Raw genomic sequence first — 56,111 nt, forward strand, 5'->3', positions numbered from 1 at the left:
GGCTTGGCCATCGCCACCGAGCGCAGCCAATCGTCCATGCATGCCAACGGCTTGCGCCCCAGCGGCACCTACACCGTGACGGGCAGCCTGACCGAAGAGCAGCACACTCGGCTCAGCAAGTGGGTGAAGGACCAGGGCGGCCCCGAGAACGCTGGCACCCCCCTGGTGCTGGACCGCGATGCCAAATGGTTGAGCACCTCGGTGAGCGGCGTTGACGCTCAGCACGTTGAAACGCGGCGCCTGCAGGTTGAGGAGATCTGCCGTGGCTACGGGGTGTTCCCCATCATGGTGGGGCACTCCGATAAGACCAGTACGTTCGCCAGCTCCGAGGCCTTTTTTGCTGCCCACCGGATCCACACGCTGGCACCCTGGCACAAGGCCTGGCGCGACCGACTGGACGAAACGCTGCTCGATGGCTCCGGATCGCTGTTTGTCGACTTCGACACCCGTTACATGGTGGCCGGCTCCTTGAAGGACCGCGCAATGTGGGCTCGGACCATGGCAGAGACCGGCATCTGGACCCGCAACGAAATCCGCGACGAGGACGGCAAGGATCCCCTGCCGGGCCTCGATGAACCGCTGACGCCACTCAACATGAGCACCGGCAAGCAAGGGAGCGACGATGAAGATCAAGACAATGCAGCGCCTTGAGCGCAAAGACGGGCCTGGCGGCCGCGAGGTTCGCTCCTATGCGCTGCAGATCAAGGCTACGGGTGACGATGGCTCTATTGAGGGATATGGATCCGTCTTCGGGGAGCGAGACTCTTACGACGATGTGATCGCGGTGGGTGCCTTTGTGGATAGCCTGAAGGCGCACAAGGCGGCGGGCACCATGCCGGCCATGCTCTGGCAGCACGACGGCGCTAAGCCAATCGGCATCTGGACGGAGATGGTTGAAGACAGCAAGGGTCTGCGCATCAAGGGCCAGCTGGCGCTGGAAACCAGCCTGGGCAAGGAGGCCCATGCACTGCTCAAGATGGGCGCGCTCAATGGCCTGTCCATCGGGTTCATATCCAAGCAATGGGCCTATGACCGAGATACCGACGTTCGCACCTTGACCGAGGTGGATCTCTGGGAGGTGTCGCTGGTGACGTTCCCTGCCAACGGCAAGGCCCGAGTGACGAACGTGAAGGCGGCCGACGATCTGGCCGCCCCGAAAGATGCTGAGCGACTCCTGCGTGATGCAGGTTTCAGCAAATCTGATGCGACGGCCTTTGTGTCGCGCGTCATGCGGATGGGAGAAGCGCGGAGAGAGTCCGCAGATTCGACCGCTGCGGCAATGCGTTCGGCCGACCGGCTGCTCGCTTCCCTCCAATCCTGAAGAAAGCACATCATGAAGAAAACTGTTCTGGCCCTGATGGCCATCCACATGGCCGCCTTCCAGACCAAGGCCGACGCCCTGGGCGTGTACGAGCGCCGCGACGATCCCACCATCAAGACCGTCTCCGACGCCCTGGACAAGATCGCCACGGCCTTCGAGGAATACAAGAAGACCAACGATGCGCGCATCGAGGCCATCAAGACCGGCAAAGGCACGGCCGAACTCGATGCCAAGCTCTCGCAGATCGATGGCCACATCGAGGCCCTGGGCGAGGTCAAGTCCAAGCTGGAGAAGATGGAGACCAAGCTCTCCCGCCCCGGCGCGATGGACCCAGCCCGCCAGGAAGGCGAGAGCAAGGAAGCGGCTGAATACCGCAACGCCTTCATGGGCTGGATGCGCAACCCCGGCGACCCGGAGCGCCGCACCGCCCTGCAACAGCGCGCCCGCGAGCTGAAGAAGTCACTGCGCGTCGAGGGTAATGATGACGACGGCTGGGAAACCCGTGCCACGCAAACGACCACGACCACCGGCTCGGCTGGCGGTTTCGCGGTACCCGAGATCATCGAGCGCCAGATCGCGCGCCTGGGCCTGGAAATCAGCCCCATCCGACAACTCGCCACGGTGCGCACTGTGGGCAGCACCGACTACAAGGAGCTGTTCGACGTGGGTGGCGCCGGCTTCGAGTGGGTAGGTGAGACCGATACCCGCAACCAGACCGACACCCCCAACCTGGCCGAGGTGACTCCCACCTTCGGCATGGCATCGGCCAAGCCCCAGGCCTCGGAGGAATCGCTGGACGATATGTTCTTCAACGTCGAGGACTGGCTGATCTCCAGCGCCTCCGAAGCCATTGCCCAGGGCGAGGGTGCAGCCTTCGTGCTTGGCAACGGCACGAAGAAGCCCACCGGCTTCCTGGCCGGTCCTACCCCTGTGGCTACGGATGACAAAACCCGCGCTTTCGGTACGCTGCAGTTCATTGCCTCTGGCGAAGCCGGTGCGATGCCCACGAACCCGGATGTGTTCCTGGATCTGGTCTATGCGCTGCGCGCCCGTTACCGCACGAATGCCAAGTGGGTGACGAACCGCCTGGTGCAGGCCGTGCTGCGCAAGTACAAGGACGCCCAGGGGCAATACCTCTGGCAGCCTTCCCTGCAGGCGGGACAGCCCGCAACGTTCCTGGGCTACGGCATCACTGAAGCAGAGGACATGCCGGGCGTCGCCGCCAACGCTTTTCCCCTGGCCTTCGGCGACTTCAAGGAGGGCTATCTGATCGCCGACCGTGTGGGCATGCGCATCACCCGCGACGAGATCACTACGCCTGGCTTCGTCAAGTTCTACGTGCGCAAGCGCGTGGGCGGCAAGCTGCGCAACACCCAGGCGATCAAGCTGCTGAAGATCTCGGCCTGATCCTGCGAACGGGAACAAGGGCCCCGACTGGGGTCCTTTCATTGGAGAGCATCATGAAACTGAAAGTGATCAAGGCGTTCGACTGGGCGCATCGCGGCGTGCAGGTCGAGTGTTTCGAGGCCGGCAGCATCATCGATACCGAAGACGAGGATCTGATCCGCGTGGCCACAGGCGAGGGATGGGCGGCTGAAGACGATGGAAGCGCGCCGCAGGCCAAGCCTTCTGCAGGCCTGAAGGTGGACGAACTCAAGGCGGCGCTGGCTGCCAAGGGCATTGAAATCCCTGAAGGCGCCAAAAAGGACGAGCTCGCCGCACTGCTGGACGCTCAAGGTAGCGAGCAGCAATGAGCCTGATTGCCATCGAGCGTGCCAAGCTGCACCTGCGCGTGGATGGGCTTGATGAGGATGCCCTGATCACAGGGCAGCTCATGGCGGCTGAGCGCCTGGCCATGGCCTGGATCCGTCGCAACGTGTATGCCGACGCTCAGGCGTTGGCGGCTGCGATGGCGGCGGTGCCGGCAGTGCTCTCGGAGGCGACAAGCGCCTACGAGGATGCGTTGGAGCAGGCTATGGCGCTGCCGAATGCGCTCGAGCGGCACGCGGCCATTGCCGCCGCTCAGGAAAACTACGACGACGCCCAGGGCGAGGCCAAGCGCACGCGCCGCGGGAGGGTTCTGGATGACCTGTTTACCTCGGGGGTGCTGCTCACGCTGGGGGCGCTCTACGAAAACCGCGAGATGCTGGAGCCGCCGCCCGTGGCCCAGTTGCTTCTCGATCCACTGAGGGCATATGGATGAAAGCCGGCACTCTTCGAGACCGTATCCGCATCCAGCGCCGTTTGCCAGGCGGGAGCTATGGGCAGCCTTCCAACACCTGGGAGGATGCACTGCCCGGACCCATCTGGGCCAACATCCGCTTTGGTTCCGGAAGCGAGACTATCCGGGCCGGGCAGATTGCCAGCAAGGCCCAGGCCAGCATCCGTATCCGCAAGCGCGCGGGCATCACGGCCGAGATGCGGGCGGTGTGCGATGGGGTGGAATACGCCATCAAGGCGGTGCTCCCTGATCGCCAGCACCGCGAATATGTGGATCTGGTCTGTGAGGTGACCAATGGCCAGGGGTGAGAATTCGATAGTCGCCCCCGTTGATCTTTCGGGGCTGGAATCCTTGTTTGATGACTTGGGGGATGCTGCGGAAGAAGCCGCGCGACCTGCAGCGCAAGCGGCTGCGCAGGTGTTCTATGACACGGCAAAGGACAATGTCTCGCGCATCAAGCGGGTATCTGGAAAGCTGGCTGAAGCCATCTATCAGGTCTATTCGAAAGACAACAGCGGGATAGGCCACGCAACCTATCACGTCAGTTGGAACCACACCAAGGCCCCGCATGGTGGGCTGGTGGAATATGGCCACTGGCAGCGATATGTGGTTGTGAATACGAAGAAGGGGCCGCGCAATGCAGTGAGGCCTGAGAAGCAAGGGCAGCCAAAGCCGCGGCGACGTGCCAGCCAGGCCGAGAAGGATGCTTATTACGTGCTGCGTCCAGATGGGCCAATCTATGTGCCTGGAAAGGCGTTTATGCGAGGGGCTCAGCGCGCTGCTGGCGCTGCGGTGCTTGCCTCGGCTGATGTGCTTTGGCAGGCATTGGAAAGGGTGAAGTGATGGATGAAGCTCTGCATGAAGCCATTGCGGCCGTGATACCGAGCTGCTACAGAACCGTGGCCCCAGCCAATGCGCCCACACCTTACGTGATCTGGCAGCGAATCGGTGGCGATAACAGCGAATACCTGGACAACGAGGATTCTCAGGTGGATGCCGCCGATGTACAGATTCGTATCTTCAGCCCAGACATTCGGGATCCGGAGCGGCTGATTAAGCAACTGGTGAGCGCGCTGCGGCAGCACCCAGAGCTGACCATTCGCCCGGTCGGCAACTTCCGCGATGACTTCGACCACGATATGAATCTGTTTTCGGCAGATCAGGATCTGTTAATTTCTTACTAAGCAACTTTGATAGCATCCCCTCAAACTCAGGAGGGAATATGGCGCTAAAGGCTTGTAAGGATTGCGGCACTCAGGTTTCAACATCAGCAAAGGCCTGTCCGAAGTGTGGGGCGAAAGTCCCAAAGGTGAAGTGGTGGTTGTGGATACCACTAGCTTTGGTGATTTTGTTCTTTGCATTCCCGAGAATTGTCTACTCGCCTGCAGAGCGTGCCGCAATATCTGCTCGCGCCGACTGTGAGCGTGTTTTTCCTCTGGAGCGTGGCGGAAAGTGTGATCAGGTCTACAACGACGCTTTGGTCAGGGGCTCGGCGAACTAACCCCTCTGCCTCCAGTACAACCGCCTTAGGGCGGTTTTCTTTTGCCCGCAAGGGCCACTACCCGCCACGGGCAGCCTGGCGGGTTTTTCTTTGCCTGAAAGGGGCACAACCATGCGCAAAGTTCCTCTGCCCGATGGGGCAAAACTCCATCTGTACACCGCCGCACTGACGGCCTTGGCTGCCGGTGCTATGTCCAATGCCGCGCACGCGGTGGTGACGGTGACCAACACTTTGACGGCCAACGCTGTGGTGGTAATCACCAGCGAGGATTACCCCGAGCTGGAAGGGCGCGTCGCCCGCGCCAAAGCTGTGACGGCCGATAGCGTCACTCTGGACGGCGTCGATACGCTCGATCTCGAAAAATTTCCTCCTGGAGGCTCCGTATCGCTGGTTCCACTGGTCGCCAACGAATGGCAGCGCTTGCCTTATGTGCCGACTTTTGGGCTGACCGGCGGTGACATCAAGACGGGCAGCAGCTCATACCTGGACGTTCCTACTGATCAGGAGTTCAGTACGGGCCGGAATGCACGCCGCCTGGAATACACCAATAGCTGGAAACAGGATGGCGCGGCCCGCGCTGCGCTGAAGGCTTCTGACGGCATGGAATCCGTGCATCGTCTGGACTTCAAGGACGGATCCGCCAGCTACTACGTGGGCGAGTTGACCTATGACGATGTGCCCAGCACCGAGAAGGGCTCCGAGATGGTGACCAAGTCGACGGTGCTGTTGCGTGGTGATCCGACCAACCTGGCAAAGGCGGCTTGATCATGAGCGAGCAGATTGCACGCCAAATCGTGTTTGGCCAGCGGCCCAAGGGAGTAGTTCACTCTCTCAAGATCACCATGCTGGACGGAACGGAGGGGCTGTTGCCCGTGACGTTCCGCTACCGCGATCGTGTGGAGTTTGGCGCGTTCCTGGATGGTATCTTTGCGACAGAAGCTCCAGCCTTTGATGCCACGGCCGGACAGCCCTCCACTCAGCAGCAGCGCGGCGTGGTACAGCTCAATGGGCAGTACATCCATGGCTGTTTGCAGGAATGGGGGCTGGATGTGCCCTTCACCCTGGATAACTGCATCCAGTTGGCGACCGAGCTGCCGGCCGCAGTCCAGGCTGTGATGGATACCTATCGCCGGCTGTGTCTCGAGGGCCGCCTGGGAAACTGATTGCGGCAGTGCGCGCCCGGTACACGCAGCTCCCGGATGCCCAGTACCTCAAGGGCTGGGGGCTGCCCGTGAGCCAGTACGCCGACATGTTCCGCGTCGAGGTGTGGCCCGAGAACTGGACTGCCTGGAGCCTGTTCGAGGCCCTGCAGACGCAGTGGCGCGTTGGTGCAGGCGGGGTGGTGGGGCTGGACTACAGCGTCCTGGCCGACGAACTCCGCGCGCGCGAAATTCCCCATGAAGACCACGAACGGCTGCGCGCCGAGGTGCGTGTCATGGAGGCTGCCGCACTTCAAGAAATCTATGTCGAGGCTGAAAAATGAGCGATACCGACCGCCGTAAAGTCCAGATTGAGGCCGCGCTGGACGCCACCGGCGTGCGCGAGGGGGGCGCCGATGCAGTGGCCGCAGCCAAGGAAATGGCTGCAGGCGTGGAGGCCGCAGGCAAAAAAGCGGCACAGGGTCTCAAGCCACTGGAGACCCAGCCGCAGCAGGCTGCCGCCGCCATGTCTCGGGCCGAGAAAAACATGGTCGGAAGCATCCAGCGGGCCACGGTTGCTCTGCAGTCCGGCGGCAAGGCGGGAGCTGATTACTACGAGATATTGGCGAAACAGCGCGGAATCTCTGGTGATGTGCTCAAGCCCTATATTGACCAGTTGCGCCAGGCAGAGGCAGCGCAAAAGCGCCTGAGCCAGTCCGGTGACTATGTCATGAGCGACCGCGCCCGGGCTGCCGCACTCCGCGGCGTGCCGGCACAGTTCACTGACATTCTGGTCTCGCTCCAGGGCGGCCAGAATGCGCTGACAGTGATTCTCCAGCAGGGCGGGCAGCTCAAGGATATGTTCGGCGGCGTGGGGGATGCGGCCAAGGCGCTCGGCGGCTATGTGCTCGGGCTGGTCAATCCTTTGACATTGGCTGCCGCGGCTGCTGGTGTGCTTGCCTATGGCTTCTATAGCGGATCGCAGGAGGCTCAAGCTTTCCTTGTTGCGCTTGAGACCACAGGCAATAAGGTAGGCGTCAATGTGCAGCAGCTGCAAGATATGGCTTCTGCAATGGACAAGGTGGAAGGCATCACCCAAGGGGGAGCCGCTGAAGCTTTGTCTACATTCGCGGCAAATGCCGGTGTTGGTGCTGATCGACTTCAGCAATACACCACGACCGCAATGCAATGGGAAAAAGCAACAGGTCAAGCCGTCAGCGATGTGGCCAAGAACTTTCAGAAGATTGCTGATGACCCGGTTAAAGGGCTTCTCGCGCTTCACAAGGAAATGAATTTCCTGACCTCGGCCACCCTGGAGCAAGTCAAGGCACTTCAGGAGACTGGTCGTGAAACGGACGCCGTGCGCATCGCTCAGGCCGCCTACGACAAGGCGTTGGCTGACGCCACAGGCAACATAACCGCCAACCTAGGGAGCATTGAGAAGGGATGGCGGGCAATCAAAGGAGTAATCGCTGACACGATTGATGCAATTAAGAGCTTTGGCCGAGATTCAACAACCGCGAGTCGACTAGGCGTTATCACTGGCGAGATGGCAAAGCTGCAGAAGGAAGGCGTTCAGTTCGACCCTACTGCGAACTTTGACTCGCTGACCATTCCTGAAAAGCGCCTTGCTACGCTCAAAGCTGAAGAGGTTCAGCTTCAGAAGAACCTGGTTGCGGATACCAATGCAACGAAGGCGAAAAAGGCTGCGCAGGACCAGGAAAAAGCCTTGATCGATCTCAGTATCGAGGCCACCAAGTACTACGACAAGGAAACCCAAAAGAAGCTTGAGTTGGAGGCGGCACATAACAAATATGGCGCTGCAGCAAAGACCAGCGCGGCGGCTCAGAAGCAATATGACACCCTCATCGCTGGCATCAACAAGAAGTATGAGGAGAAGGAAAGGAAGGTGCCCAGCACGGCGCCGGCCTCTCGCCGTCTTGACGTCTCAGAGATCCAGAATGCCGCCCGCGAGGAAGTGCGCATCATCGACGGAAAGCAGAAGGATCTTGACCGCCTGCGCCAGTCAGGCCTGGTTGATGATCAGGACTACTACAGCCAGAAGCGCACCCTGATCGAGGAGTCCAGCAAGGTGGAGGAAACCGCCCTGCAGGAGCAGATTGCCCGTCTGCAGCAAGAGAAGGTCAAGGGCAGTGATGCCCTGGCCGTCAAGAAGCAGATTGCGGATACCGAGTCAAAGCTGGTCGCGAAGCGGCTGGAGAATGAAGAGAAGCTGAAGGCCCTTTCTCATGAAGAGAAGCTGGCGCTGGATCGCCAGAGGATGGCCTTGGAGGCTTTGGCCGCGTCTCACCAGCGTGCCATGGAGCAGATGCGGATTCAGCAGCAGCGCACTGTCGACTCGGCCTGGATGGGCAGCAAGGGTCGACAGCGAGCGGAAAACCTGTGGGGGATCGAGGACAGCTACTTGGCAGAGGAGCGCAATCTGCGTGATCGACGCATGTTCACTGCCAATCTCTCGAAGGAGCAGCAAGATCAGATTGATCAGCGCCTGGCTTATCTGGAGGTTGAGAAGAATGAGCGCATTCGCATTGCGCAGGCCACTTACACGGAGCTGGATGCGATGCAGAGCCGATGGGAGTTGGGCGCGAGTTTTGCAATGCAGAACTATGCGGACCAAGCCGGCAATGTGGCGCAACAGACGGCGGATGCTTTCACCAATGCCTTCAAGGGCATGGAGGATGCTCTGGTCAGCTTTGCAATGACCGGGAAGCTGGACTTCAAGAATCTGGCCAACTCGATCATTGCCGACCTTCTGCGGATTCAGATTCGCGCCCAGATGTCTGGGCTGTTTGGCAACCTGCTGGGTTCTGTGGGTGGCCTGCTGGGTGGCGGCTGGTCTGCTGCGGGGGTCCAAGCCTCTGGAGCTGTGACCTCTGGGGTTTCCGGGTGGGGTAGCGTGGTTGGTTCTGCATTGCCCGGTCTCAGTCTTTCACCTGGAGGCTACACCGGAGACGGTGGCAAGTATGAGCCTGCCGGCGTGGTGCACCGTGGGGAGTACGTCATCAACGCAGAGAGCACCAGGCGCATCGGCCTGGGCTTGCTCAATCGCATGAATGGCTATGCCGAGGGTGGCCTGGTGGGCGGCGCGCCTGCGGCGGCGCTCAGTGGGCCTGCAGGCCTGGGTGGCGTTCAGATGATCCTGCAGCCCAGGATTCACATCGACAGCCGCACGGATCGGGCTGAGGTGGAGGCATTGGTGGTCAAGGGAATGAAGACGGCCAGCGATCAGGCGCAGCAGGAGCTGCTCTACAAAATGTCTCGGAACATGGTATGACCCAACGCATCATTGACTGGCCAAAGCAACTGCGCATGCGCCCTGGCGCCCAGGAATGGGAGCTTTTACAGCCCATGACGGGGTCGGTGAGTGCATTCAGCGGTGCCTCTTACGACAAATTGATTGGCCCACCTCGGTGGGCTTTTTCAATGGATCTGACGGATGCCCCGGCGTCGATGCTGCCCCAGATTGAAGCTGCATTGCGCCAGTTGCGGGGCGGTCTCAATCTGCTTCGCATCGGTGATATGCGCCGCACCGGCCGCGTCAGCGTGGTGCCGGGCGGTGGCGCCAAAGAGGTGCAGATGCTCCCATGGTCCAGCCAGTGGGCGCGCTGGGGGCGCATCGGGCCTGCGCCGGTGGCCATTGCTGGTGAAGAGGTGGAGGTGCGGCAGACCACGGACTATTTTCAGAACGCCACGGCTGCGTTGAGGGCCGGGGTTCCGTATGTGGCGGTGGTGGAGGCTTCGGCCACGGTGTCGGCACATGTGGCTTTGTCGGTCGCGGGTGCGGGCGTGGCGGCTCCCTTGGGGGTTGTCTTCGATGCCCTGACCGGTGCGGTGGTCAGTCAGTACGGCCCGGTCAATGCCTGTGGGGCCACTGCAGCAGGCGGGCGCTGGCGGTGCTGGCTTACCTTTGGCGGCCAGGCCGGCGATGTGTTGGCCCAGGCCTATGCACTGCTGCCGGCCCATGGCCTGATCCGCCTCAAGATGCGCCGGCCCATCCTGGCCATGCAGGCGGGCGCGCTTCCGCCGGCCTATGTGCCTGCGGATTCCGTCAGTGTCTGGGACGAGTACGGCGTGCAGGTCGATGGCGCCGGTCAGACCGGAGCCACTCTGGCCACGCGGAACTGGCCTCCGGGCCTGACCCTGCGGGCCGGGCACTGGATCAGCTACGGCGACGGCATGCACATGCTGCTGGAGGCAGCCACGCCGGACGCGGACGGCAAGGCGCAACTCTGGATTGAGCCGCCCATCCGCCGCAGCCCCGCCGATGGCGCGCCGGTGGTGGTGCGCAATGTCACAGGCCTGTTCAAGCTCAAGGTCAGCCCCAAGATCCGGCAGGAGGGGATGGTCGTCAAGGGGCAGACGCTCACCTTTGAGGAAGATCTGAATGCTTACTCCTAACCAGCTGCTGCAGGCGCAGCGGCCGGCAACGGCTGTTGCACTGCTGGCAGAGATGCAGTTCACCACGGGCACCATGCGCCTGAGCACCTGGGAGGGAAGCCTGCAGGCCCTGGACCATGACTGGGCATACCTTCCGGGGGTGATGGGCATCAGCGGGGTGCAGCAGGCCGAGAACATCGAGTATCCCGCTATCGATGTGTCTCTGGCATTGCCTGACCCTTCCATTCTGTCCCTGGCCGTGGGCAGCGAGAAGACCTATCGGGGCCGCTTGTTCAGGCTGTACATGGCCATCATGGATGACGAGTTTCGGCTGGTGGATGATCCGCAGCCGCTCTATGTAGGGGTGATGGACCAGGTGCAGATGAGTACTGGGGACGGCGCCGAAGACAAGGGCGCGCTGACCATGCGTTGTGAGCAGCCCGGCAAGGACAGCCGCAATGCCATGAGTCAGCGATTGACGAATCAGCAGCAAAGCAAGAGATACCCCGGTGACACCGGGCTCAGCCGCATGGCGGAGTTGGCAGGAGGGCCGCAAACATGGCTGACCAAGAAGTTTCAGCAGGTGTGAAGCGCTTGCCCGACTGGGAGCTGCGCTTGTCCGATCTCGTGGGCCAGCGCCTGGCAGAGCCATTCACATGGGGTGCCAACGACTGCGTGCTGTTTGCTGCAGACGGCATTGCCGCCATGACAGGGATAGACCCGGTAGCCGATTTGCGCGGCCAGTGGGCCTGCCGTGGTGAGGCAGTGCGGGTCATCGCGCGGCTGGGTGGCCTGCCTGATGCTGTCGCGGCATTGGGCTTGGAGTCTGTGGCGCCGCTGTTTGCGCAGCGCGGCGACCTGGTGCTGCACCGAAGAGATGGAACGGATGCCCTGGCGCTGTGCCTTGGCAATCAACTGGCGGGCCCGAGCGATTCGGGCCTTTTGTTTTTTGGGCTGGAAAACGGGGTGCAGGCATGGCGTGTGGGCTGAAGAAGATTGCTGCAGCGCTGACTCTGGCCGGCCTGTGCACCCAGGCCAATGCCATGCCCGCGGCCGTGGCCGCTGTCGGGGTCTGGATGGGGGGCGTAGGCGGGGCGTTCCTGATCATGAACGCCACTGCCGTAGCCATAGGCCTGCAGGTGGCCGGCTTCATGGCCTTGGGTATGTACCAGCGCCAGAAGGCCAAGCGCGAGGCGCGCCGGCAGCGTGACGCCTACAACGCCAGCCTGACCGATCGCAACACGACCGTGGCCGAGGCATCGCCTGAAGTGCGGCACATTTACGGCCGCGCCACGGTGGGTGGGTCGGTCGCTGCCATGTTCACCCGTGGGGACAAGGACCAGATCAAGGACTTGGTGATTGCCTGGGCCGGGCATGAATGCGATGCCGTCGAGGATGTGTTGATCGCTGGAGAGTCGCTGCAGCTGGATGGGGGTGGCAATGCCACCGCATCGAAGTGGGCGAGCACCAGCACCAGCACGGTGGGTGCCACTGGCGCATTCAGCCTCTCAGGTGCGCTGAACCTGCCTGCGGACACCCAGCGCCTGGTGTCGATCACCAAGGGTGGTGGCGATGAGGCGATGCAGCTTTGGGAGTCGCAATACACGTTGACTGGCCTTGTGGTGCAGCTCAAACCTGAGGCCATGGATTTGTGGGCTGGCCAGTCCGTGAGCATCCAGTACAGCCGCGAAACCACAACCAGCTATGTTCGCGTGCGTCATCACCTGGGCGCCGCAGACCAGATTGCGGATGGACAACTCATTGCTGACTCGGCTGGGCTGCCTGGCGCCTGGACAGCAACGGACCGGTTGCGCGGCATCTGCTACAGCGTGATCACGCTGGACTTGAATAACCAGGAGCTGCAGAGCGGCTTGCCGCAGCTCACGGCGCGCATCCGTGGAAAGAAGGTCTTGGACCCGCGCAGCAGCGCCACCGCTTGGAGCGATAACCCAGCCTTGTGCATCTATGACTTTCTGCGCGCCAGCGACTATGGCAAGGGCGTGTTCCCTGAGCAGGTAGAGGGTGTAGTGGCTGCGGCCAATGCGTGCGATGAGCTGGTCGCGGTGCCAGGTGGCACGGGCACGGCCAAGCGCTACACCTGCAATGGCGCCTGGCAGTCCGGCACGGATCCGGACAATGTGCTTGAGGATCTGTGCGGCGCCATGGCGGGCTACGCCATCCCGGGCGGCACCTGGGGTGTCCATGCCGGCGTCTACGTGTCGCCCGTGCTGGTGCTGGGCGATGACCAGGCTGCGGGCTCCATCAACATGGTCCCCGCGCCCAGCCGGTCGGAGGCCTGGAACGGAGTCAAAGGCCAGTTCATCGACCCGGCGCAGTTCAATCAGGCGGTGGACTTCGAGCCGCTACAGAATGCCCAGTATGTGGAGGATGACGGCGGGGAGGTCTGGGGGCAGATCCGGTTGCCGTTCACGGACCAGGGCTGGCGCGCCCGCACGCTGGGCAGCATCAGCATGGAAAAGAGCCGCGCCAAGAAGATTGTTTGGCGCGGCACGTTGGCCTGCTTGCGTGCACGGGTTGGCGACCGGGTGATTGTCAACAACGCGCTGCTGGCTTTGAGCAATGCGACTTTTAGGGTGATCAAACGCTCCTATGACCATGGCTCTGCCGCCGTGGAGCTCTCGCTCGAGCAGGACGAGCCGCGCTTTTACCCGGGTGTCAGCAACACGCAGCCGCCGGCGCCTGGCGTGCAGCCAGACCCCACCTACAAGGTCAACCCGCCTACGGGCCTGGTGCTCACCAACCCGGCGCCCGGCCGAATCGGGGTGCACGTCGATCCCAGTGTGGACCTGCGTGTGACCAACGGCGGGGCCTTGCTCATCCAGGTGCGCACGGCGGATAGCGGCGCCTGGGTGAGTATGCCCAGCGCCCCAGGCAATGCCACAGACCAAGTCATCACGGTGCTGCAGAAGGGCGTCTACGTCGTGCAGGTGGACTGGCGGGCCAGCACCGGGCAGCAGTCAGGGCAGTGGCTGGCCGGTGCCGTCACGGTGACGGAGACGTCATTTGCCACCGGCGACGATGTGAGCAACGCGGTCTCTGGCTACGCCAACAAGGAGAACCCAGTGTTTACCGGTGTGGTCGGCTTGCCCGCATACGCCATCGACAACCTGCCGCCGGCGGGCGGCGACAACCGGCGCAAGGCCATCTTGGTTCCGCTGGACCTGGAAGACCGGCCGGCTGTCTGCGTGAGCGATGGCACGGACTGGATCAGCCAGATCACCGGATTGCCGGTGGATTACGTGACTCCACCCCCACCACCTCTGCCAGCCCCGGCGCCGGCGCCGGCACCGTAGATCGCATCAAACCAACCCAACCGCCCTAGAGGCGGTTTTTTTATGTCCCAAAGGAGGTCGCATGGACAACGCGACGTTTTTTGCCGTGCTGAGGACCCAGGCGCAACTGGCTAAACAAATCAATGAAGGGGCCCGTCAATGAGCGACGCAACAAATCAAGAAACGGTCGATATCGCCAATCAGATCTTGGCTGAGCTCGCGCAGGCCGCCAAGGATGGTCAGTTGATCCAGAACGACTACTACGCCACGGAAGCGGCGGGGCGTGCGGCAGTTGCAGACGGATATACGTTCAAAGTGCAGGGTGCTGGCAACATTTCTGCACTTCTCTATCGCCGTAACAATGCTGCATCAAGCACGCTGCTGACTACGTTCCCAGCAGGCAGCATTGATGCGATTTCCGTAAATTCTGGAAAGCCGTACCCGCTTCAGGTGCGGGTGCGCGATGGGATTACATCAGTTGCACACGTCAATTGGAATGCCGTGTTGCTCGATGCGCTGGTTATAAATGCACGACCAGGCAAGCTCTATCAAACCAGTTATTACCAGAATGGTGCGGTTATTGGATCGGCAGGATACGGTTGGGTCATTCGTGAATTCGATGAATCCACATTCGCAACTGCAAGCGGAACTGGACGCGCTATCGTTGACTTCAACGATCTTTCTAAGGCTCAAATAGATCGTTCTGGGGGAATTCAAGTTATTCGGCTTGAAAGTGCGGACGGCATTGTCATTGAGCTCACTGTCGATCCAGCAGGACTTCCTCCCGATGGTGGGCCGATCAACAGCAACTCAGGCTCAGGACTAGCAGCATGGTCATGGGTCATCCATCCAGATCGCTATCAACTTGCTGAGCGCAGTGTTCAAAATGCAAGACGCAACAATGTTCGCAGCGCTAGCAATGATTTCCTTGATAAGGCCCTAATTAACGTTGTTGCTTTCGGTGCTAGGCCGGGTAAGGTTTATGGAATACGGTATTTCAAGAACGGAACAACCGCCCTGGCAGGCCCCCAAGATGGTTGGATCATTGAGGAGCAGGATGCTGAAACTTATGGAACCTCTGCCACTGCGCTGACTGTTGTCAATTTCACAGATCCGGCACCAGATATTGTTCGCTCGGGGGTGCAGAACATTGTTGTTAACAGCCCTGTGGTTGCCGGACTGCAATTCTTGATCACCATTGATACAACAAAGCTGCCAGCATTCGGATCATTCGTGGCAATGAATGGGTCAGCCAATCCGGGCTATAGCTGGATCATCAGCCCATCTAAATACGTCGTGTGGCCAGATGCGGTTGGTTCTCGAATGTCCTGGCGCACCACTGCCTCAAAGCTGGTGCTTGCGACTTGGCAAAGTGCAGATCGCTGGTATCGCATCGAGATTGGCCCTAATGGAAAGAACAACCTGCCGAACTTCCGCCAGATCTGGACTGCCTCGCGTACAGGGCGCGTGGCAGGCGCCTGGACACTGCTGTGGTCGGGATCTACAGACTTGATACCGCCTCTGCGCTGCTGGGCTGTGAATGGTGGTGTGGATCTTCCTGCAGGTCGCATTTTTACCGGCGGCAACCACGGCTCTGACGGCGGCAGTGGTGGCGATATGACTGCTGCCAATGTGATGTGGGATTGCGTCATCGACGGATCCCCTGTGAAGTGGGAAGACGCATCCGGCAATGCGGAGCGCATCACGCTGCGTATCGTCAACGATGTGCGAGCGGCAAACACGATTGCAACAACTCCGCCGCGCTATGTGTTGCGGGAGCACTTCGTTATGACCATTGCTGCGAGCGGAATCGGCTTGACTGCTGAACGTGTGGCTCTCGAAGACATTCTTGTGCTCACTGATTACGGAGTACAAGCCGTCACCAATGGTTTCCAATCCGACATGCTGTTTGTTGGAGGCGCAGATTCGTCGTGGGTCACATATTCGACAGATAGAACAGCGGGGACCAAAGCAGTGTCGCCGAATGCGTGGGCCTGCATTCTGCGCTCCCCGGATGGTGAGTTGGCGCTCTGGCAAGACCGCGAATTCAAAGATGGGGATGGCAAGTATGTGAATGCTGATTGGCCCATCTTCAAAGGTGGTGGCGGCTCAAATCACAAGGTTTACGGTGGCGTGATCGGTCGTGCAGACATCAATGCAGGAGCGCCCGCAACTTTTGCAGCAGGTGAGCGCTGGTCGTGGCGCGGTGGCTGGTCGTTTCAAGCGCCAGGCCTTGCCCCCGCAGGGATGGATGCAGTTATGCAACTGCAAAGGCCGGGCGGCGGCACTGCACTGATGTCAGATGCCAAGAACTGGGCAATCCTGTAATCCGCGTTGGGATAGTTTTATCCCCAATAGAAGAGTCTATGGAAAACAACGACACGCAGGTTGCCGCCTTTTCGTGAGCAGCGCGACTAAATAGTCCATGGATTCCTTCACACCTAACCCGCTTCGGCGGGTTTTCTTTTTTCCGTCTATGGCGGATTCATGCCTGGGAGGGTTATGAGCAACGAAAGCAAGGTTCAAGCATTAATCGAAACTGCGAAGGCGGCGCCGGCGGTGGCGGGCGCGGCCGCGTCAACTCTGACGCTCAATGAATGGGTAGCCATCGCAACTGGGGTGTACATCGCCATTCAGGCGGCATACCTGCTGCGCAAATGGTGGCGAGAGGAGCGAGGGCAGGGTGGCTGGCTTGGGGAGGAGGAAGGGACATGAATCTCAGTAAAACACGGGTCGCAGCAGCGGCCCTTTCTCTTTCTGCGGCTGCAGGGACGGCATGGATTGCATCCGAAGGGGATGGCCCCAAGAGCGTCAGCCAGTCCGGCGAGGTTCTGCTGCACCCATATATCCCCACTCAGGGCGATGTGCCCACCATAGGCCACGGCTCCACGCGCTATGAAGATGGCCGGCGCGTTACCCTGGCGGATCCGCCGATCACGCGCCAGCGGGCGGTTGAGCTGGCCCTGGGCGAGCTCGATCGCACCTATGCGCAGTGCGTGCGCGACAGCCTCGGCCAGACGCGGGTGAATCAAACCGAGTTCGATAAGGCCGCGGACTTCGCGGGGCAGTACGGTTGCGGTGCCTGGCGCGGCTCCAGCATGCTGGCCAAGACCGAGGTGGGCGACTATGCGGGAGCTTGCCGGGCGTACCTGGGCTACAAGTTCATGACCAGCGGACGCCGCGAGGGCCCGGGCTGGGCGGCCTATCAGTGGGACAAGGTGGGCAAACCAACGCGCTGGCGCTTTGACTGCAGCACACCGGGTAACAAGGTCTGCGGCGGCGTCTGGACTCGCCAGCTGGCACGCCACAAGGCATGCATGGAGTCGCAGCCATGACCGGCGCGTCCCGCTTCTGGCCCTGGTTGGCCTTGGCCCTTGCTCTGCTGCTGGCTGCGCAGACCCAGCGTCTGGCCAAGGTCGAGACTTCACATGCAAAAGCGGATGCGGCTCAGGCCCAGCAATCGCAAGCAGCTACCGAAAAGAAAGCGCATGCCGTGGGGAATCACGGTGCTGCCCAGCAGGAAAACACCCATGACTACACGCAAGAAATGGCTCGCCTGGAGGCTGGGCGCACTGCTGATGCTGCCCGCATTGCAGGCCTGCAGCACGACATCAGGAGCGCGGCCACCCGCAACGCCCAGCTTGCCAGTGACGCCGCTGCCTGCAGAGATCTCGCAGATCAACACCAACGACTCGCAACCCTTGCTGCAGAGGGCGCAGGCCTGGTTGGAGACCTTGGTGGCCTGGTCAAAAAGCGAGACGCCCAGGTAAACCTGTTGCGCGGCCAGATTGCGGCTGACCGAACGCTGCTCGAGCAGTTGAACTAAAAGCGCCCCGATACCTTGATTGGTGTCGGGGCGCCTTTTTGCGTTTGGAGCTTGATCAGTAGCCTTCGACCAAAGGCATTTCCGTCCCATCGACCGCAATCATCACGCCGGAAACAAAAAAGCCCGCACGCTTGCGGGCTCTCTTGCGGGTTGTAAACCGATCAGTTCGTCTTCACGGCTTCAACAAGGTTTTGTGTCAGCGCTTGTGCGCCGTGTTGCGCGACGGCCTTGTCGAAGGCACCAGACAAGACACGTAGTTCCGCTGCATGTTGGTTGGCGATTCTCACGAATGCTTCGGATTGATGTGTAGTGTTTTGCATAGTGTGCCTCTTTCAGGTTGCGGATCTCAGGACCAGCCAGCGACCTTCTTTGCTGGCTACTAGAGAGGAGTTATCGGGATCTTCCTTGATGAACGACATCAGCGTCATCAAGAATTTCAATTGATCATTGTCGCGACCAAACAATTTCAAAGTGTCCGCAGCATGACTCAGTCGAGCATTGTACGCGCCAACGGTTGCCGCCTTGTAAGCGGATACCGCAGTAGCAATGGCCTCATAGTTGTCTTCTTGAATCAGCGACTCTATCTCTGGAGATAGGGTCACCTTAAGCAATTTCAACCACTTGCCGTTCATTTGCCCGCGATGAGACAGAACCAGCTCGCACGTTGCGGCCGCGATGTTGCTATCACCAACGAACACGCCGTAGGGGATAACCTCATGCTGCTCCTGTTTGTTGGAAGTCAGCGAGCAATGAATCCAGTTCAACTTACGCTCTACTTCCTCAGGGAAGCAGTCATGTGTCTCCGCCTCTTCCCGCCACTTTTTCAGAGTTGCTTGGTAGGAGGCCTCATCAAATTGTCTAAATTCCATCTCTAGTTTCAAGTTGTTTCGCCGAGTGTATGGGCAGTTAGTACCTTGTGTAACTAGATATATATACAGTGCCGCGTTTTATTCACGGATGACATGTCAATCTTTCACATCTTGATATGTATTGTTCCTATTTATGCTTCACTTTCTGTGGTTTATGTATTTATAGAAATCAATAACTTATGGGGAGTTTTTGATCTTATTTGGCATCTGATTTGTGAGTTCACCCACGAAGAAATCCGATGATGCAAAGTTGCAAACATCATGAGCCGATCTTCTTCGCCTGGGATGGTCCGTATAGGGTATGACTCGCGTAATGGGCTGCGCAACATTTCAAAAAGGTGCAGGGGAGCGCGCAACACTTGTCGGGCCTGGCCCGAAGTACACAAGCCCGTCATCAAGGGTGACCACAAGCATCCATCCGGGGTGAACTTCTTCTGCGACGTAGTCGCTGGCGTTGCCGGGCAGGATGCGCTCATTGGGAAAGCCATATCGTCCGGGCGTGCGCAGCAGGGTTGGGTGACTAGGGCTGTGCATCGTACGTGCGCCCCAGTGCTGGCCCGGGCACGCACCACCAGCTTTGTCCTATGTGTCGATGGTCGACATTCCACTCTTGTCCACTCAGTCGCAGGCCGCCGCCATTGATCAGCGTGAGGTGGCAGTGCTCAAGCGGCTTGATCAGCTGTGGAACAGTGGGGGCATCCGGTGCGGGCAGCAGATAGGCCTTGCATAGGGGCATGCCAACCACTGGCGTCTTTGAGTGCATATATAGCCAGCCATAGACGCCATTGGCCTTCGCTATCTCTGGGGGTAGTCGAGTGCCGTCAGAGTACAGTTGATAAATGGTGCACCACATACTGTAAATTTATACAGAATTTCCATTTCCCTGTTTTATTGGCGAGCGCTCACTTTTTAAGATTGGCGACCAAAGGGCAAAAAAAAGCCTGCGCGATTTGTCATCGTGCAGGCTCTCTTTTTTGCTAAAAACCGGAACACATGCCGGAACACTTTCCGGAACGTCTTCAAAAGTTATAGCATTACATCTGTGGTGCCCGGGGCCGGAATCGAACCGGCACGCCTTGCGGCGGGGGATTTTGAGTCCCCTGCGTCTACCAATTTCACCACCCGGGCTTCGCTTAGCGCAGACGCGAATTATGGCACAGTATTGGACATGAAAACTTATTCGACCATCGAACATGCTATCGGTCACACGCCGCTGGTGGCATTGCAACGCATCGGCGCGGATGCAAACCGTGAACGTGCAAACGTAGTGCTGGGCAAGCTCGAAGGCAACAACCCGGCTGGCTCCGTCAAGGACCGGCCTGCGCTGTCCATGATCCAGCGTGCTGAAGAGCGCGGCGAGATCAAGCCGGGCGACGCACTGATCGAGGCAACGTCGGGTAACACCGGAATTGCCTTGGCCATGGCTGCAGCCATCAAGGGCTATCGCATGATTCTGATCATGCCCGAGGACCTGTCCATCGAACGCGCACAGACCATGAAGGCTTACGGTGCCGAACTGATTCTGACGCCCAAGAGTGGCGGCATGGAATATGCGCGCGATCTGGCCGACCAGATGGTGGCCCAGGGCAAGGGTGTGTTGCTGGATCAGTTTGCCAACCCCGACAATCCCAGGGCCCACTATGAAACCACAGGGCCGGAACTGTGGGAGCAGACCGGTGGTGAGATCACCCACTTTGTGAGTGCCATGGGTACTACCGGCACCATTACCGGCGTGGCCAGGTTCCTCAAGGAAAAGAACCCGAACATCAAGATCATCGGCGCTCAGCCTTCCGAGGGGTCGCGCATTCCTGGCATCCGCAAGTGGCCCGAGGAGTATCTGCCCAAGATCTATGACGCTTCGCTGGTTGACGAGCTGGTCTATGTGACGCAGGACGATGCCGAAGACATGGCCCGCCGCATGGCGCGCGAAGAGGGCATCTTCGCGGGCATCTCGGCCGCCGGGGCACTGTGGGTGGCCCAGGAAATTGCCAAACGCGAGCAGAACGCCACCATCGTGTTTGTGGTGTGCGACCGTGGTGATCGCTATCTCTCTACAGGCGTGTTTCCGGCATGAGCAATGTCTTTTGCGTGATAGCGCAAAAGACAATCAAAGCTCCAAATGACAGTCAGCGCTTATCCATCAAGCGCTGAGTGCTACCAATATCAAGAATACGGAGAGCTTCATGGCTTATGAAGTCCGCTTTTGTTCCAACTGCGCGACTGAGCTGCAATGGATTGTGGCCAGCGAGGACAGCGGCGAGGTGCAGCGTCTGCGTTGCCCGAGTTGCGGGTTCACGCATTGGGGCAATCCCACGCCGGTGCTGGCGGCTGTGGTGGAGGGTGATGACGGCCGGGTGCTGCTGGCGCGCAATGCACTGTGGCAAGAGGGCGTTTTCGGCCTGATTACGGGCTTTATGGAAGCCGGTGAATCGCCAGAAGCCGGTATCTGTCGCGAGGTTCTCGAAGAGACGGGGCTGCGCGTGAAGGCACTGCGTCTGCTGTGCTGCTCGGAGTTTCTGCGCATGAATCAGGTGCTGATTGCCTACCATGTGCGCGTGCAGGGCCGACCCGAGGATGTGAAGCTCTCGCCCGAGCTGCTGGAATACCGCTGGCAGACGGCCCAGGAGTCGCTGTGCTGGCCTGCAGGCACGGGCTACGCTCTGGCAGAGTGGATCAAGCAAAAAGGCTTCGAGCCGCGCTTTGGCGCTTTCCGTCCCGGCCAGAATCCGGAGCCTGATCCCGCCAAATGGCCTGTGCGACGCTGGGCTGAGGACACTCGCTTTACGGTGGCACCGGCTCTGGATTGAGCAAAGACCGCGCTGGCACTGCCAGCGCCTGGTTTTTCTACAATCGGCGCTGACGAGGAATCCACCCCATGCAAGTAGATCAAGAAGTTGACACCCGCGGCCTGAACTGTCCGCTGCCCATTCTCAAGGCCAAGAAGGCGCTGGCTGCCATGCAAAGCGGTCAGTTGCTCAAGGTCGTGGCCACGGATACCGGCTCGATACGGGACTTCCAGGCATTTGCCAAGCAGACCGGCAATGAACTGGTCGAGCAGCAGACGGTCGGTGATGAATTCATCCATATCCTGCGTCGGCGCTGAGCGCTGAATCGGCCTGAGAGCATTGGACGGACAAAAGGCCTGCAAGTGCAGGCCTTTTGTCATCAGAGCGGCTTTGGCCGATCTTGCTTACAGGCTCAAGTTCTTGAGGTATTCGCGAAAGCTGTCGCCCACATCGGGGTGCTGCAGCGCCAGCTCCACCGTGGCTTCCAGAAAGCCTTCCTTGCTGCCACAGTCATAGCGCTTGCCAGCATACTGGAAGGCATAGACGGCTTCATGAGCCATCAGTCGTTCGATGGCATCGGTCAGCTGGATCTCGCCACCCACACCCTTTGGCTGGTTGCGGATCTCGTCGAAGATGGCGGGTGTCAGTACGTAGCGGCCCGCCACACCCATGCGCGATGGCGCTTTCTCGGGAGCGGGCTTCTCCACGATCTCGTCGATGCGCATCAGTGGGCCGCCTGCGGGCTCGCCCTTTACGATGCCGTAGCGCTTGGTGTGCTCGAGCGGAACTTCCTGAACGGCCAGCAGAGAGCGGCCCTGCTTCTGGAAAGCGGCCGTCATCTGCGCCATCACGCCGGGGCCGCCATTCTCTCCTGTCATCAGGTCGTCGGCCAGGATGACGGCAAAGGGTTCATTGCCGACCAGGGGTTGCGCGCACAGAACGGCATGGCCCAGGCCCAGGGAGCGGGGCTGGCGCACGAACAGGCAGTTCATATCGGCAGGGCTGACGCTGCGCACCAGGTCCAGCATGGCCTGCTTGCCGGCATTCTCCAGCTCGTTCTCGAGTTCGTACGAAGTGTCGAAATGGTCTTCAATGGCCCGCTTGCTGCGGCCGGTGACAAAGACCATGTCGCGGATGCCTGCCTCGTACGCCTCTTCCACGGCGTACTGGATCAGCGGCTTGTCCACCACAGGCAGCATTTCCTTGGGTGAAGCCTTGGTGGCGGGCAGAAAACGGGTGCCCAGGCCTGCAACTGGGAACACGGCTTTGCGGACGCGGGTTTGATTGCTCATGTGCTTGTCTTTTCTGGATGGAAAAAAGGCGCAGTTGCCTGCGCCTTGTTTTGGAGAGAGTTTAGCGGGGTTTAGCCCAGACGAGCGAGCTGCTCGTTGATGCGTGTCAGTGTCGCGCCGAAGTCGGCCAGGCGCTTGCGCTCCTGTTCCAGCACTGCGGCAGGAGCCTTGGCGCAGAAGGCCTCGTTGCTCAGCTTGCCGTTGGCCTTGACGATCTCGCCTTCGAGGCGCTTGGCTTCCTTGGACAGGCGGGCCTTCTCGGCTGCAACGTCGATTTCGACAAACAAAGCCATGCGGATGTCGCCCAGGACGTTGACCGGAGCAGTCTGTGCGGCGGTGGCCCATGCGGCTTCGTCATCGAACACCTTGACTTCGCTGAGCTTGGCCAGGTTCTTGAGCACGTCGGCATTGGCGCGCAGGAAGGCCGAATCGTCGGCATTGCCGGCAACCGCCAGCAGCGGCAGGCGCTGGGCGGGCGAGACGCCCATCTCGCCACGCAGAGCGCGGCAGGCATCCACCATCTGCTTGATGCGGCCCACGTAGGCGATAGAGGCTTCGTCGATCTTCTCCGGCTGGGCTTCGGGGTAGCGGGCCACGGCGATGGACTCGCCCTTGAGGCCGGCCACGGGCGCAACCTGCTGCCACAGCTCTTCCGTCACGAACGGAATGATGGGGTGGGCCAGGCGCAGAATCGCCTCCAGCGTACGGATCAGCGTGCGGCGCGTGGCGCGCTGCTGGGCCTCGTTGCCGGTCTGGATCTGCACCTTGGCGATTTCCAGATACCAGTCGCAGAACTCGTTCCAGACGAAGTCGTAAATGGCATTGGCCACGTTGTCGAGGCGGAACTCGGCAAAGCCCTTGGCCACTTCTGTCTCGACCTTTTGCAGCTGCGAGCTGATCCAGCGGTCGGGCTGGCTGAAGTGCATATAGCCAGCGAACTCGCCGCCCGGTTGGCACTGCTCCTTGGTGTGGGGTGCCAGACCGCAGTCATGGCCTTCGCAGTTCATCAGCACAAAGCGCGAAGCATTCCAGAGCTTGTTGCAGAAGTTGCGGTAGCCCTCGCAGCGCTTGCTGTCGAAGTTGATGCTGCGGCCCAGCGATGCCAGGGCGGCAAAGGTGAAGCGCAGTGCATCTGCGCCATAGGCGGGAATGCCTTCGGGGAATTCCTTTTGCGTGTTCTTGCGCACCTGAGGAGCGGTCTCGGGCTTGCGCAGGCCGGTGGTACGCTTTTCCAGCAGCGGCTCCAGCGATATGCCGTCGATCAGATCCACGGGGTCCAGCACATTGCCTTCGGACTTGCTCATCTTCTTGCCTTGCGCATCGCGCACCAGGCCGTGGATGTAGACATGCTTGAACGGCACGCGACCTGTGAAGTGCGTGGTCATCATGATCATGCGGGCGACCCAGAAGAAAATGATGTCGTAGCCGGTCACCAGTACCGAGGAGGGCAGGTAGAGGTTGAAGTCGTCATCGGCCGCATGGCCCTGCTCGGGCCAGCCCATGGTGCTGAAAGGCACCATGGCGGAGGAGTACCAGGTGTCCAGCACGTCGGCATCGCGGGTCAGCTTCTTGCCGGGGGAAACCTTGTCAGCTTGTGCCTGGGCTTCGGCTTCGTTCTTGGCAACGTAGATATTGCCTTCTTCGTCATACCAGGCAGGAATCTGGTGGCCCCACCACAGCTGGCGCGAGATGCACCAGTCCTGGATGTTGTTCATCCACTGGTTGTAAGTGTTGACCCAGTTCTCGGGCACAAACTGAACTTCACCGGAAGCGACGGCGTCGATGGCCTTCTGGGCGATGGACTTGCCGCTCGGGTCCTGGTCGCTGACCTTGCTCATGGCGATGAACCACTGGTCGGTCAGCATGGGTTCGATCACCTGGCCGGTACGGTCGCAGATGGGCACCATCAGCTTGTGCTTCTTGATCTCGACCATCAGGCCCAGCTCTTCCAGGTCGGCCACGATGGCCTTGCGGGCCACGAAGCGGTCCATGCCGCGGTATTTTTCAGGCGCTTCGTCGTTGATCTTGGCGGTCAGCGTCAGCACGCAGATCATGGGCAACTTGTGACGCTGGCCCACCTGATAGTCGTTCTGATCGTGTGCAGGCGTCACCTTCACCACGCCGGTGCCGAACTCGCGGTCCACATATTCGTCGGCGATGATGGGGATCTGGCGGCCCACCAGGGGCAGCGTCACAGTCTGGCCGATCAGGGCACGATAGCGCTCGTCTTCGGGGTGGACCATCACGGCCACGTCGCCCAGCATGGTTTCGGGGCGGGTGGTTGCGACCACCAGATTACCTTCGCCGCTGGTCAGCGGGTAGGCGATGTGCCAGAGCGAACCATCCTTTTCCTGGTTCTCGACTTCCAGGTCTGAGACTGCCGACTGCAGCACTGGGTCCCAGTTCACCAGGCGCTTGCCGCGGTAGATCAGGCCTTGCTGGTACAGCTTCACAAAGGTCTCGGTCACCACCTTGGACAGCTTGTCGTCCATGGTGAAGTATTCGCGGCTCCAGTCCACGGTGTCGCCCATGCGGCGCATCTGGGTGGTGATGGTGTCGCCGGACTTTTCCTTCCACTCCCAGACCTTTTTGGTGAACTCGTCGCGGCCCAGGTCATAGCGGCTCACGCCCTGAGTCTGCAACTGGCGCTCCACCACGATCTGGGTAGCGATGCCTGCATGGTCGGTTCCGGGAATCCAGGCCGTGTTGTAGCCCTTCATGCGGTGGTAGCGTGTCAGCGAGTCCATGATGGTCTGGTTGAACGCATGACCCATGTGCAGCGTACCTGTCACATTGGGTGGGGGCAACTGGATGGAGAAGTTGTTGCCTGCAGCGGTAGCTTCGGTACCGGGCTTGCCTGTGCCGCGATAGCCGGCATTGCCGTAGCCGCGCTTTTCCCACTCAGGGCCCCAATGGGCTTCGATGGAGGCAGGTTCAAAAGACTTGGAGAGGCTGTCGAGGCCGGGCTGTTGAATGGTGTCGCTCATGGCTGCGGTACAAGAACTCTGGAAATGAAAACGGCATCCTGAAAAGGGATGCCGTCTGCATGAAAGATAAGGACGGATTGCCAATGATTTTAGCGATCCGATCCGGTGATGAGCGCGGTAGGTCTTATTTCGCCCTCTTGCGCTTATTTATCAAGCGCTTGTAGCTATTGAATTAGCGAGACTTCGCTTGATGTACCACGCCAGAGACGTCGAGCAAGGCCTGGGCGGCCCCAACCGCCCCGCAGCGAGGGCGTCGTGTCCCCCTTGGGGGAAGCGGCGTAGCCGCTCAGGGGGTGTTACTTACCAGGAACAAACTCCGGCCGGTCGTTGTTCTGCGGCTTGAGGGGAGCGCTGGACTTGCCCTCGGCACGTTCCTTGCGCCACTGCTCCTTGCGGGCCGTCCACTCGTCCAGGCGTGCATGGGCGGTCTTGCTTTCCTTGAGCATCTGCAGCTCGTCGGCCAGCTGGGCCGTCAGCTCCAGGCGGATGCCGTTGGGGTCGAAGAAATAAATGCTCTTGAAGATGTGGTGATCGGTCACGCCCAGCACTTCCACGCCGCAGGCCTGCAGGCGGGCCTTGGTGTTTTCCAGCTCCTGCACGGAGTCCACGCGGAAGGAGATGTGATTGATCCAGATCGGAGTGTTGGGTGAGGGCAGGGCCGCTTCGTCGTCGCCAATGTCGAAGAAGGCGATGAAGGAGCCGTCCTTGAGGCGGAAGAAGAAATGGGTGTAGGGGCAGTACTCGCCCGTGGAGGGGACGTAGTCGCTCTGGATGATGTGGTAGAGCGGCAGGCCGAGGATGTCCTCGTAGAAGTGACGAGTCTCTTCTGCATCCTTGGCCTTGTAGGCGTAGTGGTGCAACTGCTGCACGGCTGCAGGTGCGGGCAGCTGGCTCATGTCTGCACGCCGGGGCTGGGAGTAAACCGGGGTAGGGGCGGCTTGGCTCATGCGATGTCTCCTTCAATTGTGTGAGTGAGATTATTCTACTATTCGTAATCAATTAACCTAAAGTAAATTTTTTAATGAAAGGGATTTGTGTCTGAAGCAGGCTGCAGACGCAAAAAAGCCCGGACCGCTTGCACGGGCCGGGCCAAAGAGAGAGCCCGCAAGGGGCTTCACTCGAGAGTCTTTGCGAACCTGGATTACTGCTTCACGGCTTCGATCTGCATGACCAGGCGCACTTGCTTGGAGAAGCCATAGGGGATGCCGTAGTCCACGCCCCACTGGGTACGGTCGATGGATGCTTCAAAGTCGCCGCCGCAGACTTCACGCTTTTGCAGCATGGGGCTTTCGTAGCAGGTGAACTTGTTGGCCTTGAGGGTAACGGGGGCGGTCTTGCCCTTGAGCGTCAGATGGCCGCTTACTTCCTTGAGCTTGTCGCCGTCGAAGACAAATTTGTCGGAGACAAACTTGGCGCTGGGGAATTTCTCGGCGTCAAAGATGTCGGCGCTTTGCAGATGCTTGTTAAAAGCGGCGGTGCCGGAGTTCACCGATGTCATGTCCAGCTCGATATCGACCTTGCCGGTCTTGCCTGCCTTGTCGAACTGCACGTTGCCGCTCTTCTTGTCGAAGCGGGCACGGTTGGTGGAGGCTCCAAAGTGATCGATCTCGAAAGTCGCAAACGTGTGTGTGGGGTCGATGGCGTAAGTGGCTGGTGCCGCCTGGACAGCGGTGGCAAACAGGGACGCAGCGGCCAGAGCGAACAGAGTGGAACGCATGGTGAATACTCCTTCAGGGATTGGAACTATCAAAACATGAGCTTTCAGCGCTTGCCTATCAAGCGCTGGAGCTGAAAAACGCTTAGAGCTTGCCGACGCCAGTCAGAGCCAGCTTGAATTGCACATTGACCTCGTCGGCCACCATGGAGGTGTCCTTCCAGTCGCCATCGCCGATCTTGAAGTTCAGACGCTTGAGCGCCAGTGTGCCGGTGGCCGTGGTGGTGGCGCCGGACTGGGTCAGCGTCACGGGCAGGCTCACCTTCTGTGCATTGCCCTTGATGGTCAGCGTGCCGTCCACCTGGAACTTGCCGCCTCCCAGAGCCTTGACGGCGCTGGAGTCAAAAGTGGCCTGAGGGAATTTGGCAACGTTGAACCAGTCTGCCTTGGGCAGTTCGGCATCGGTTTCCTTGGCGCCCATGGTGGCGCTGCCAGTATCGACCGTGAAATGGATCTTGCTGCTCTCGGGCTTGGCGGCGTCGAAGGCAATCTGGGCGTCGAACTTCTTGAAGTGCCCCTTGAGCGGCACGCCCATCTGCTTGGCTTCAAAGTTGACGGCGCTTTGCGTGGGCACCAGGGCTTGAGCGGCCTGTGCGGTGTTGCCCAGGAAAGCGGCCGCAATCAGTGCGGAGGAAAAAAGGACTTTCATCAAAAACTCCTTGTGATGAACATACAAAAAACTCAAAAGCCGGTACGGCTTGAAGGAGCGAGACAGCAAGCAAGCGCCGCCGCGCAGCAAAGCTGTTGTCCCCCTGGGGGAAGCGGCGGATCCGCCCCGGCAACGCCGCTCAGGGGGGGACTATTGGCCCGGAACCATGCGTGACAGCAGTCCGTCGCGGTCAATGATCTGATGCTTGATGACGGCAGCGATATGCATCACCACCAGGGCTGCCAGCGCATAGGCCAGATAGCCATGCCAGGGCTTGAGCGCTTCGGCCAGCTCGGGGCTCTTGCTCACCAGGTCAGGCAGGGGCAATTGTCCGAACAGCACGATGGGAAATCCTGCTGCCGAGCTGTACATCCAGCCCACCAGCGGGATGGCAAAGAACAGCGCATACATCAGGTGATGCACGCCGTGGTGGGCCATGCGCTGCCAGCCTGGCATGGTGCGGGTGACGGCTTCGGGCAGCTCCGGTGGTCGGTGGGTGATGCGCCAGACCAGGCGCAGCACGGACAGGATCAGAATCGTCATGCCGGCCCATTTGTGCCAGTTGAAGTACTTGAGGCGTGTGGGCGAGAAAGGCAGGCCTGTCATATAGAGGCCAAAGGCGAAGATGCCGATCAGTGCCAAGGCCAGAACCCAGTGCAGGGCGATGGCGGTACCGGTATAGCGGGAGCTCGAGTTCATGGAAACTGCAATCAGAAAGTGCGGGTCGCGGGCGCTGGAGGCCTGCTGAAATTGATATGCAGTGTATGAAGCGGAGAATGCAAAAAGGTTCAGCAGGATTGAGGGCTCGATTCAAAAAAGCTGAATGTCCGAACCAAAAAGCGCTGGCTTCAGCAAGGTCATCGAACATTCGATGCACAGCGAAGTGGGCGCATGCCGTTTTGCACGACAAGCACTAATGAAGGAAGTCGGTATTGATGAGTATCAATTTTCCGAGTATTTAACTTGTGAATTTGGGTGGCGAGAAATCATGCAGGCCGCTGTTTTTATACTCCGCGCCTCTTAGTCTTTTAAAAGACCAAAGCGTGGCGGACGGCCAAGGCTGGCGATATGTGGGCAGAAATGCCGACAACAACTGCAGCCGTTATCACCTGCTTTTTGACTCTCGGACGCATACAACGTTCGGGAATACATAGTCATCTAGCGATGTGCCCACGCCAGTCCTTGCTGTTGCTGTGCGCATTGCAGCAAGGAGTTGGAACCGTGTCCAAACTGGACTTGAATCGGCGCAGTTTTCTGAAGGCTGCCGCCGCCATGGGCGTGATTGCGAGTGTGCGCCCGGTCAAAGACGCACTTGCGGAATTGATAACGCCCGCCAGCGGTCAGGAGACCCACTGGATCAATGGCAACACGCTCAACTACCGCCGCGACGGCATGGCCAAAGTCACCGGGCAGAAGGTCTTTGCCATCGACCTGCGCGCCAGGGACATGCATGGCTGGCCTGCGCAGCAGTCGCACGCGCTGACCATCCATATCCCGCGCGCCGACCGCATCTACGAAGGCCTGGATCTGTCGGTGCTGGGCAGCGACTACCAGCCTGATGTGCTGATCGACGCCGAGTCCATCGCCGCCGACGGCGTTGGAATGCCCGAGCCGGGCTTCTATGGCGAGTTCTTCGTCAAGAAGGGCCAGGTCTCGCCCATGCTGGGGCACCCGGTGGCCGTGGCCATCTGGCACGACTACGAGAAGTTCCGCGTGGCCAACCAGCGCCTGCGCTTCAATGATGCGATCTTCCGCTTCGGAGCCGAGGCGGCCCAGCCGCCGCGCGCGCCTTATGTGGCCGCGCGCTACGTACGCGTGCAAGGCGAGGACGGCTATGGCGAGGACAGGTTCTCGCCCATGAAGAACACCGTCATCTGGCCTCAACTCGATGAAAAAGGCGTGCACTGGCCTGACAGCAGCCACCCTGCCTTCGGCGCGCTGATGGGCGAGTCGGCCCGCATCCAGGCCGAGATGAAACAACCCAGGGACGGTTTGCGCGCGTTTGCACGCAAGTACTACAGCCAGTCCATCGAGCACGTGGCCATGGAAATGGAAAACGGCCTGGCCTGGTATGAGCAGGGCAGCGGTGCGCTGCACATGGTGGCCGCGAGCCAGGCGCCCTATGGCACGGCCGAGCATGTGATGCACATGCTCAAGGACAGCAAGCTGCCGCTGAACCAGCTCGACTACATCAGCTCCTACACCGTGGGCTACGGCCAGAAGGAGCACCATCCCTTCCCGTTCTACGTGGCACTGGCGTCGCTGTACGCCCAGGGCCGCCCGGTGCGGCTGGCGCTGGACCGCTGGAAGCACTTCCAGTTCGCCCTCAAGCGCCATCCCTTCGACGTGGAGACAGCGATCTCGGTGGACAAGGACGGCAAGTTCCACGCGCTGACCTGCCACATGGTGGGCGACGGCGGCGGCGTGACCAACTTCAGCCCCTCGGTGGGCACGGTGGCAGTGACGGCGGCGCAATCCATTTACTACTTCCCCGAGAGCGACCTGTCGACCGAGGTGTACCCCTCCATCGGCGTCACGGCCGGCTCCATGCGCGGCTACGGCACGGTGCAATCCATGGCCTATACAGAGATGCTGGTCGACGAGATCGCCCAGGAGATCGGCCTCGATGCCATCGAACTGCGCCGGCGCAATGTGCTCAAGAGCAGCATGAAGAACACCCAGGGCGCCTCGCCTTCGGGTCATCTGCGCATTGGCGAGATCCTCGACATGGCCGCCAAGGACCCGATGTGGACCGAGCGCGCCAAGCGCAAGGCCGACTTCGAGGCAGCCAACCCCGGCCTGCGCTACGGCATAGGCTTTGGTGCCGTGCAAAAGGACTTCGGCACGGGGGCAGAAGCCTCGATTGCGCAGCTCGAGATCACGCCCGAGGGCCGCATCAAGATGCGCCACATCGCCACCGAGATCGGCACCGGCAGCACCACGGCACAGCTGGTGGCGGTCGAGCCCTTTCTGGGGCGCCCGGCGGACGACGTGGACTTCGCGGTGAACCACTGGGACAACCTGCCGCTGCATACCAAGGACGAGCCCTATACCACGCCCCAGGCCAAGGAGGATGAGCTGGCCAGGGACCCAAGCTGGGTGCCGCGCCTGGTGTCGCCGGTATCGGCCTCGAACTCGGCCTACTACTTCCGCCACGCCACACAACAGGCGGCGCAGTTGCTGCTCAAGCTCTGCCTGTGGCCTGCAGCCCAGTCAATCTGGTCCGGCAAGGAGGGAGGGGGGCAGATGCTGCCCAGCACCGTCACCGAAGACATGCTGGAGTGGCGCGATCGCATGCTCGTGGCCGAGGGCCTGGAGCCGTTGAGCCTGGAGCGCCTGGCCGAGCGCGCGCACGAGCTCGGCATCGTGACCGGCGTGTGCGTGCACGCCTTTAACCGCTGGGCCTGGGCCAAGGCCGACTTCACGGTCGAGGGCAGGAAGTTCCAGGCCATGATCGACGCCCTGTCCGTGCAGTACGGCAAGGGAGCTGGCGAGGCCAAGAAGGCCGCGATGAAATCCGGCGGCTATGCCTTCATCGCACGCGACAAGGTCTATTACCCGCCGGTGCAGCGCACCAATGCGGGCACGGTGTACTACGCGCCCTGCGCCACCATGGTGGAGCTGTCCGTGTCCCCGGGTACGGGCAAGGTGAACCTCCTCTCGCACAAGACCTGGCTGGAATGCGGCGCGCAAATCGTGCCCGAGCTGGTCTCCGGCCAGATCCAGGGCGGTGTGGCCATGGGTATTGGCCATGCGCTGTACGAAGACCTGCCGCGCCATGAGACCGGCCCCGGCAACGGCCAGTGGAACCTGAATCGCTACCACGTGCCGCGCGCCAGCGAAGTGGCCGTGTGGAAGGCCGAGGGCGTGGTGCTGCCGCCGCTGTCGCGCACCGATCCGCCCAAGGGCATGGCCGAGGTGGTGATGATCCCGGTGGTCGCCGCCTGCGTCAACGCCATCGCCCATGCCACGGGCAAGCGCTTCCATGCGACCCCCGTGACCCCCGACAAAATCAAAGAGGCACTGTGATGCAGGACCGTATCCAATTTTCCGCCACCATCAATCGCAAACAGGTAGGCCCCGTCGACGTTCCCAAGGACTTGATGATGATCGAGTTCCTGCAGGAGTACGCGGGCATGAACGGCACGCGCCTGGGCTGCGGCCAGGGCGTGTGCCGCGCCTGCACCATCATCGTCGACGACCCGGAAAAAGGCTCGATCACCGTGCCCGCCTGTGTGACCGGCGTGACCTGGCTCAACGGCAAGACCATTCGTACCGTGGAAGGCATTGCCTCGGTGGACGACAAGGGCGTGGTCCATCCCTCGCCGGTGCAGAAGGCCTTTCTCGAGCACTATTCCTTCCAGTGCGGCTACTGCACGCCGGGTTTCGTGAACTCGGCCACCGTGCTGGTGGAAAAGCTCCAGAAGCAGCCGGTACCCGCCGATGAGGTGGAAAAAGCCATCGAGGAGCAACTGGAGCCCCATATCTGCCGTTGCACCGGCTATGTGCGCTACTACAACGCCGTGCGCGACGTGATCCTGAAAACGCCGGGCCTGACCACGGGCAAGCGCAGCAAGGAGGTCGTGAACAATGGCTAAGACCTGGATCAAGGGCCTGGGCGCAGCCGCCGTGCTGGGTGTGCTCGTGGCCGGAGGCATGTATCTGTACGGCAGCGCAAGCGGCGACGTCCCGCCCGCCACGGTGGACTTTGCCAAGCTGGGCCCGCAGGAGTTCGATGCGCTCTACAAGCGCGGCGAGCAGGTGTTTCGCGGCGGTGACTGTGCGGCCTGCCACAGCTCGCCCGCCACGGGGGCGGAGCTGGCGGGCGGCGTGCCCATGGTCACCCCCATGGGCACGCTTTACGGTACCAATATCTCGCCTTCCAAGGAGCACGGCATCGGCGGCTGGACGGCCGACGATCTGTATCGTGCAGTAGCTGCCGGCATGGCGCCTGGCCGCAAGAACCTCTATCCGGCCATGCCCTATGCCAGCTACCACCAGATCACGCGTGCCGATGTCGATGCGCTGTGGGTGTGGCTGATGAAGCAGCCGGCCGTGGAAGTCGCCAACAAGCCCAGCGAGATGAACTTCCCGTTCAGCATCCGTCCTGCCGTGGCCATGTGGAATGCGCTCAATCGACCTGCAGCCAAGGAGTTCGACATGTCGGTGGACGAACTGGTGCGCGGCAAGTATCTGGTGGATGTGCTGGGTCACTGTGCCGAATGCCACAGCCCGCGCACCAAGGCCACCTTCGCCATGGATGGTTCGCGCTATCTTGAGGGCAACACCATCGAAGGTTCCTACGCTCCGGCGCTGACCCCCGATGCCCTGAGCGAGCGCGGCTGGACCAAGGACGATCTGGTCAAGTTCTTCCGCACCGGCCTGTCGCCGCAAGGGGTGATGACTTTCCGCATGTCATCGGTGCTCGAACATTCCACCTCGCGCATGGCGGAGGCCGATGTGCGCGCCATGGCCGCCTATCTGACCCAGAACCGCGAGATGCCAGGGCCCAAGCTCAAGGCTGCCGAGGGGCAGACCAGCGTCAAGGGCGAGAACCTGTACCTGGGCTTGTGCGCGGGCTGCCACGGTGCGCAGGGCCAAGGTCAGCCGCATTCGTCGGTGCCCATGAGTACCAACACCACGGCCATGTTCCCCACGCCCATCAACCTGATTCGCGTGATCCGCGAAGGCGTGCACGAGCGTGACCTGGCCCATGGCGAACGCATGCAGACCATGCCCGGCTATGCCGACAAGCTCAGCAACGAGGAGATGGCCGACCTGGTCAACTACATGCGTCAGACCTGGGGCGGCCGCCCTGGCGACGTGACCGCCGCGCAGGTGGCAGAGCATGTGAAGACCATAGAGCACAGCAAGTAAGTCCAGACCTGGCTTGAGGCCACTGTCGCTCGCGGCTTGCCGCGGCGGCCGTGGCCTTTTGCTTTGCGCTCGGCGAGAGCAGCGTAGTTGGCCGCACAGCGTCCGCGCAACTCAAGGCCGCAGTAGCGGCTTGCCTGTTGCTTGTAAGCCGTGTCGGAGCGTGCCTATTCGTCCTGCGCCGGATTGTCCGGTAGCACCACCATGGCCTGGGCTGCGAGCTTCCAGGCGATGGCCGAGGCCTCCATATCGCCACGATGCTCGGCCATCAGCGCCAGACGCTGCCAGGCGCGCGTGCGCAGCTGGGGGTCCTGCAGCAGCGGTGCGGCGCGGGTCAGCAACTGCTGGGCCTTGCCCCATAGCTCGCGCTGCACGCAGGCCATGCCGGCCAGGTACTGCAGGCGCGACTCGCGCGGGTTGGCATTGGCTGCGGCTTCCATGCGAGCCAGCCAGGCTCCATCCAGCTTGCCCAGGCTTGACTGCAACACCTCCACCAGCTTGGGCAGATGGGTTTCCGTGCGCGGTCCTGGCTGGGTCAGCAAATGCTCCCACACGGGCAGCAGCCAGGCGCGTGCCTGCTGGGCTTCGCCACCCAGCTCGATCAGGCGTTCCGTGGCAGGGATGGCTACTTCGGGCATGGCACGCTCGTCTTCGTCCAGCGACAGCCAGAACTGCTGCAGCGACGAGGTGTCACGTGCGTCGCGAATGCTGGCCAGCAACAGGCCGCGGACCACGCTGGCCGAGGCCGCGGGAGAGAAGGCGCGGTGCTTGGCCAGCAGACGGGCGGTGTCGAGCGCCGCCTGCGTGTCGCCGGACAGGCGTGCTGCCTTGAGCTTGATGCGCAGGGCAATCGTGCGGCGGCCTGCGCCCAGCGGCAACTCGCCCAGGCGGCGAATCGATTCGGCGGCATCGCGGTCGTCCAGTGCCCAGCGGGCCGCACGCATCTGGGCGCCTTCGCGAATTTCCATGTCCTGGGTGTTGCCGGGGATGGGCAGCACGTCCAGAGCCTGTTGCCAGTGCTTGTCGCGCAAGGCGGCATCCTGCAGGGCGTGGGAGGCATCGGCGGCGATCAGATGGGCTGTTGCGTTCAGGCGTTCGCCATAAGGCAGGCCGGCCTTTGCTTCGCGCAGCGATTGCTCGGTGGACAAGGCGGCCAAAGCCGATTTGCGGGCGCGCAAAAAGCGGCCGGCCTGCAGATGCGAGAGCGCTTCAAGCAGGCTCTGGTTCATGCCGCGCTCTTTTTGCTGCATGCGCCAGCGGCGTGCCTGATGCGGCATCTGCAGCAGCACTGCCAGGGCACGCAGCGCGGCATAAAGCAGCACAAAAGCCAGAAAGAGCAGAACCAGGGCCAGGTTCAGCGACATGTCCACCCGGTAGGGCGACCAGAACCAGGTGACCGAGCTCTGGTTATTGCCGGCAAACAGTGCCATGGCCACGGCCACGGCAAACAGACCCATCAACCACAAGGCGGCGCGCATTTCTGTGTCCTCCTCGATTAGCGGCCGGCGGCCGCTGTGGTCAGAGCGTTCAGCGTGTCTTCAAGCTCCACGCGTCCGCCCGTATGCAGATTGGCCTGAATCTGCTGCAACTGCGCCTGGGCGATCTGGGTACGCCGCGAGCGTGCGTCAAAGTATTTGTTGAGCAAGGTGCCTGCAGCGCTCAGGTCGGCGCGTGCCGATTCCCACTGGCGCGACAGCAGGGCCAGACGGGCATTGAGCAGTTGCAGCTTGAGGTTCTCGCGCAGGAAATAGCCCTGCTCGGGGGCCAGCAGGGCCACCTCGGGGTGATCGATGCGGCGCACGCGCACCAGATCGGCCGCGCCATCCTTGAAGGAGTCCCAGACCCGCTGACCCTGGCCCTGCCACCAGGCCCATTGAGTGAGGGAGAGGCTGGCGTCCTCGGGAGTGTCATGAGCGGCCGCCGTCTTGCGGGGCTGAGCATTGCGCGTACGCGGGCGACCCACATCGTTGATGAGAGCCAGGTCGTCCACCTGACGGATCAGGTCCTCGATACGGCTGAGCACCCCCGTTGTGTCCGTCACGCTCATGCGCGAGAGCTTGTCCAGATCCAGATCAATGGCGCGCACGACGGGCGCCAGACGCGGCTGGGCCGTGCTTTCCACGCGCTTTCTGGCTGATTTGAGGCTCGCCACCAATGGCTGCAGGCTGCCCGAGAGTTCAGCCTGTTGCTGAGCCATGCGTATCGAGGATTCGATATCGGCCACGAGGTTTTCGTCGCGCGAGCGCGACATGCTTTGCATCAATTCTTCAAGCTGGTTGCGCTGCAGGCTGAGTTCGGCCACACGCGCTTCCATCACGGAGACACGTGCTGCGCTGTCGCGAGCCAGATCCTGAGCATCCTTGGCCAGGGTACGAGCCTCCACCGACTGCGCGCCGGACTGCGCCGACTGACGCGCCAGTTGCTCCTGCATATTGCCCACGCGCTGCCACAGCATGCCGCAGGCGACCAGGGCTGCGGCAGCCACCGCTCCCAGCGTCAGCACCAGAGCCGTGGGGACACCACGCCCAGTCTGAGCGGGCGCGGAAGGGTCCTGGCTGGGGGAGGAGGCTGAGGGTTGGTTGTCGGAGGTGGGGATGGCATCGGAGCTCATAGAGCCGATTCTATAGACGCAACCACATCGTCCAGACTTGGGCGACTGTGCAAAACCTGACCGAAACCTGCTGAAAGTGCTTTGCTGGCAATGCGTTCATGGGTGGTGAGCGCTAACCCCGAGTGCCATTGCTGCTGGGGCAGCAGCTGTTGCAGGTTGGCAACAGCTTCCGAGCTGCTGAACAGCCACAGGCTGCCGTCGCTGGCGGCTTGCCGGGCCAGATCCAGCTGTTGCGCCGTCCATGGCGGAAGCTGGCGCTCATACACGGCCAGCAGTTCCACCTCGGCTCCGGCTTCGCGCAGCCGGGCTGCCAGCCAGTCACGGCCAGCGCCTTGTGTGGACGGGATTGGCATGCCGGCATTGCCGACGACGGGGGCGGTCGCAGGGCTGGTGCCGCGCACGATCAGCACGCGGTCGCCAGGGCGAACCTGGCCGTGGACGTTCTGCCAAAGCGCTTCGGACTCGAACTGCGCTGCGTCAGGCGAAGGGCCGTCGATCTGGAGAGAGGCCAGTCCTGCTTCTAGCAGGGCGCGCTCTGTGCCCGGGCCGGGGGTCCACGCCCTGGTATCAGGCGCTAGCAACGCTTCAGCATCCAATGCTGGAGTTTGATCCTGAGCAAAAAAATACTGCACCGCATTGCCGCTGACAAACATCACGGCCCGGTAGTGACCGGGTTTCAGCGCCAACTGTCGCGCCCTCAGCAGAGCCTGGTGTGCAGCCGGGTCTGTGCAGGGCCCTATGCCTATCAGCGGCAAGGCCTCGGCCTGCAGACCGCGGGCGCGAAACGCATCGACCCAGGGTTTCGCATCATGCAAGGGGCGGGTGACCAGAACGCGGCGCATGGGCAGGCGCGGCTCAGTCCTGCCTGGGCGCCGCAGGCACGGCACCCGCGGCTTGCAGCTGCGCGGCCAGTTGCTCGCCCAGAGCGTTGGCGCTGGCAAAGTCCGTGACGCTGGCGCTGGCCTGCACGCGCACCAGGCCCTTGCTGCCCTCCATATCGCCCCAGGCTGCATCCATGTGCAGGGTGTTGCCTTCAAAGCGGCCGTATGCGGCCAGCGGCATGGAGCAGCTGCCGCCCATGCAACGGCTGACGGCGCGCTCGGCAGTCACGGTCAGCCAGGTGGGCATATGGGCCAGCGGGGCCAGGGCGTCGATGATGTCCTGGCGGTCTGCGCGCACCTCAATGCCCAGCGCGCCCTGGCCGGCTGCGGGCAGCATCTGGGCAGGGTCGAACCTGGCGCGGATGCGCTCGCTCATCTCCAGGCGCATCAGGCCGGCGGCTGCCAGCACGATGGCGTCGTACTGACCTTCGTCGAGCTTGCGCAAGCGGGTGTTGACATTGCCGCGCAGGGCCTCGATCTTAAGATCGGGGCGCAGCGCCTGCAGCAGGGCCTGGCGACGCAGGCTGGAGGTGCCGACCACGGCCCCCTGGGGCAGCTCGTCCAGCGATGCATAGCGGTTGGAGACAAAAGCGTCGCGCGGGTCTTCGCGCGTCATCACGCAGGCCAGCACAAAGCCCTCGGGCAGCTCCATGGGCACATCCTTCAAGGAATGCACGGCCAGATCGGCGCGCCCTTCCTCGAGAGCCACTTCGAGCTCCTTGACGAACAGACCCTTGCCGCCCACCTTGGACAGGGCTCGGTCCAGAATCTGGTCGCCCTTGGTCGTCATCCCCAGCAGATCGACGCTGTGGCCACGGCCGCGCAAGATCGCCTGCACATGCTCGGCCTGCCACATGGCCAGCTGGCTCTCACGTGTGGCAATGACGATGGATGTGGGTGAGGATGCAGAAAATTTCATGACGGCGCGGTCTCAAGCGGGTAACGGGGAATGCTAGCATGGCAAGTTGCCCTACACCGTGCCCAAGGAGAATAGTTCATGCCTTCCGCCCGCCCCAAGAGCGCCGCACATACAGACAAACATGGCGACAAGCCGGTGCGCAAGACCGACAAGGATTTGCCGCTGATCGAGGACATACGGCTGCTGGGGCGCATTCTGGGCGATGTGATTCGCGAGCAGGAAGGCGGGCCGGCCTACGAGCTGGTCGAGCAGGTGCGCCAGCTATCGGTGGCCTTCAGGCGCGATGCCGACGAGGCGGCCGACAAGGCGCTCAAGAAGCTGCTCAAGGGACTGTCCAGCGATCAGACGGTGAGCGTGATTCGCGCCTTCACCTACTTCTCGCACCTGGCCAATCTGGCCGAAGACCGCCACCACATCCGCCGCCGCGCCGTGCACGAGCGCGCCGGCAATACGCAGGAAGGCAGCATCGAGGTGGCACTGGCGCGCCTGCGCTGGGCGGGCATCTCGACGGCCACTGTGGTCGATACGCTGGCCAAGAGTTTCATCTCGCCCGTGCTGACGGCTCACCCCACCGAGGTGCAGCGCCAGAGCATTCTGACGGCCGAGCGCCGCATCGCCCAGTTGCTGGCCGAGCGCGACGATATCCTGATGCGCGCCCAGCTCTACAACAGCGCCAAGGACGCGCTGACCCCACGCGAGCTGACGCGGGTGGAGGCGCAACTGCGAGCCTGCGTGGCCCAGCTGTGGCAGACGCGGCTGCTGCGTCATTCCAAGCTGACGGTGGCCGACGAGATCGAGAACGCCCTGTCCTATTACGAGGCCACGTTCCTGCAGGAGATCCCCAAGATCTACGAGCAGCTGGAGCAGGAGCTGGGCGAGAAGCTGCCCGAGCAGAGCTTTTTGCGCATGGGCCAATGGATTGGCGGTGATCGCGACGGCAACCCCTTTGTGACGGCCGAGAGTCTGGAGCTGGCCCTGTCGCGCCAGGCTGATGTGGCTCTGCGCCACTATCTGCGCGAGGTGCACTATCTGGGTGGCGAGCTGTCGCTGTCGGCCAATCTGGTGGACATCACGCCCGAGATGCAGGCACTGGCCGATGCTTCGCCCGACCACAATGTGCACCGTAGCGACGAGCCTTATCGCCGGGCGCTGACGGGCATTTATGCGCGGCTGGCCGCGACGCTCAGGCAACTGACGGGCGGCGAGGCGGCACGCCATGCCGTGGCGCCCCAGAATGCCTATGCATCGGCCGACGCCTTTCTGGCCGATCTGCAGATCATCGACGACTCGCTGTCGCGCTATCACGGCGATGCCCTGGCGCCGCAGCGCCTGCGCCCGCTGATGCGCGCCGTGCGGGTCTTTGGCTTCTATCTGTCCACGGTGGACCTGCGCCAAAGCTCGGACAAGCATGAGGAAGTGGTGCGCGAGCTGCTCTCGGTCGCCAAGGTCGAGCTCGATTACAGCCTGCTCGAAGAAGACGCCAAATGCGCGCTGCTGGTGCGCCTGCTCGAAGACGCACGACCCTTGCGCGTGATGGGCGCCGACTACGGTGACCACACGCGCAGCGAGCTGGCCATCTTCGAGACCGCCAAGCGCCTGCGCGAGCGCCTGGGCAGCGAGGCGATTCGCCATTGCATCATCAGCCACACCGAGACCGTCAGCGATCTGCTCGAGGTGCTGCTGCTGCAAAAGGAAGTGGGCCTGCTGCGCGGCACGCTGCAGGACGGCGCGCAATGCGATCTGATCGTGGTGCCGCTGTTCGAGACCATCGAGGACCTGCGCAATGCCGCGCCCATCATGCGCCGCTACTACCAGTTGCCCGGCATTGCCGAGCTGGTCCGAAAAAGCGGTGGCGAGCAGGACATCATGCTGGGCTACAGCGACAGCAACAAGGACGGCGGCATCTTCACCAGCAACTGGGAGCTGTACCGGGCCGAGATTGCGCTGGTCGATCTGTTTGACGATCTGGCCGATCACTACGGCATCCGGCTGCGCATGTTCCACGGCCGCGGCGGCACCGTGGGGCGTGGCGGCGGCCCCAGCTACCAGGCCATTCTGGCGCAGCCGCCAGGCACGGTGCGCGGTCAGATCCGCTTGACCGAGCAGGGCGAGGTCATCGCTTCCAAATACGCCAACCCCGAGATCGGACGACGCAACCTGGAGACCCTGGTGGCCGCCACGCTGGAGGCCACGCTGCTGCAGCCGACCAAGCCGGCGACCAAGGCCTTCCTGGAAGCCGCGGCGTTTCTGTCCGAAACCAGCATGGCGGCTTATCGCGCGCTGGTCTACGAGACTCCGGGCTTTACCAATTACTTCTTCAGCAGCACGCCGATTCGCGAGATCGCCGAACTCAATATCGGCTCGCGCCCCGCATCGCGCAAGGCGACCCAGGCCATCGAGGACCTGCGCGCCATTCCCTGGGGCTTCAGTTGGGGCCAGTGCCGACTGACGCTGCCGGGCTGGTACGGTTTCGGCTCGGCGATCCAGGCCTTTATCCACCGTCCGGGCAAGGATGCCAAGGCGCAACTGGCGCTGCTGCAGAAGATGTACCGCCAGTGGCCGTTCTTCCGCACCTTGCTCTCGAACATGGACATGGTGCTGGCCAAGAGCGACCTGAACCTGGCCTCGCGCTACAGCGAGCTGGTGACCGACACGCGCTTGCGCCGCCGCATCTTCGGCGCGATCGAAGCCGAGTGGCAGAGCACGGTGGAAGCGCTCAACCAGATCACGGGCGACAAGCAGCGCCTGGAGCACAACTCCGCATTGGCGCGCTCCATCCGCCACCGCTTCCCCTATATCGATCCGCTGAACCACCTGCAGGTAGAGCTGGTGCGCCGCTGGCGTGCGGGACAGACTGACGACAGGGTCAAGAACGGCATCCACCTGTCCATCAACGGCATTGCCGCCGGAGTGCGCAACACGGGTTGAGGTCGCTGATGGCTGCTCCTGAATTGGGAGCTTATGTCGCCAATGAATAAAGGGTTTGAAGCATTTATCTGCTTTAAATCCTTTGTTGAATGGCGCTACCAGCTATGGAAGTTGAAGAGTCCTCAAACAAGCGCGCTTGCATGGCGAGCCATCCAGCAAGCGCTGTCGCAGTTTCTCGGCCATCAAGGCCGGACACGCTGAAGCCGCCGCAGCAGATCACGGAAGATAGGCTGCATCTTTAGGAGCTGCATGCGCCAACGCATAAAGGGTTTGAGGCCAATAAATGCTTCAAACCCTTTGTTGTATGGCGCTACCAGCTATGAAAGTTGAGCTTTAAAACTGGCGTGCTCCAGGCCGGAGGCAGCGAGCAAGCGCCGCCGCGCAGCGAGGCTGCCGTCCCCATCCCGAAGAGAGAGGGGGAAGCGGCGCAGCCGCTCAGGGGGTTAGTGAAGCATTAAGGACCCGGCGGCCTTGCTCTTGCCGGCGCGCGCGGGAGGGTTGCACAGGCCGCACTGGTAGTGGCGCGCATTCTCGTAGGGCTCGGTCACGAACTGGCCCTTGCAGACCGAGCATTGCGTGCGCGTCAGCATCTGCGCATCGACAAACTTCACGAGGCGCCAGGCGCGGGTAAAGGACAGCAGCACCTCGAGTTCGGCCGCCTGGATCTGCTCGGTATAGAGGCGGTAGGCCTTGGTCAACTGCTCGGCCGAGTCCAGCTCCACGCCCTTGGACAGGTATTCGTAAATATTGAGAAACAGGGAGCTGTGGATGTTTTCCTGCCAGGTCAGAAACCAGTCCGTGGAAAACGGCAACTGGCCCTTGGAGGGAGACTTGCCCGAGATTTCCTTGTACAGCCGGATCAGGCGTTCATAAGACAGCGTGGTCTCGGACTCCAGCACCTGCATGCGGGCGCCCATCTCGATGAGCATGGCGGCGCGCTCGATTTGCTTGGATTCATTCAGAACGCTTTTGGTGGCAGTCTTGGCGGCGGGCATCAATCTCTCCTTAAAACCAGGTAGTCGCTAGCGGGTGCTCAGAGCACTTCGGAGACACGGCTGGCCATCAGGATGTTGGCGTGCAGCGTATTGGTGGCGGCATTGCCGATCTTGTTGCTGCTGTGGTTGGTCAGCAGGCTCCAGACCATTTCGTCGTCGGCGCGGAAGCTGGCCAGCAAGGTGTTGCGCGATGCCAGCTTGAGCACCTGGGCCGAAGACAGCGAGCCCAGCAGGTCGCAGGACTCTTCGTTCAGACCCAGACGGAACACGGCCTCGGCCTTGTCCTGGCGGATCAGGGTCTGGGCCAGCATCAGATAGGTGAGGTTGGCTTCGCGGATCTCGGCAAGCAGTTGTTCGTTGTTCATGGGTCCAGTCCTTTCAATCTCGACAGACCGTCACGGCGCACACAAACATGACGTTAAAAGTGTTTCGATCTGTTGAAATGAATTGTGTTTCAAGCCCTGATCGAACTGAAGTCGGGGAGCGTCGGTATCGCCGGTCTGGTTTCACAGGCAGGCATGTAGGATTTCCCTTACTGTCTTGCCGTCCTTCGGGATGACTCGGAGTGCCGGGTGGGGGCTGACATTGCGTCAAGCCGGATTCCACTGGTACATGTATTGTGAATCTGTCCGGAAGATGACAAACGAGCAAATAGGCGGCTTTTTATTCGGTATCTGATCGCCTATGAAAAAAGGCCGCTGGGATTTCCTGTGATAGCGGCCCGAATCCGGGTTGCCAAGCTGCATCGACATGCGAGTGCGGACATGTGCCTCGGCCATTTCGCCAAGGCCCGGAGCGCCGAGAAGCAATGGGCCTGGTCTGGTCTGGCTTGGCGCTGAGCAAGCGCGCCGCACCGCGCTTGCGCCTGTCTACGGTGATCACGGTGCGCTCTGTCCGTGGCCCAGGGAGTGAACCCGGCAAACGCGGGGGAGCGTGCCTGTTCAAAGCCGGTGCCTGACGCGACACCGGCATATGGCAGCTCAGCCTCGCTCGGCCGGGCGGGAGGGCTGGCTGCACCACTCGCTCCAGCTGCCGGCAAACAAGGCTGTGGGCGCAAAGCCGGCAATGCGCATGGCCAGCACATTGGGCGTGGCACTGACACCGCTGCCGCACTGGTGCACCACGCTGGCGGGATCGCGTCCGGCCAGCAACTGCTCGAACTCGGCTTTGAGCAGCGCTGCGGGCTTGAAGCGTCCATCGGCCGCGATATTGCTGCTAAACGGCCGATTCAGTGCACCCGGAATATGGCCTGCCACGGGGTCCAGGGGCTCGACCTCGCCGCGGTAGCGGGCCGGGGCCCGGGCATCGATGAGGGTCTGGGTGGCCTGGCCCAGGTCGGCCTCGACCTGGCCTACGGTCTTGAGTGTCTCCAGCGGCTGGCCCAGTTCAAAGTTGGACTGGAAATGGCGGGGCTCTTCCCCGCTGCCCACCGCCTGGCCGGCCGCCTGCCAGGCCTGCAGTCCACCATCGAGCACCGCCACGGCATCGTGGCCGGCCCAGCGCAGCATCCACCACAGGCGACCGCAGTAATTGGCGGCGTTGCGGTCATAGACCACGGCCTGCATATTGTTGGCAAAGCCTATGGACGACAGCCAGGCGGAAAAGCGCTCGCGCGTGGGCAGGGGGTGGCGGCCGCCGGAGGCCGATTGCACGCTGGTGGTGACCTGGCCGTCTTCGCCGGGTGCTCCGTGCGGTGCGCTGAGGTCTTTGTCCAGATCGGCGAACAGGGCGCCATCGATATGGACCTGCAGATATTGCTCGCGGCCGGCAGGCGGATTCATGAGGTCAAAGCTGCAGTCAAACACCATCAAAGGCTTGCCGCTGGCCTTGAGCCGGGCCAGCTCTTCGACGGAAATCAGGGTGTTGTAGTGCTCGGGCGCCGAGTGGTTCATGGCTTGCTGCTCCAAAGATTGAACGGCTGCAGACGGCATGGCGTGCAGTCTTGCGGCATGCAGACCATTATGCGATCGGGTCGCAGCGCCCGAGCCCTGCAGGCTTCATTGTTTGGATATGGCAAGCCGCGCAGATCCGGCGTGGACTGCGCGGCAGGCTGGGGCTGCTGACGTGCATGGCGAAGGCGCCAGGCACCGCTGCCATGGCTAGCCCCTGGAGCGCAAGGCGGTTGCTGCGGCTCCGCTGGCGACGATGAGCACAATGCCCAGCCAGCCGATCAGAGGGATGCTTTCGCCGAACAGCACCAGGCTGAGCAGGGCGGCAAACACAATGCCCGAGTACTGCAGATTGGCGACGACCAGGGTGTTGCTCTTGCTGCCGGCCGAGGCATAGGCCTTGGTCATGCAGACCTGGGCCACGGCGGCCAGCACGCCCACGGGCAGCAGCCACAGAGCGCTCCAGCCGGGGAAGGGCGAGATGCCGCTGAACAGCATGGTGATGCCGCCGGCAATGGCCGATCCCACCGAGAAATAGAACACCACGCGGGTTTCAGGTTCGCCCAGGCGCGACAGGGTGGTCACCTGCATATAGGCCATGGCCGCAAACATGCCGCCAAACAGGCCGCCGAGTGCGGCCACCCATTCGCTGGCCGGGGCGCTGGTCGGGCGCAGCACCAGCAGCACGCCGACAAAGCCCGCCACCACCGTGGACACCAGGCCCCAGGGAAAGGGCGGAATGGCGCGGCGGGTTTCGGGCTCGGCCGCATAGGATTTGCGCAGCGTGTGGCGCATCCACAGGCCCTGGGCGATGAGAAAGACCGCCATCCAGATGCTGCTCATGGAGTTGAGCGTGGTGGCCGTGGCCAGCGGCAGATGGCCGATGGCGTAGAACCAGGCACCCATGGAGATCACGCCGACAAAGCTGCGCCAGGCATGCTCGCGCGAGTACTGGGTGGTCAGCGTCACGCCGCTGCGCCTGGCCAGCCAGACCAGCAGCGCCATGCTGACCAGGCCGCGGTAGAACACGATCTCCGCCGCATTGAAGTCCTGGGAGGCAAACTTCACACACACACTCATGACCGCAAAAATCAAGGCGGCCAACACCATCCACAGGGCTTGCATATCTCACTCAATTCAGCATAAAAAATAGCTGCTGTGCTTATGGGGTAAGCGATAGCAGCTATCAGTCTTGAGGCTTACCTCATTCAGCGTTGGGGGACGCTGTCGCCCATGATGCGGCGATACCACTCATGGAAATGTTGCATGCCGTCTTCCATGGGGCTCTGATAGGGGCCGACCTCGTTGTCGCCGCGTTCATAAAGCGCCCTGCGGCCGCCGTCCATGCGTTCGGCGATCTCGTCGTCCTCGATGCAGGTTTCCATGTAGGCGGCCTTCTGGGCCTGCACGAACTCGGGCTCGAAGGCGGCGATTTCCTCGGGGTAGAAGAACTCCACCACATTCAGCGTCCGGTCCACGGCCAGCGGGTGCAGGGTCGAGACGGTCAGCACATGCGGATACCACTCCACCATGATGTGGGGGTAGTAGGTCAGCCAGATGGCGCCGCGATCGGGCAGCTCGCCGTTGCGGTAGGCCAGCAGCACTTCGTGCCACTTCTTGTAGATGTCCGAGCCCGGGTTGCCGAAGCCGGGGGCCACGCCCACGGTCTGCACCGAGTACTCGCTGGCGAATTCCCACTTCAGATCGTCGCAGGTGACGAAGTTGCCCAGACCGGGGTGGAAGGGGCCGACGTGATAGTCCTCCAGATAGACCTCGATAAAGGTCTTCCAGTTGTAGTTGCATTCGTGCATCTCGACATGGTCGAGCACGAAGCCGTCGAACCGGAGCTGCTCGCGCAGCTTCATGCCGGCCAGATCGGCCTCTATGTCGCGGCCGTTGTCCTCGAACAGCAGTCCGTTCCACTCGCGCAGACGGTAGTTGTTGAGGTTCAGGCAGGGGTCGTGGCTGAAATGCGGGGCGCCCAGCAGCTCGCCGCTGGTGCTGTAGGTCCAGCGGTGCAGCGGGCAGACGATATTGCCTCCGGCATGGCCCTTGCCCTCGGACAGTAGATTGCCGCGCCCCTTGAGCATCACCGCCTGGCGGTGGCGGCAGACGTTGGAGATCAGCTCGATCTCGCCTTTGGCATTGCGTATCAGCGCCCGCCCTTCTTTTTCCTGAGGCAGGGCGTAGTAGTCGCCTATCTCGGGAACGGCCAGCTGGTGACCCACGTAGCGCGGGCCGCGCTTGAAAATCGTTTCCAACTCACGCTGGAACAGCGCCTCGTTGAAATAACTTGAAACTGGTAGTTGGCTTGCGGCCTGCTGCAGTTGAAGACTTAAATCAGTCATGGATGACCTGACCTAAAGACTCCCCACAGGGAGGGTGCACGTGCGCACACGGTAAAAAACGAAACCGGCCTTGTCTGGACACGGGCCTCAGGCAATGGGCGGTGGCGCATGGCCAGCCGACTCGTTTGCCCGACCGGATGACCAGGCACGTGGCCGGCTTGACGGGAATGGGATTATAGGCTGTGGGGTTATTTCCGTTTTTCTGGTACGTGTATTGACGTTATTTCGACGCTGTAGCGAAGGATCCTGTCAGCAAGCTGCCAGCCGTCCGCAAACCGTGGCTGGTCGTCAAAAAGGCTGGTGCGGACGGCATCGACCTGGCCGGAAGTCACAGCCAAGACATCTCCCGCCTGCCGGCTTTGCGGGCATTGCACGCCAATGGTGCAGGGGCGCCTAAAATCGTCGTTTTCGTCCAACATAGCCCACACCATCCATGCCCAAGGCCGCTGCCGCCAAAAAATCCGAACAGCCTGTCAGCTATGAAGCTGCTTTGCAGGAGCTGGAACAACTGATTGCGCAGATCGAATCGGGTCAGCTTCCGCTGGAGCAGATGCTCAGCGGCTACCAGCGTGCGGCCGAGCTGCTGGGTTTTTGCCGCAGCCAGCTCGAAGCCGTGCAGGAGCAGGTCAAGGTACTGGACGAAGGCAAGCTGTCCGCCTGGACCCAGGACTGATCCCGGCGTCCGCGCTTTTTGCCTTGAAGATGCAGCCCATGAATGAATCAATGATTGCCGAACCATCGACGCCTTTGAACGAGGGCAAGCCTGCCCTGGATTTTTCCGTCTGGATGCAGGAGCGACTGGCGCGCACCGAAGATGCGCTGTCGCGCTGGGTGGGCATCAATGCACCTGCGGGCCTGGGCGAGGCCATGCGCTACGCCGTGCTCGATGGCGGCAAGCGCTTGCGACCGCTGCTGGTCTGGGCGGCCGCCGAGGCGGTGGGCGGTCTGGCTGCGGCCACGCTGCGCGCAGGTTGTGCCGTAGAACTGATTCACGCTTATTCCCTGGTGCACGACGACATGCCCTGCATGGACAATGACACCATGCGCCGTGGCAAGCCCACCGTGCATGTGCAGTTTGGCGAAGCCTCGGCCCTGCTGGCCGGCGATGCCCTGCAGGCCCTGGCGTTCGAGTTGTTGCTGCCTGAAGACGACGGCATTCCCTGCTCCATGCAGGCCAGGCTGTGCCGCCTGCTTGGCGCAGCGGCGGGCAGCCAGGGCATGGCCGGCGGCCAGGCCATCGACCTGGCCAGCGTGGGCAAGCAACTGAGCGAGGCGCAGTTGCGCGAGATGCACCGTCTCAAGACCGGTGCGCTGCTGTTGGGCAGCGTGCTCATGGGGGCCGCCTGCAATGCACAGACCGATGCCCGGGCACTGGCCGCGCTGACCGACTATGGCCAGGCACTGGGCGTGGCCTTCCAGGTGGTGGACGACATTCTGGATGTGGTGGCCGACTCCGCAACGCTGGGCAAGACGGCCGGCAAGGATGCGGCCAATGACAAGCCCACTTTTGTGTCGCTGCTGGGGCTGGAGGCGGCAAGAGCCCATGCCGAGCAGTTGCGCCAGCAGGCCCACGCCGCCTTGACGCGCAGCGGATTGGCCGACACCCAGGCCCTGGCCGCACTGGCCGATATGGTTGTGCAGCGCACCCACTGAAATTTAATAGAGAAGCCCTGTAATCCAGTATTGGTAAACACTAGCAGCTATTAAAAATATAGAACATGTCCACGAATACTTCTTCCCTGCTGCACAGCATCAACGATCCCGCAGACATGCGCGGCCTCTCGCGCTCCCAGCTCAAAAGCCTGGCAGCAGAGCTGCGCACCTATGTGATCGACAGCGTTTCCAGGACTGGCGGGCACCTCAGCTCCAACCTGGGGACGGTGGAGTTGACCGTGGCGCTGCACTCGGTGTTCAACACGCCCTATGACCGCATCGTCTGGGATGTGGGCCATCAGACTTATCCGCACAAGATATTGACTGGCCGCCGTGATCGCATGGGCACGCTGCGCCAGTTCGGCGGCCTGTCCGGCTTTCCCCAGCGGGCCGAGAGCGAATACGACACCTTTGGCACGGCGCACTCGTCGACCAGCATCTCTGCTGCGCTGGGCATGGCTTTGGCCGCCAAGCAAAAAGGTGAAGACCGGCGGGCCATTGCCGTGATCGGTGACGGCGCGATGACGGCCGGCATGGCTTTCGAGGCGCTGAACAACGGCGGCGTGCATGACGCCAACCTGCTGGTCATCCTCAATGACAACGACATGAGCATCAGCCCGCCCGTGGGCGCGCTCAATCGCTATCTGGCCCAGCTGATGAGCGGCCAGTTCTACGCCAAGGCCCGTGATGTGGGCAAGAGCGTCCTGAAGCAGGTGCCGCCCTTGCTGGAACTGGCCAAGCGTCTGGAACAACAGGCCAAGGGCATGGTCGTGCCTGCCACCATGTTCGAGCAATTCGGCTTCAACTACATCGGTCCCATTGATGGCCATGATCTCGATTCGCTGATTCCCACGCTGGAGAATATCAAGGGTCTCAAGGGGCCTCAGTTTCTGCATGTGGTTACCAGGAAAGGCCAGGGCTACAAGCTCGCCGAGGCCGACCCCGTGGCCTATCACGGCCCCGGGAAATTCGACCCGGCGGTCGGTCTGGTCAAGCCAGCCACGCCTGCCAAGCAGACCTTCACCCAGGTGTTTGGTCACTGGCTCTGCGATATGGCGGCCAAGGACCAGCGTCTGGTCGGCATCACACCCGCCATGCGCGAGGGCTCGGGCATGGTGGAGTTCCACAAGCGCTTTCCCGGCCGCTATTACGACGTGGGCATCGCCGAGCAGCATGCAGTCACTTTCGCCGGCGGTATGGCCTGCGAAGGCGTCAAGCCCGTGGTGGCCATCTATTCCACTTTCTTGCAGCGTGCCTATGACCAGCTGATCCACGACGTTGCGCTGCAGAACCTGCCTGTGGTGTTTGCGCTGGACCGCGCCGGTCTGGTGGGCGCCGACGGTGCCACACACGCTGGCGCTTACGACATCGCCTTTGTGCGCTGCATTCCCAATATGAGCATGGCCTGCCCGGCGGACGAACGCGAAACGCGCCAGTTGCTGACCACGGCCTATGAGCAGGATCACCCTGTCTGCGTGCGCTACCCGCGCGGCGCCGGTGTGGGCGTGACTCCGCTGGAAAGCCTGGAAGGCCTGCCCTTTGGCAAGGGCGAGATGCGCCGTGAGTCGGCCTCCAAAAAGGTGGCGATTCTGGCCTTCGGCAGCTTGCTGTACCCGGCCTTGCAGGCTGCCGAAGCCTTGGATGCCAGCGTGGCCAATATGCGCTGGGCCAAGCCTCTCGATGAAGAGCTGTTGCTCCAGATCGCTGCAGATCATGAGCTCATCGTCACGCTGGAAGAAGGCTGCGTCATGGGGGGCGCTGGCAGTGCCGTCATGGAGAGCCTTGCCGCCCATGGCCTGAGCAAGAGCGTGCTGCAGCTGGGGCTGCCCGACGAGTTCATCGAGCATGGCGACCCCGCCAAGCTGCTTGCGCTGCAGGGGCTGGATGCGGCAGGCATCGAGGCCTCCATCCGAAAGCGTCTGGCTGCGGGCTGAGGCGACAGGGACATCGTTTACGCAAAACGGGTTCAGGCAGATGCACGCTCCAGATGGGGCAGGCCGTTGCTGCATCCTTGTTTGCGTAAGTCCTGATGGACTGAAACCAGGCCCTTCATCGAAGGGCCTTTTTCTTTGCTTGTCGTCAAGAAAACTGACGGCAACCGCGAATCGCCACACGGCCGGCGTCTGCGTTTCTAGAATGCCTGTGGCTGCCGGCCTGTGATCAGGCTGTTGCAGCCGGCTTTGCAATGGACAACTACTAGCGGAGAAATATTCATGGATCGTCGCTCACTCGTCAAACATGTGGGCATGGCTGGTGTGCTGGCAGCGGGCGTGGCTCCTGCGGTGCGCAGTCAGGAAGTGCTGCGCTGGCGCTTGGTGACGAGTTTTCCCAAAGTCCTTGACGCCATTTCTGGCGGAGCAGAAAAATTTGCCCAATCGCTGCGCTTCATGTCCGGTGGGCAGATCGAGGTCAGCGTGCACTCTGCAGGTGAGCTGATGCCTGCCTTTGGCGTGATGGAGGGGGTGCAGAACGGCTCGGTCGAAATGGCTTTGACCGCTCCCTACTATTTCACCGACAAGGACTATTGCTTTGCACTGGGCTGCGCCGTGCCCTTTGGTCTGACGGCGCGGCAGATGGATGCCTGGATGGAGTGGGGCGGCGGGCGCAAGCTCATGGATGACTTCTACGCCCAGTACAACATCAAGAGTCTGAGTGCCGGCAACACCGGCACGCAGATGGGGGGCTGGTACCGCAAGGAAATCAGGACCGTGCAGGATCTGCATGGTCTGCGCATGCGCGCTGGCGGCGGCTTGCTGGGTGATGCGCTGCAAAAGCTGGGCGTGCAGGCCGTCAACATGCCCATTGCCGATGCGCAGCAGGCGCTGGAAAAGAACCGCCTCGATGCGGTGGAGTTCGTCGGCCCTTATGACGACCAGAAGCTGGGCTTCGGCAAGATCGCGCCTTACTACTACTATCCGGGCTGGTGGGAGGGCGGTGCAGAGCTGGCCTATTTCATCAATGCCAAGGCCTTTGCGGCCCTGACGCCCGAACTGCGCGCCATGGTGGAGGCCGCAGCGGCGCTGGCCGCCAAGGATCTGACTGCCAAGTACCTGGCGTACAACCCCGCAGCGCTCAAGAAGCTGCTCAGCGAACGCGTGCAACTGCGAGCCTTTCCGCGCGAGCTCATGGATGCGGGGTTCAAGGCCGTGATGGCCACCATGGCCGAGCATGAGGGCAGGTCGGCGCAGTTCAAGAAAATTCACAGAAGCATGCGCGGATTTCAGCACGACCAGTTGCTCTGGGATCGTTTCTCCGAGTTCCGCTATGCCAGCTATATGAGTGCGGTACGTCTGTAGTGATTGATTGTTTTCAATTGGGCATCAGACTTGATGCGCATCACTAGGTAGAACTTCTTAAGCGAACGGTCACTTTTTAGCGCTTGCGAAACGGTTGGCTCGTGTACATTTTGTGCCTGTTGCATAAAACAAGCTGGCATAGATCAGTGGTCTGTATCAGCTCAATTCGTTCCTCAAGGAGACTAAAGTGGATCGTCGTTCCATTCTGAAAAATGCCGGTATCGCCGGCGTTCTGGCCGCGGGTGCAGCACCTGCTGTTCACGCCCAGGCCGCTGTGCGCTGGCGCCTGGCCTCCAGCTTCCCCAAGTCGCTGGACACCATCTTCGGCAGTGCTGAAAAGCTGTCGCAACTGGTCAAGGCCATGTCGGGCGGCAAGTTCGAGATTTCGGTGCACCCCGCTGGCGAGCTGATGCCCGCTTTCGGTGTGGTGGATGCGCTGCAGGGCGATACCATTGACATGGCGCAGACCGCTGCCTACTACTTCACCGGCAAGGACCCCATCTTCGCCTTCAGCTGCGCCGTGCCCTTCGGCCTGACCGCACTGCAGATGAACGGCTGGAAGGATCATGGCAACGGCCGCAAGCTCCTTGACGCCTTCTTTGCCAAGTACAACTTCAAGACCGCATCGGCCGGCAACACCACGACCCAGATGGGCGGCTGGTATCGCAAGGAAATCAAGACCGTGGAAGACCTCAAGGGTCTTAAGATGCGTCTGGGCGGCGGCGTGTTCGGCGAGGCCATGGCCAAGCTGGGCGTGGTGGCGCAGAACATGCCCGCAGGCGATGTTTACCAGGCTCTGGAAAAGGGTACGCTGGACGCCGTGGAGTTCGTCGGTCCCTACGACGATGAAAAGCTGGGCTTCAACAAGGTTGCGCCTTACTACTACTACCCCGGCTGGTGGGAAGGCTCTGCCGAGCTGGAGTTCTTCATCAACATCAAGAAGTACAACGCGCTGTCGCCCGAGAACAAGGCGATCCTGGACGCCGCAACCCGCGTGGCTGCCGCCGATATGACCAGCAAGTACCAGGTGTTGAACCCTCAGGCCATCAAGCGCCTGGTGGCCAACAAGACCCAGCTCAAGATGTTCCCCAAGCCTTTGATGGATGCCGGCTTCAAGGCCTCCATGGAGGTGTTTGCCGAGCACGAAGCCAAGTCGCCCGAATTCAAGAAGATCCATCAGGACATGCGCGCCTTCCAGCGCGACCAGATTCTGTGGAACCGCTTCTCCGAGTACCCCTTCAATCAGTACATGGCGACTGCCAAGATCTGATCCCGGTCAGACTCAAGACTGCCGGCGCCATGCGCTGGCTGCAAAAAAAACCGCAGCTTGCTGCGGTTTTTTCATGTGCCCGAAATCATGCGAGCCTGAGTTGAGCGGCTCCTGCGTCGGATAGCGCAAACAGCAAATCTTCCAGGGCTTCGACAGGTGCAGAGCCAAGATCTATGGTCGCTTTCACTCCTCCTGCCAGGACTTGCGGGTCCGACATGAAGTGAACGACCTGCTGCAGCCCCGCTGCATCCGGCTCGTTTTCATCATCTCCATCAAACCAATCGTTGAACCAGTCGATGAGCGCCTTGGAGGCCTTCTCTTCTGTCAGACCTTGCACTTCCAGCGACAGCCAGTCCCAGACAAAGGGCTGCAGCTCCACTGCGGAATCACCGATGCGGAAATGAATGGGTTCGAAATCGAGCCGCGTCTGTGAATCCACTTGTACAGGTTCTGCGCTGTCTTCCGATACGGGGATGGCATCAACCCGGCAGGGCAGATTCCATGCACCTTCTGTGGCCAGCGTCCCATCGCTGTTGCGATAGGCCGGCTCCACATAAGAGTCCTGGGCATTGGCGGCCTGTGACAGCAGGTCTGCGTACGGTTGACGGATGGCCGTCAGCAATTCGGCGATGGTCATTGCGGTTTTCTGGGAAAACAGCAAATCTATCACTCGGCAACCTCTGCTCAATGATACAGCCCCGGCTCTGGCGAGCCGGGGCTGTATCAGCGGAGGGGCGAAGATTTACTTGCTCGCAGGAGCTGCGTTCAGTGAGTCCTGCAGGGCCTTGGCCGGATCATCCGAGCCATAGCCGCCTGCATCGGGTGCGGCGGGGGCAGGCTGGTTGCCTTCGGCAGGGGCCGCTGGCACTGCAGAGCCTTCTTCGCCGCCCTCAGGGGCCCCGAAGGGGTTGTCTGCGCCATAGCCACCGCCAGCATCGTTGAGCTGGTTGAGCATCTCGTCGCCCACCTTGTTCATGTCCACGACCACCGGTTTGTCGAGCGCGCCGGTCACGATGCCGGGGAAGGCGATCAGCACACCCACCATCACCAGCTGAATCAGCACAAAAGGCACGGCACCCTTGTAGATCTGCATGGTGGTGACGGGCTCGATGACCTTATGCGTGACCTTGTCGACGTACTGCTTGTCCGGAGCGACCGAGCGCAGGAAGAACAGTGCAAAACCGAAGGGCGGATGCATGAACGAGGTCTGCATGTTCACGGCCAGCAGCACGCCGAACCAGATCAGGTCGATGCCCATCTTCTCGGCCACGGGTCCCAGCAACGGCACCACGATGAACGAGAGTTCAAAGTAGTCCAGGAAGAAGGCCAGAAAGAAGATCATGATGTTGACCACGATCAGGAAGCCCACCTGGCCGCCGGGCAGGCTGGTCAGCAGATGCTCCACCCACTTGGGGCCGTCGGCGGCCTGGAACACCAGGCTGAAGGTGGTGGCGCCGATCATGATGAACATCACGAAGCTAGCCAGCTTGGTGGTCGAGGCCAGGGCCTGCTTGAGCAGGTCCATGTTCAGGCGTCGGCGGGCAAAACCCATGATGAGGGCCGCCATGGCTCCCATGGCGCCGCCTTCTGTCGGAGTCGCAATGCCCAGGAAGATGGTGCCCAGCACGAGGAAGATCAGCAGCAGCGGAGGGATCAGCACAAAGGTCACGCGCTCGGCCAGCTTGGACAGCAGGCCCAGTTTGAGCACGCGGTTGAGCGAGGCGATCACAAAGGCGATGAACGTGCCACCGCACATGGCGGTGACGATTTTCTCGTCAGTGGGTACATCCAGCACTTCCTTGCCCTGCCACCAGGTGTGAAGGTCGGCCATGTGATTGGCCAGGAAGATGGCCACGATGGTCGAGATGCCCATGACCACGGCCAGCGAGGTATAGCCACCGTTGCCATTGGCTTCGCGGTAGATACGTGCCTCCACAGGCAGGGCAGGCACCATCTTGGGCTTGAAGATGGCCAGAATCACCACCCACAGAACATACAGGCCCATGAGCATGAAGCCGGGAATGAAGGCGCCCTTGTACATATCGCCCACGCTCTTGCCCAACTGGTCGGCCATCAGAATCAGCACCAGCGAGGGCGGAATGATCTGTGCCAGCGTGCCAGACGCTGCAATCACGCCCGATGACAGACGACGATCATAGCCATAGCGCAGCATGATGGGCAGAGAGATCAGGCCCATGGAAATCACCGAAGCAGCAACCACGCCGGTGGTGGCGGCCAGCAGTGCACCCACAAAGATCACGGCCAGAGCCAGACCGCCGCGGATGGGGCCGAACACCTGGCCGACAGTGTCAAGCAGGTCCTCTGCCATGCCCGAGCGTTCGAGAATCAGGCCCATCAAAGTGAAAAAGGGAACGGCCAGCAAGGTGTCGTTGGCCATGATGCCGATCAGGCGCTGGGGCAGCCAGGCCATCACGGAGGAGGGAAAGACCCCCAGTTCGATGCCCAGAAAGCCGAAGGCCAGGCCTGCTGCCCCCAGGCTGAAGGCCACGGGAAATCCCAGCAGCAAAAAGCAGATCAGCCCCGCAAACATGATGGGGGCGTAGTTGGTAGCGATAAATTCCATCGATTGTCTCCCGCTACCGTTATGCCTTGGCCTGGGCGGCCAGCGCCTCAGCCTGCTTGCGATCGGCTTCGGCACGCAGGGCCTCGGCCAGTTCTTCCTCGGCGCTCTTGTCGCTGAGCTTGCCCATGGGGTCGGGGCCGTCGCCGGTCAGGAAGGCAATGCGCTTGATCAGCTCGGAGATGCCCTGCAGCAGCAGCAAGGTGATGCCCACAGGAATCGCCGTCCATACGGGCCAGCGGATCAGCCCGCCGGGGTTGCCCGACATTTCGCCGGACTGGTACATCTGAATTACCACCGGCATGCTCAGCCACAGAATGGTCAGGCATAGCGGGGTGAGAAAGAAGGCAAAGCCGATGATGTCGATCCAGACCTGGGCCTTTTTGGACAGACGGCTGTTGATCACGTCGATGCGTACATGCTCGCGATGCAGCAGGGTGTAGCCCGCAGCAATCAGAAAGGACCATGCGAACAGATACCACTGGACTTCCAGAAAGGCATTGGAGCTGGTGTCAAAGGCCTTGCGAACAATGGCGTTGGCGGCGCTGATGAAGGTGGCGGCAAATATCAGCCAGATGGAATATTTGCCGACAAAGGCGTTGAGCCTGTCGATAGCCCTGGACAGGGCGAGTAAAGCCTGCATGGTGTCTCCAAAAAGTAGGCTGTGTATGCGTCGCGCTGTTGGGGCTGGTAAGCCTCAGGGCGATCTGAGTTTTTGAACCAAACTGGAGATTCTACGGACGCAGGTATGGTGTTTTTTACAAATACGCACGCAAATGTGGCGTCCGAGCGTCAGTTGTGCCTGCTATGCGTACGATAGCTGGAAGTGCACGGCTGGTACCGCTTAGATGATTGTTTTATTGAGGTATT

55 protein-coding genes and 1 tRNA gene are annotated in these 56,111 nt (G+C 61.4%); 34 read left to right on the top strand and 22 right to left on the bottom strand.

What is annotated here, in order from left to right:
- The 21 genes from CSE6_RS17055 to CSE6_RS17155 form a co-directional block, all read left to right on the top strand.
- On the top strand, positions 1 to 651 hold a 651-nt coding region (locus CSE6_RS17055; RefSeq protein WP_152668602.1), incomplete at its 5' end, for a phage portal protein.
- Positions 623 to 1,321 (top strand): HK97 family phage prohead protease, encoded by a 699-nt coding sequence (locus CSE6_RS17060; protein WP_059441001.1) that lies wholly within the window; start codon positions 623 to 625, stop codon positions 1,319 to 1,321. The genes CSE6_RS17055 and CSE6_RS17060, both read left to right, overlap by 29 nt.
- Before the next feature lie 12 nt (positions 1,322 to 1,333).
- Positions 1,334 to 2,728, top strand: a complete 1,395-nt coding sequence (locus CSE6_RS17065; protein WP_059441069.1) for a phage major capsid protein — start codon at positions 1,334 to 1,336, stop codon at positions 2,726 to 2,728.
- Positions 2,729 to 2,781: 53 nt separating this feature from the next.
- Positions 2,782 to 3,075, top strand: coding sequence for a HeH/LEM domain-containing protein (locus CSE6_RS17070; protein WP_059441070.1), 294 nt, complete (start codon positions 2,782 to 2,784; stop codon positions 3,073 to 3,075).
- On the top strand, positions 3,072 to 3,524 hold the full coding sequence (locus CSE6_RS17075) for a head-tail connector protein (protein WP_059441071.1): 453 nt from the start codon (positions 3,072 to 3,074) through the stop codon (positions 3,522 to 3,524). Before CSE6_RS17070 ends, CSE6_RS17075 begins: the two co-directional genes overlap by 4 nt.
- Positions 3,521 to 3,850, top strand: a complete 330-nt coding sequence (locus CSE6_RS17080) for a phage head closure protein (protein ID WP_193751139.1) — start codon at positions 3,521 to 3,523, stop codon at positions 3,848 to 3,850. The genes CSE6_RS17075 and CSE6_RS17080 overlap by 4 nt, the downstream gene beginning before the upstream one ends.
- A 43-nt stretch (positions 3,851 to 3,893) precedes the next feature.
- Positions 3,894 to 4,385 carry an HK97 gp10 family phage protein gene (locus tag CSE6_RS17085; RefSeq protein WP_083994755.1) on the top strand — a complete coding sequence of 164 codons (492 nt, stop codon included), beginning with the start codon at positions 3,894 to 3,896 and terminating at the stop codon, positions 4,383 to 4,385.
- Complete coding sequence (locus CSE6_RS17090) at positions 4,385 to 4,726, top strand: DUF3168 domain-containing protein (RefSeq protein WP_059441074.1); 342 nt, start codon at positions 4,385 to 4,387, stop codon at positions 4,724 to 4,726. Before CSE6_RS17085 ends, CSE6_RS17090 begins: the two co-directional genes overlap by 1 nt.
- 38 nt (positions 4,727 to 4,764) lie before the next feature.
- Positions 4,765 to 5,043, top strand: a complete 279-nt coding sequence (locus tag CSE6_RS26815) for a zinc-ribbon domain-containing protein (protein ID WP_152668603.1) — start codon at positions 4,765 to 4,767, stop codon at positions 5,041 to 5,043.
- 111 nt (positions 5,044 to 5,154) lie between these two features.
- Positions 5,155 to 5,808 carry a phage tail tube protein gene (locus CSE6_RS17100; protein WP_059441075.1) on the top strand — a complete coding sequence of 218 codons (654 nt, stop codon included), beginning with the start codon at positions 5,155 to 5,157 and terminating at the stop codon, positions 5,806 to 5,808.
- 2 nt (positions 5,809 to 5,810) lie between these two features.
- Positions 5,811 to 6,206, top strand: coding sequence for a phage tail assembly chaperone (locus tag CSE6_RS17105; protein ID WP_059441076.1), 396 nt, complete (start codon positions 5,811 to 5,813; stop codon positions 6,204 to 6,206).
- Positions 6,207 to 6,214: 8 nt separating this feature from the next.
- On the top strand, positions 6,215 to 6,526 hold the full coding sequence (locus tag CSE6_RS17110; protein WP_059441077.1) for a DUF1799 domain-containing protein: 312 nt from the start codon (positions 6,215 to 6,217) through the stop codon (positions 6,524 to 6,526).
- Between the two features lie 77 nt (positions 6,527 to 6,603).
- A complete protein-coding gene (locus tag CSE6_RS17115) occupies positions 6,604 to 9,477 on the top strand; it encodes a phage tail tape measure protein (protein ID WP_238585731.1) in 2,874 nt (957 codons plus the stop codon).
- Positions 9,474 to 10,601: a hypothetical protein gene (locus CSE6_RS17120; RefSeq protein WP_152668604.1), complete on the top strand. Its 1,128-nt coding sequence runs from the start codon at positions 9,474 to 9,476 to the stop codon at positions 10,599 to 10,601. The genes CSE6_RS17115 and CSE6_RS17120 overlap by 4 nt, the downstream gene beginning before the upstream one ends.
- Positions 10,588 to 11,169: a hypothetical protein gene (locus tag CSE6_RS17125; protein WP_059441080.1), complete on the top strand. Its 582-nt coding sequence runs from the start codon at positions 10,588 to 10,590 to the stop codon at positions 11,167 to 11,169. Before CSE6_RS17120 ends, CSE6_RS17125 begins: the two co-directional genes overlap by 14 nt.
- Positions 11,139 to 11,570: a hypothetical protein gene (locus CSE6_RS17130; RefSeq protein ID WP_152668605.1), complete on the top strand. Its 432-nt coding sequence runs from the start codon at positions 11,139 to 11,141 to the stop codon at positions 11,568 to 11,570. Before CSE6_RS17125 ends, CSE6_RS17130 begins: the two co-directional genes overlap by 31 nt.
- Positions 11,555 to 13,894 (top strand): hypothetical protein, encoded by a 2,340-nt coding sequence (locus CSE6_RS17135; protein ID WP_059441082.1) that lies wholly within the window; start codon positions 11,555 to 11,557, stop codon positions 13,892 to 13,894. The genes CSE6_RS17130 and CSE6_RS17135 overlap by 16 nt, the downstream gene beginning before the upstream one ends.
- 138 nt (positions 13,895 to 14,032) lie before the next feature.
- Positions 14,033 to 16,201, top strand: coding sequence for a hypothetical protein (locus CSE6_RS26150; protein WP_193751140.1), 2,169 nt, complete (start codon positions 14,033 to 14,035; stop codon positions 16,199 to 16,201).
- 174 nt (positions 16,202 to 16,375) lie between these two features.
- The gene (locus CSE6_RS17145) at positions 16,376 to 16,588 is read left to right on the top strand and encodes a hypothetical protein (RefSeq protein ID WP_045839173.1); all 213 of its coding nucleotides are present in this window, start codon (positions 16,376 to 16,378) and stop codon (positions 16,586 to 16,588) included.
- Positions 16,585 to 17,208 carry a glycoside hydrolase family protein gene (locus tag CSE6_RS17150; RefSeq protein WP_059441084.1) on the top strand — a complete coding sequence of 208 codons (624 nt, stop codon included), beginning with the start codon at positions 16,585 to 16,587 and terminating at the stop codon, positions 17,206 to 17,208. Before CSE6_RS17145 ends, CSE6_RS17150 begins: the two co-directional genes overlap by 4 nt.
- Complete coding sequence (locus tag CSE6_RS17155) at positions 17,205 to 17,699, top strand: hypothetical protein (RefSeq protein WP_059441085.1); 495 nt, start codon at positions 17,205 to 17,207, stop codon at positions 17,697 to 17,699. Before CSE6_RS17150 ends, CSE6_RS17155 begins: the two co-directional genes overlap by 4 nt.
- A gap of 161 nt (positions 17,700 to 17,860) precedes the next feature.
- Here CSE6_RS17155 and CSE6_RS26155 read toward each other — a convergent pair whose 3' ends face one another.
- From CSE6_RS26155 to CSE6_RS17175, 3 genes are all read right to left on the bottom strand, one after another.
- On the bottom strand, positions 17,861 to 18,019 hold the full coding sequence (locus CSE6_RS26155) for a hypothetical protein (RefSeq protein ID WP_193751141.1): 159 nt from the start codon (positions 18,017 to 18,019) through the stop codon (positions 17,861 to 17,863).
- A 12-nt stretch (positions 18,020 to 18,031) separates the two neighbouring features.
- Positions 18,032 to 18,568, bottom strand: coding sequence for a hypothetical protein (locus CSE6_RS17160; protein WP_059441086.1), 537 nt, complete (start codon positions 18,566 to 18,568; stop codon positions 18,032 to 18,034).
- A 1,043-nt stretch (positions 18,569 to 19,611) separates the two neighbouring features.
- Positions 19,612 to 19,696, bottom strand: a tRNA-Leu gene (locus CSE6_RS17175).
- A 40-nt stretch (positions 19,697 to 19,736) separates the two neighbouring features.
- Between CSE6_RS17175 and cysM the strand changes: the two genes are divergently transcribed.
- The 3 genes from cysM (at position 19,737) to CSE6_RS17190 (ending at position 21,671) form a co-directional block, all read left to right on the top strand.
- Entirely contained in the window at positions 19,737 to 20,642 is a 906-nt protein-coding gene (gene cysM, locus CSE6_RS17180) for a cysteine synthase CysM (RefSeq protein WP_003069113.1), read from the top strand.
- Between the two features lie 109 nt (positions 20,643 to 20,751).
- Positions 20,752 to 21,375 (top strand): NUDIX domain-containing protein, encoded by a 624-nt coding sequence (locus CSE6_RS17185; protein ID WP_003069116.1) that lies wholly within the window; start codon positions 20,752 to 20,754, stop codon positions 21,373 to 21,375.
- Positions 21,376 to 21,443: 68 nt separating this feature from the next.
- Positions 21,444 to 21,671 (top strand): sulfurtransferase TusA family protein, encoded by a 228-nt coding sequence (locus CSE6_RS17190; protein ID WP_034352897.1) that lies wholly within the window; start codon positions 21,444 to 21,446, stop codon positions 21,669 to 21,671.
- A gap of 87 nt (positions 21,672 to 21,758) precedes the next feature.
- Here the strand turns inward: CSE6_RS17190 and galU are convergent, their stop codons facing one another.
- The 6 genes from galU to CSE6_RS17220 form a co-directional block, all read right to left on the bottom strand.
- The gene (galU, locus tag CSE6_RS17195) at positions 21,759 to 22,646 is read right to left on the bottom strand and encodes a UTP--glucose-1-phosphate uridylyltransferase GalU (protein WP_034352895.1); all 888 of its coding nucleotides are present in this window, start codon (positions 22,644 to 22,646) and stop codon (positions 21,759 to 21,761) included.
- Between the two features lie 71 nt (positions 22,647 to 22,717).
- Entirely contained in the window at positions 22,718 to 25,633 is a 2,916-nt protein-coding gene (locus CSE6_RS17200) for a valine--tRNA ligase (protein ID WP_059441087.1), read from the bottom strand.
- A gap of 296 nt (positions 25,634 to 25,929) precedes the next feature.
- A complete protein-coding gene (locus tag CSE6_RS17205) occupies positions 25,930 to 26,580 on the bottom strand; it encodes a VOC family protein (RefSeq protein ID WP_003069123.1) in 651 nt (216 codons plus the stop codon).
- Between the two features lie 194 nt (positions 26,581 to 26,774).
- On the bottom strand, positions 26,775 to 27,350 hold the full coding sequence (locus tag CSE6_RS17210; protein ID WP_059441088.1) for a YceI family protein: 576 nt from the start codon (positions 27,348 to 27,350) through the stop codon (positions 26,775 to 26,777).
- A gap of 82 nt (positions 27,351 to 27,432) precedes the next feature.
- On the bottom strand, positions 27,433 to 27,996 hold the full coding sequence (locus CSE6_RS17215; RefSeq protein ID WP_059441129.1) for a YceI family protein: 564 nt from the start codon (positions 27,994 to 27,996) through the stop codon (positions 27,433 to 27,435).
- Positions 27,997 to 28,146: 150 nt separating this feature from the next.
- Positions 28,147 to 28,695, bottom strand: a complete 549-nt coding sequence (locus tag CSE6_RS17220) for a cytochrome b (protein WP_045839915.1) — start codon at positions 28,693 to 28,695, stop codon at positions 28,147 to 28,149.
- Between the two features lie 124 nt (positions 28,696 to 28,819).
- Here CSE6_RS17220 and CSE6_RS17225 point away from each other — a divergent pair, with 124 nt between their 5' ends.
- The 4 genes from CSE6_RS17225 (at position 28,820) to CSE6_RS17240 (ending at position 33,873) form a co-directional block, all read left to right on the top strand.
- Positions 28,820 to 29,020, top strand: coding sequence for a hypothetical protein (locus tag CSE6_RS17225; protein ID WP_034352884.1), 201 nt, complete (start codon positions 28,820 to 28,822; stop codon positions 29,018 to 29,020).
- A 197-nt stretch (positions 29,021 to 29,217) separates the two neighbouring features.
- Positions 29,218 to 32,025 (top strand): xanthine dehydrogenase family protein molybdopterin-binding subunit, encoded by a 2,808-nt coding sequence (locus CSE6_RS17230; RefSeq protein WP_059441089.1) that lies wholly within the window; start codon positions 29,218 to 29,220, stop codon positions 32,023 to 32,025.
- Complete coding sequence (locus CSE6_RS17235) at positions 32,025 to 32,594, top strand: (2Fe-2S)-binding protein (protein ID WP_003069132.1); 570 nt, start codon at positions 32,025 to 32,027, stop codon at positions 32,592 to 32,594. Before CSE6_RS17230 ends, CSE6_RS17235 begins: the two co-directional genes overlap by 1 nt.
- Positions 32,587 to 33,873, top strand: a complete 1,287-nt coding sequence (locus CSE6_RS17240; RefSeq protein ID WP_034352879.1) for a cytochrome c — start codon at positions 32,587 to 32,589, stop codon at positions 33,871 to 33,873. The genes CSE6_RS17235 and CSE6_RS17240 overlap by 8 nt, the downstream gene beginning before the upstream one ends.
- Positions 33,874 to 34,037: 164 nt before the next feature.
- On the opposite strand, the gene CSE6_RS17245 is transcribed toward CSE6_RS17240, so the two are convergent.
- Genes CSE6_RS17245 through hemC form a run of 4 tightly spaced genes read right to left on the bottom strand, consistent with a single transcriptional unit; the run spans position 34,038 to position 38,281 of the window.
- The gene (locus CSE6_RS17245) at positions 34,038 to 35,348 is read right to left on the bottom strand and encodes a heme biosynthesis protein HemY (RefSeq protein ID WP_034409517.1); all 1,311 of its coding nucleotides are present in this window, start codon (positions 35,346 to 35,348) and stop codon (positions 34,038 to 34,040) included.
- A gap of 17 nt (positions 35,349 to 35,365) precedes the next feature.
- Positions 35,366 to 36,481 carry a uroporphyrinogen-III C-methyltransferase gene (locus CSE6_RS17250; RefSeq protein ID WP_034389491.1) on the bottom strand — a complete coding sequence of 372 codons (1,116 nt, stop codon included), beginning with the start codon at positions 36,479 to 36,481 and terminating at the stop codon, positions 35,366 to 35,368.
- Positions 36,478 to 37,323, bottom strand: coding sequence for a uroporphyrinogen-III synthase (locus CSE6_RS17255; RefSeq protein ID WP_034389490.1), 846 nt, complete (start codon positions 37,321 to 37,323; stop codon positions 36,478 to 36,480). Before CSE6_RS17255 ends, CSE6_RS17250 begins: the two co-directional genes overlap by 4 nt.
- A 13-nt stretch (positions 37,324 to 37,336) precedes the next feature.
- Complete coding sequence (hemC, locus tag CSE6_RS17260) at positions 37,337 to 38,281, bottom strand: hydroxymethylbilane synthase (RefSeq protein ID WP_034389489.1); 945 nt, start codon at positions 38,279 to 38,281, stop codon at positions 37,337 to 37,339.
- Positions 38,282 to 38,359: 78 nt separating this feature from the next.
- On the opposite strand from hemC, the gene ppc reads away from it, so the two are divergent.
- Positions 38,360 to 41,209, top strand: a complete 2,850-nt coding sequence (ppc, locus tag CSE6_RS17265) for a phosphoenolpyruvate carboxylase (protein ID WP_034380173.1) — start codon at positions 38,360 to 38,362, stop codon at positions 41,207 to 41,209.
- 443 nt (positions 41,210 to 41,652) lie between these two features.
- On the opposite strand, the gene flhC is transcribed toward ppc, so the two are convergent.
- The 6 genes from flhC to CSE6_RS17295 all read right to left on the bottom strand — a co-directional run bounded on the left by flhC (position 41,653) and on the right by CSE6_RS17295 (position 46,860).
- On the bottom strand, positions 41,653 to 42,204 hold the full coding sequence (flhC, locus tag CSE6_RS17270; protein WP_003052834.1) for a flagellar transcriptional regulator FlhC: 552 nt from the start codon (positions 42,202 to 42,204) through the stop codon (positions 41,653 to 41,655).
- A 38-nt stretch (positions 42,205 to 42,242) separates the two neighbouring features.
- Positions 42,243 to 42,569: a flagellar transcriptional regulator FlhD gene (flhD, locus tag CSE6_RS17275; protein WP_003069145.1), complete on the bottom strand. Its 327-nt coding sequence runs from the start codon at positions 42,567 to 42,569 to the stop codon at positions 42,243 to 42,245.
- A gap of 615 nt (positions 42,570 to 43,184) precedes the next feature.
- A complete protein-coding gene (locus CSE6_RS17280; RefSeq protein WP_059441130.1) occupies positions 43,185 to 44,096 on the bottom strand; it encodes a sulfurtransferase in 912 nt (303 codons plus the stop codon).
- Positions 44,097 to 44,303: 207 nt separating this feature from the next.
- Positions 44,304 to 45,218, bottom strand: a complete 915-nt coding sequence (locus tag CSE6_RS17285; protein WP_059441090.1) for a DMT family transporter — start codon at positions 45,216 to 45,218, stop codon at positions 44,304 to 44,306.
- Between the two features lie 83 nt (positions 45,219 to 45,301).
- Positions 45,302 to 46,441 carry an aromatic ring-hydroxylating dioxygenase subunit alpha gene (locus CSE6_RS17290; protein WP_059441091.1) on the bottom strand — a complete coding sequence of 380 codons (1,140 nt, stop codon included), beginning with the start codon at positions 46,439 to 46,441 and terminating at the stop codon, positions 45,302 to 45,304.
- A 188-nt stretch (positions 46,442 to 46,629) separates the two neighbouring features.
- The gene (locus CSE6_RS17295; protein ID WP_238585732.1) at positions 46,630 to 46,860 is read right to left on the bottom strand and encodes a hypothetical protein; all 231 of its coding nucleotides are present in this window, start codon (positions 46,858 to 46,860) and stop codon (positions 46,630 to 46,632) included.
- Positions 46,861 to 46,874: 14 nt separating this feature from the next.
- Between CSE6_RS17295 and xseB the strand changes: the two genes are divergently transcribed.
- The 5 genes from xseB to CSE6_RS17320 all read left to right on the top strand — a co-directional run bounded on the left by xseB (position 46,875) and on the right by CSE6_RS17320 (position 52,660).
- Positions 46,875 to 47,114 (top strand): exodeoxyribonuclease VII small subunit, encoded by a 240-nt coding sequence (gene xseB, locus CSE6_RS17300; RefSeq protein ID WP_003069159.1) that lies wholly within the window; start codon positions 46,875 to 46,877, stop codon positions 47,112 to 47,114.
- 38 nt (positions 47,115 to 47,152) lie between these two features.
- Positions 47,153 to 48,094, top strand: a complete 942-nt coding sequence (locus CSE6_RS17305; protein WP_059441093.1) for a polyprenyl synthetase family protein — start codon at positions 47,153 to 47,155, stop codon at positions 48,092 to 48,094.
- 65 nt (positions 48,095 to 48,159) lie between these two features.
- Positions 48,160 to 50,028: a 1-deoxy-D-xylulose-5-phosphate synthase gene (dxs, locus tag CSE6_RS17310; RefSeq protein WP_059441094.1), complete on the top strand. Its 1,869-nt coding sequence runs from the start codon at positions 48,160 to 48,162 to the stop codon at positions 50,026 to 50,028.
- 279 nt (positions 50,029 to 50,307) lie between these two features.
- The gene (locus CSE6_RS17315; RefSeq protein ID WP_034352848.1) at positions 50,308 to 51,390 is read left to right on the top strand and encodes an ABC transporter substrate-binding protein; all 1,083 of its coding nucleotides are present in this window, start codon (positions 50,308 to 50,310) and stop codon (positions 51,388 to 51,390) included.
- A gap of 187 nt (positions 51,391 to 51,577) precedes the next feature.
- The gene (locus CSE6_RS17320; protein ID WP_003069176.1) at positions 51,578 to 52,660 is read left to right on the top strand and encodes a TRAP transporter substrate-binding protein; all 1,083 of its coding nucleotides are present in this window, start codon (positions 51,578 to 51,580) and stop codon (positions 52,658 to 52,660) included.
- 85 nt (positions 52,661 to 52,745) lie between these two features.
- Here CSE6_RS17320 and CSE6_RS17325 read toward each other — a convergent pair whose 3' ends face one another.
- The 3 genes from CSE6_RS17325 to CSE6_RS17335 form a co-directional block, all read right to left on the bottom strand.
- Positions 52,746 to 53,297: a hypothetical protein gene (locus CSE6_RS17325; RefSeq protein WP_003069178.1), complete on the bottom strand. Its 552-nt coding sequence runs from the start codon at positions 53,295 to 53,297 to the stop codon at positions 52,746 to 52,748.
- A gap of 105 nt (positions 53,298 to 53,402) precedes the next feature.
- Complete coding sequence (locus CSE6_RS17330; RefSeq protein ID WP_045839907.1) at positions 53,403 to 55,244, bottom strand: TRAP transporter large permease subunit; 1,842 nt, start codon at positions 55,242 to 55,244, stop codon at positions 53,403 to 53,405.
- 19 nt (positions 55,245 to 55,263) lie between these two features.
- A complete protein-coding gene (locus tag CSE6_RS17335) occupies positions 55,264 to 55,884 on the bottom strand; it encodes a TRAP transporter small permease subunit (protein WP_003069181.1) in 621 nt (206 codons plus the stop codon).
- Between the last annotated feature and the right edge of the window lie 227 nt (positions 55,885 to 56,111).

Source organism: Comamonas sp. E6, from assembly GCF_001010305.1.
Taxonomy (GTDB): Bacteria; Pseudomonadota; Gammaproteobacteria; order Burkholderiales; family Burkholderiaceae_C; genus Comamonas; species Comamonas thiooxydans.

Excerpts from the sequence above, each read along its gene's own strand:
- CSE6_RS17060 (WP_059441001.1), top strand. The coding sequence starts at position 623 with ATGAAGATCAAGACAATGCAGCGCCTTGAGCGCAAAGACGGGCCTGGC.
- CSE6_RS17065 (WP_059441069.1), top strand. The coding sequence starts at position 1,334 with ATGAAGAAAACTGTTCTGGCCCTGATGGCCATCCACATGGCCGCCTTC.
- CSE6_RS17070 (WP_059441070.1), top strand. The coding sequence starts at position 2,782 with ATGAAACTGAAAGTGATCAAGGCGTTCGACTGGGCGCATCGCGGCGTG.
- CSE6_RS17075 (WP_059441071.1), top strand. The coding sequence starts at position 3,072 with ATGAGCCTGATTGCCATCGAGCGTGCCAAGCTGCACCTGCGCGTGGAT.
- CSE6_RS17080 (WP_193751139.1), top strand. The coding sequence starts at position 3,521 with ATGAAAGCCGGCACTCTTCGAGACCGTATCCGCATCCAGCGCCGTTTG.
- CSE6_RS17090 (WP_059441074.1), top strand. The coding sequence starts at position 4,385 with ATGGATGAAGCTCTGCATGAAGCCATTGCGGCCGTGATACCGAGCTGC.
- CSE6_RS26815 (WP_152668603.1), top strand. The coding sequence starts at position 4,765 with ATGGCGCTAAAGGCTTGTAAGGATTGCGGCACTCAGGTTTCAACATCA.
- CSE6_RS17100 (WP_059441075.1), top strand. The coding sequence starts at position 5,155 with ATGCGCAAAGTTCCTCTGCCCGATGGGGCAAAACTCCATCTGTACACC.
- CSE6_RS17105 (WP_059441076.1), top strand. The coding sequence starts at position 5,811 with ATGAGCGAGCAGATTGCACGCCAAATCGTGTTTGGCCAGCGGCCCAAG.
- CSE6_RS17120 (WP_152668604.1), top strand. The coding sequence starts at position 9,474 with ATGACCCAACGCATCATTGACTGGCCAAAGCAACTGCGCATGCGCCCT.
- CSE6_RS17125 (WP_059441080.1), top strand. The coding sequence starts at position 10,588 with ATGCTTACTCCTAACCAGCTGCTGCAGGCGCAGCGGCCGGCAACGGCT.
- CSE6_RS17130 (WP_152668605.1), top strand. The coding sequence starts at position 11,139 with ATGGCTGACCAAGAAGTTTCAGCAGGTGTGAAGCGCTTGCCCGACTGG.
- CSE6_RS17135 (WP_059441082.1), top strand. The coding sequence starts at position 11,555 with ATGGCGTGTGGGCTGAAGAAGATTGCTGCAGCGCTGACTCTGGCCGGC.
- CSE6_RS26150 (WP_193751140.1), top strand. The coding sequence starts at position 14,033 with ATGAGCGACGCAACAAATCAAGAAACGGTCGATATCGCCAATCAGATC.
- CSE6_RS17145 (WP_045839173.1), top strand. The coding sequence starts at position 16,376 with ATGAGCAACGAAAGCAAGGTTCAAGCATTAATCGAAACTGCGAAGGCG.
- CSE6_RS17150 (WP_059441084.1), top strand. The coding sequence starts at position 16,585 with ATGAATCTCAGTAAAACACGGGTCGCAGCAGCGGCCCTTTCTCTTTCT.
- CSE6_RS17155 (WP_059441085.1), top strand. The coding sequence starts at position 17,205 with ATGACCGGCGCGTCCCGCTTCTGGCCCTGGTTGGCCTTGGCCCTTGCT.
- CSE6_RS26155 (WP_193751141.1), bottom strand. The coding sequence starts at position 18,019 with ATGCAAAACACTACACATCAATCCGAAGCATTCGTGAGAATCGCCAAC.
- CSE6_RS17160 (WP_059441086.1), bottom strand. The coding sequence starts at position 18,568 with ATGGAATTTAGACAATTTGATGAGGCCTCCTACCAAGCAACTCTGAAA.
- cysM (WP_003069113.1), top strand. The coding sequence starts at position 19,737 with ATGAAAACTTATTCGACCATCGAACATGCTATCGGTCACACGCCGCTG.
- CSE6_RS17185 (WP_003069116.1), top strand. The coding sequence starts at position 20,752 with ATGGCTTATGAAGTCCGCTTTTGTTCCAACTGCGCGACTGAGCTGCAA.
- CSE6_RS17190 (WP_034352897.1), top strand. The coding sequence starts at position 21,444 with ATGCAAGTAGATCAAGAAGTTGACACCCGCGGCCTGAACTGTCCGCTG.
- galU (WP_034352895.1), bottom strand. The coding sequence starts at position 22,646 with ATGAGCAATCAAACCCGCGTCCGCAAAGCCGTGTTCCCAGTTGCAGGC.
- CSE6_RS17200 (WP_059441087.1), bottom strand. The coding sequence starts at position 25,633 with ATGAGCGACACCATTCAACAGCCCGGCCTCGACAGCCTCTCCAAGTCT.
- CSE6_RS17205 (WP_003069123.1), bottom strand. The coding sequence starts at position 26,580 with ATGAGCCAAGCCGCCCCTACCCCGGTTTACTCCCAGCCCCGGCGTGCA.
- CSE6_RS17210 (WP_059441088.1), bottom strand. The coding sequence starts at position 27,350 with ATGCGTTCCACTCTGTTCGCTCTGGCCGCTGCGTCCCTGTTTGCCACC.
- CSE6_RS17215 (WP_059441129.1), bottom strand. The coding sequence starts at position 27,996 with ATGAAAGTCCTTTTTTCCTCCGCACTGATTGCGGCCGCTTTCCTGGGC.
- CSE6_RS17220 (WP_045839915.1), bottom strand. The coding sequence starts at position 28,695 with ATGAACTCGAGCTCCCGCTATACCGGTACCGCCATCGCCCTGCACTGG.
- CSE6_RS17225 (WP_034352884.1), top strand. The coding sequence starts at position 28,820 with ATGTCCGAACCAAAAAGCGCTGGCTTCAGCAAGGTCATCGAACATTCG.
- CSE6_RS17235 (WP_003069132.1), top strand. The coding sequence starts at position 32,025 with ATGCAGGACCGTATCCAATTTTCCGCCACCATCAATCGCAAACAGGTA.
- CSE6_RS17240 (WP_034352879.1), top strand. The coding sequence starts at position 32,587 with ATGGCTAAGACCTGGATCAAGGGCCTGGGCGCAGCCGCCGTGCTGGGT.
- CSE6_RS17245 (WP_034409517.1), bottom strand. The coding sequence starts at position 35,348 with ATGCGCGCCGCCTTGTGGTTGATGGGTCTGTTTGCCGTGGCCGTGGCC.
- CSE6_RS17250 (WP_034389491.1), bottom strand. The coding sequence starts at position 36,481 with ATGAGCTCCGATGCCATCCCCACCTCCGACAACCAACCCTCAGCCTCC.
- CSE6_RS17255 (WP_034389490.1), bottom strand. The coding sequence starts at position 37,323 with ATGCGCCGCGTTCTGGTCACCCGCCCCTTGCATGATGCGAAACCCTGG.
- hemC (WP_034389489.1), bottom strand. The coding sequence starts at position 38,281 with ATGAAATTTTCTGCATCCTCACCCACATCCATCGTCATTGCCACACGT.
- ppc (WP_034380173.1), top strand. The coding sequence starts at position 38,360 with ATGCCTTCCGCCCGCCCCAAGAGCGCCGCACATACAGACAAACATGGC.
- flhC (WP_003052834.1), bottom strand. The coding sequence starts at position 42,204 with ATGCCCGCCGCCAAGACTGCCACCAAAAGCGTTCTGAATGAATCCAAG.
- flhD (WP_003069145.1), bottom strand. The coding sequence starts at position 42,569 with ATGAACAACGAACAACTGCTTGCCGAGATCCGCGAAGCCAACCTCACC.
- CSE6_RS17280 (WP_059441130.1), bottom strand. The coding sequence starts at position 44,096 with ATGAACCACTCGGCGCCCGAGCACTACAACACCCTGATTTCCGTCGAA.
- CSE6_RS17285 (WP_059441090.1), bottom strand. The coding sequence starts at position 45,218 with ATGCAAGCCCTGTGGATGGTGTTGGCCGCCTTGATTTTTGCGGTCATG.
- CSE6_RS17290 (WP_059441091.1), bottom strand. The coding sequence starts at position 46,441 with ATGACTGATTTAAGTCTTCAACTGCAGCAGGCCGCAAGCCAACTACCA.
- CSE6_RS17295 (WP_238585732.1), bottom strand. The coding sequence starts at position 46,860 with ATGTTGGACGAAAACGACGATTTTAGGCGCCCCTGCACCATTGGCGTG.
- xseB (WP_003069159.1), top strand. The coding sequence starts at position 46,875 with ATGCCCAAGGCCGCTGCCGCCAAAAAATCCGAACAGCCTGTCAGCTAT.
- CSE6_RS17305 (WP_059441093.1), top strand. The coding sequence starts at position 47,153 with ATGAATGAATCAATGATTGCCGAACCATCGACGCCTTTGAACGAGGGC.
- dxs (WP_059441094.1), top strand. The coding sequence starts at position 48,160 with ATGTCCACGAATACTTCTTCCCTGCTGCACAGCATCAACGATCCCGCA.
- CSE6_RS17315 (WP_034352848.1), top strand. The coding sequence starts at position 50,308 with ATGGATCGTCGCTCACTCGTCAAACATGTGGGCATGGCTGGTGTGCTG.
- CSE6_RS17325 (WP_003069178.1), bottom strand. The coding sequence starts at position 53,297 with ATGACCATCGCCGAATTGCTGACGGCCATCCGTCAACCGTACGCAGAC.
- CSE6_RS17330 (WP_045839907.1), bottom strand. The coding sequence starts at position 55,244 with ATGGAATTTATCGCTACCAACTACGCCCCCATCATGTTTGCGGGGCTG.
- CSE6_RS17335 (WP_003069181.1), bottom strand. The coding sequence starts at position 55,884 with ATGCAGGCTTTACTCGCCCTGTCCAGGGCTATCGACAGGCTCAACGCC.